General features: G+C 67.3%; 52 protein-coding genes, 2 tRNA genes, 1 other RNA gene and 2 pseudogenes (2 of these 57 running past the window's edge). 31 read left to right on the top strand and 26 right to left on the bottom strand.

All coding sequences use genetic code 11. The features are described from left to right. The 5 genes from ACTWQN_RS25170 to nudC form a co-directional block, all read left to right on the top strand. Nucleotides 1–1,160, top strand: the 3' portion of a protein-coding gene (locus ACTWQN_RS25170) for a PPE domain-containing protein (protein ID WP_443206025.1). 256 nt of this gene lie to the left of the window's left edge; the window shows 1,160 of its 1,416 coding nt (coding positions 257–1,416); the start codon falls outside the window, past its left edge; the stop codon is at nt 1,158–1,160. Between the two features lie 311 nt (nt 1,161–1,471). Beyond that, on the top strand, nt 1,472–2,293 hold the full coding sequence (locus ACTWQN_RS25165; RefSeq protein WP_443206024.1) for an ESX secretion-associated protein EspG: 822 nt from the start codon (nt 1,472–1,474) through the stop codon (nt 2,291–2,293). 238 nt (nt 2,294–2,531) lie between these two features. Further along, nucleotides 2,532–3,860: a M16 family metallopeptidase gene (locus tag ACTWQN_RS25160; protein ID WP_443206023.1), complete on the top strand. Its 1,329-nt coding sequence runs from the start codon at nt 2,532–2,534 to the stop codon at nt 3,858–3,860. After that, nucleotides 3,857–5,224: a M16 family metallopeptidase gene (locus ACTWQN_RS25155; RefSeq protein WP_443206022.1), complete on the top strand. Its 1,368-nt coding sequence runs from the start codon at nt 3,857–3,859 to the stop codon at nt 5,222–5,224. The genes ACTWQN_RS25160 and ACTWQN_RS25155 overlap by 4 nt, the downstream gene beginning before the upstream one ends. 138 nt (nt 5,225–5,362) lie before the next feature. Then, nucleotides 5,363–6,292 carry an NAD(+) diphosphatase gene (nudC, locus tag ACTWQN_RS25150; protein ID WP_443206021.1) on the top strand — a complete coding sequence of 310 codons (930 nt, stop codon included), beginning with the start codon at nt 5,363–5,365 and terminating at the stop codon, nt 6,290–6,292. Between the two features lie 48 nt (nt 6,293–6,340). On the opposite strand, the gene ACTWQN_RS25145 is transcribed toward nudC, so the two are convergent. From ACTWQN_RS25145 to ACTWQN_RS25135, 3 genes are all read right to left on the bottom strand, one after another. Continuing rightward, nucleotides 6,341–7,189, bottom strand: coding sequence for a glycerophosphodiester phosphodiesterase (locus ACTWQN_RS25145; RefSeq protein ID WP_443206020.1), 849 nt, complete (start codon nt 7,187–7,189; stop codon nt 6,341–6,343). Nucleotides 7,190–7,310: 121 nt separating this feature from the next. Continuing rightward, the gene (locus ACTWQN_RS25140) at nt 7,311–7,781 is read right to left on the bottom strand and encodes an XRE family transcriptional regulator (protein ID WP_443206019.1); all 471 of its coding nucleotides are present in this window, start codon (nt 7,779–7,781) and stop codon (nt 7,311–7,313) included. Then, nucleotides 7,778–8,140: a type II toxin-antitoxin system RelE/ParE family toxin gene (locus tag ACTWQN_RS25135; protein ID WP_443206018.1), complete on the bottom strand. Its 363-nt coding sequence runs from the start codon at nt 8,138–8,140 to the stop codon at nt 7,778–7,780. The genes ACTWQN_RS25140 and ACTWQN_RS25135 overlap by 4 nt, the downstream gene beginning before the upstream one ends. 156 nt (nt 8,141–8,296) lie before the next feature. Here ACTWQN_RS25135 and ACTWQN_RS25130 point away from each other — a divergent pair, with 156 nt between their 5' ends. The 5 genes from ACTWQN_RS25130 (at nt 8,297) to ACTWQN_RS25110 (ending at nt 12,507) form a co-directional block, all read left to right on the top strand. Next, the gene (locus ACTWQN_RS25130; RefSeq protein WP_443206017.1) at nt 8,297–10,384 is read left to right on the top strand and encodes an ATP-dependent DNA helicase UvrD2; all 2,088 of its coding nucleotides are present in this window, start codon (nt 8,297–8,299) and stop codon (nt 10,382–10,384) included. A gap of 147 nt (nt 10,385–10,531) precedes the next feature. Continuing rightward, on the top strand, nt 10,532–10,741 hold the full coding sequence (locus ACTWQN_RS25125; RefSeq protein ID WP_443206016.1) for a hypothetical protein: 210 nt from the start codon (nt 10,532–10,534) through the stop codon (nt 10,739–10,741). Between the two features lie 123 nt (nt 10,742–10,864). Beyond that, the gene (locus ACTWQN_RS25120) at nt 10,865–11,248 is read left to right on the top strand and encodes a WhiB family transcriptional regulator (RefSeq protein WP_443206015.1); all 384 of its coding nucleotides are present in this window, start codon (nt 10,865–10,867) and stop codon (nt 11,246–11,248) included. A gap of 56 nt (nt 11,249–11,304) precedes the next feature. Further along, nucleotides 11,305–11,457, top strand: coding sequence for a hypothetical protein (locus ACTWQN_RS25115; RefSeq protein WP_443206014.1), 153 nt, complete (start codon nt 11,305–11,307; stop codon nt 11,455–11,457). A gap of 180 nt (nt 11,458–11,637) precedes the next feature. Then, nucleotides 11,638–12,507 carry a class I SAM-dependent methyltransferase gene (locus ACTWQN_RS25110; protein ID WP_443206013.1) on the top strand — a complete coding sequence of 290 codons (870 nt, stop codon included), beginning with the start codon at nt 11,638–11,640 and terminating at the stop codon, nt 12,505–12,507. Nucleotides 12,508–12,606: 99 nt separating this feature from the next. On the opposite strand, the gene ACTWQN_RS25105 is transcribed toward ACTWQN_RS25110, so the two are convergent. Beyond that, on the bottom strand, nt 12,607–13,917 hold the full coding sequence (locus tag ACTWQN_RS25105; protein WP_443206012.1) for an ABC1 kinase family protein: 1,311 nt from the start codon (nt 13,915–13,917) through the stop codon (nt 12,607–12,609). 500 nt (nt 13,918–14,417) lie between these two features. Further along, nucleotides 14,418–14,567: a DUF5679 domain-containing protein gene (locus ACTWQN_RS25100; RefSeq protein WP_184724020.1), complete on the bottom strand. Its 150-nt coding sequence runs from the start codon at nt 14,565–14,567 to the stop codon at nt 14,418–14,420. Between the two features lie 227 nt (nt 14,568–14,794). Between ACTWQN_RS25100 and ACTWQN_RS25095 the strand changes: the two genes are divergently transcribed. Then, nucleotides 14,795–15,358 (top strand): M48 metallopeptidase family protein, encoded by a 564-nt coding sequence (locus ACTWQN_RS25095; protein ID WP_443206011.1) that lies wholly within the window; start codon nt 14,795–14,797, stop codon nt 15,356–15,358. A 67-nt stretch (nt 15,359–15,425) separates the two neighbouring features. On the opposite strand, the gene ACTWQN_RS25090 is transcribed toward ACTWQN_RS25095, so the two are convergent. Further along, entirely contained in the window at nt 15,426–16,844 is a 1,419-nt protein-coding gene (locus ACTWQN_RS25090) for a zinc-dependent metalloprotease (RefSeq protein WP_443206010.1), read from the bottom strand. 163 nt (nt 16,845–17,007) lie between these two features. Here ACTWQN_RS25090 and ACTWQN_RS25085 point away from each other — a divergent pair, with 163 nt between their 5' ends. Further along, on the top strand, nt 17,008–18,033 hold the full coding sequence (locus ACTWQN_RS25085; protein WP_443206009.1) for a YlbL family protein: 1,026 nt from the start codon (nt 17,008–17,010) through the stop codon (nt 18,031–18,033). Between the two features lie 66 nt (nt 18,034–18,099). Here ACTWQN_RS25085 and ACTWQN_RS25080 read toward each other — a convergent pair whose 3' ends face one another. Further along, the gene (locus tag ACTWQN_RS25080) at nt 18,100–18,636 is read right to left on the bottom strand and encodes a PPA1309 family protein (protein ID WP_443206008.1); all 537 of its coding nucleotides are present in this window, start codon (nt 18,634–18,636) and stop codon (nt 18,100–18,102) included. A gap of 204 nt (nt 18,637–18,840) precedes the next feature. On the opposite strand from ACTWQN_RS25080, the gene ACTWQN_RS25075 reads away from it, so the two are divergent. The 3 genes from ACTWQN_RS25075 (at nt 18,841) to ACTWQN_RS25065 (ending at nt 22,557) form a co-directional block, all read left to right on the top strand. Next, nucleotides 18,841–21,732 carry a UPF0182 family protein gene (locus ACTWQN_RS25075; RefSeq protein ID WP_443206093.1) on the top strand — a complete coding sequence of 964 codons (2,892 nt, stop codon included), beginning with the start codon at nt 18,841–18,843 and terminating at the stop codon, nt 21,730–21,732. 152 nt (nt 21,733–21,884) lie between these two features. Beyond that, a tRNA-Met gene (locus tag ACTWQN_RS25070) sits at nt 21,885–21,958 on the top strand. A 525-nt stretch (nt 21,959–22,483) separates the two neighbouring features. Then, nucleotides 22,484–22,557: transfer RNA gene (locus tag ACTWQN_RS25065), tRNA-Met, on the top strand. 347 nt (nt 22,558–22,904) lie between these two features. Here the strand turns inward: ACTWQN_RS25065 and ACTWQN_RS25060 are convergent. After that, nucleotides 22,905–23,177, bottom strand: a complete 273-nt coding sequence (locus ACTWQN_RS25060; protein ID WP_443206007.1) for a hypothetical protein — start codon at nt 23,175–23,177, stop codon at nt 22,905–22,907. A 294-nt stretch (nt 23,178–23,471) separates the two neighbouring features. Here ACTWQN_RS25060 and ACTWQN_RS25055 point away from each other — a divergent pair, with 294 nt between their 5' ends. The 7 genes from ACTWQN_RS25055 (at nt 23,472) to ssrA (ending at nt 29,110) form a co-directional block, all read left to right on the top strand. Next, nucleotides 23,472–23,969, top strand: coding sequence for a PadR family transcriptional regulator (locus ACTWQN_RS25055; protein WP_443206006.1), 498 nt, complete (start codon nt 23,472–23,474; stop codon nt 23,967–23,969). 336 nt (nt 23,970–24,305) lie between these two features. Next, complete coding sequence (prfB, locus tag ACTWQN_RS25050) at nt 24,306–25,412, top strand: peptide chain release factor 2 (RefSeq protein ID WP_443206005.1); 1,107 nt, start codon at nt 24,306–24,308, stop codon at nt 25,410–25,412. A gap of 125 nt (nt 25,413–25,537) precedes the next feature. After that, the gene (ftsE, locus tag ACTWQN_RS25045; RefSeq protein WP_443206004.1) at nt 25,538–26,227 is read left to right on the top strand and encodes a cell division ATP-binding protein FtsE; all 690 of its coding nucleotides are present in this window, start codon (nt 25,538–25,540) and stop codon (nt 26,225–26,227) included. Between the two features lie 69 nt (nt 26,228–26,296). Further along, complete coding sequence (gene ftsX / locus ACTWQN_RS25040; protein ID WP_443206003.1) at nt 26,297–27,199, top strand: permease-like cell division protein FtsX; 903 nt, start codon at nt 26,297–26,299, stop codon at nt 27,197–27,199. A gap of 78 nt (nt 27,200–27,277) precedes the next feature. Then, the gene (gene smpB, locus ACTWQN_RS25035; RefSeq protein ID WP_443206002.1) at nt 27,278–27,754 is read left to right on the top strand and encodes an SsrA-binding protein SmpB; all 477 of its coding nucleotides are present in this window, start codon (nt 27,278–27,280) and stop codon (nt 27,752–27,754) included. A 2-nt stretch (nt 27,755–27,756) separates the two neighbouring features. Then, on the top strand, nt 27,757–28,656 hold the full coding sequence (locus ACTWQN_RS25030; protein WP_443206001.1) for an amidohydrolase family protein: 900 nt from the start codon (nt 27,757–27,759) through the stop codon (nt 28,654–28,656). Nucleotides 28,657–28,739: 83 nt separating this feature from the next. Beyond that, nucleotides 28,740–29,110: a transfer-messenger RNA gene (gene ssrA / locus ACTWQN_RS25025) on the top strand. 107 nt (nt 29,111–29,217) lie between these two features. Here the strand turns inward: ssrA and ACTWQN_RS25020 are convergent. Both ACTWQN_RS25020 and ACTWQN_RS25015 read right to left on the bottom strand, forming a co-directional pair. After that, nucleotides 29,218–29,613 carry a hypothetical protein gene (locus tag ACTWQN_RS25020; protein ID WP_443206000.1) on the bottom strand — a complete coding sequence of 132 codons (396 nt, stop codon included), beginning with the start codon at nt 29,611–29,613 and terminating at the stop codon, nt 29,218–29,220. Nucleotides 29,614–29,868: 255 nt separating this feature from the next. Next, complete coding sequence (locus tag ACTWQN_RS25015; protein WP_443205999.1) at nt 29,869–30,525, bottom strand: recombinase family protein; 657 nt, start codon at nt 30,523–30,525, stop codon at nt 29,869–29,871. Between the two features lie 238 nt (nt 30,526–30,763). Between ACTWQN_RS25015 and ACTWQN_RS25010 the strand changes: the two genes are divergently transcribed. Then, complete coding sequence (locus tag ACTWQN_RS25010; protein WP_443205998.1) at nt 30,764–32,185, top strand: hypothetical protein; 1,422 nt, start codon at nt 30,764–30,766, stop codon at nt 32,183–32,185. Here ACTWQN_RS25010 and ACTWQN_RS25005 read toward each other — a convergent pair. From ACTWQN_RS25005 to ACTWQN_RS24980, 6 genes are all read right to left on the bottom strand, one after another. Then, nucleotides 32,143–33,093, bottom strand: coding sequence for a hypothetical protein (locus ACTWQN_RS25005; protein ID WP_443205997.1), 951 nt, complete (start codon nt 33,091–33,093; stop codon nt 32,143–32,145). The two genes, ACTWQN_RS25010 and ACTWQN_RS25005, sit on opposite strands and share 43 nt — an antisense overlap. Then, on the bottom strand, nt 33,048–33,386 hold the full coding sequence (locus ACTWQN_RS25000) for a type I restriction enzyme endonuclease domain-containing protein (protein WP_443206092.1): 339 nt from the start codon (nt 33,384–33,386) through the stop codon (nt 33,048–33,050). The genes ACTWQN_RS25005 and ACTWQN_RS25000 overlap by 46 nt, the downstream gene beginning before the upstream one ends. Before the next feature lie 288 nt (nt 33,387–33,674). Continuing rightward, entirely contained in the window at nt 33,675–33,941 is a 267-nt protein-coding gene (locus ACTWQN_RS24995) for a hypothetical protein (protein WP_443205996.1), read from the bottom strand. Between the two features lie 102 nt (nt 33,942–34,043). Next, nucleotides 34,044–34,346 carry a hypothetical protein gene (locus tag ACTWQN_RS24990; protein ID WP_443205995.1) on the bottom strand — a complete coding sequence of 101 codons (303 nt, stop codon included), beginning with the start codon at nt 34,344–34,346 and terminating at the stop codon, nt 34,044–34,046. Nucleotides 34,347–34,793: 447 nt separating this feature from the next. Further along, on the bottom strand, nt 34,794–36,053 hold the full coding sequence (locus ACTWQN_RS24985; RefSeq protein ID WP_443205994.1) for a hypothetical protein: 1,260 nt from the start codon (nt 36,051–36,053) through the stop codon (nt 34,794–34,796). 377 nt (nt 36,054–36,430) lie between these two features. Then, the gene (locus ACTWQN_RS24980; RefSeq protein ID WP_443205993.1) at nt 36,431–37,051 is read right to left on the bottom strand and encodes a putative endonuclease domain-containing protein; all 621 of its coding nucleotides are present in this window, start codon (nt 37,049–37,051) and stop codon (nt 36,431–36,433) included. A 1,272-nt stretch (nt 37,052–38,323) separates the two neighbouring features. On the opposite strand from ACTWQN_RS24980, the gene ACTWQN_RS24975 reads away from it, so the two are divergent. Then, entirely contained in the window at nt 38,324–40,027 is a 1,704-nt protein-coding gene (locus tag ACTWQN_RS24975; RefSeq protein WP_443205992.1) for a hypothetical protein, read from the top strand. 227 nt (nt 40,028–40,254) lie between these two features. Here ACTWQN_RS24975 and ACTWQN_RS24970 read toward each other — a convergent pair whose 3' ends face one another. The 5 genes and pseudogenes from ACTWQN_RS24970 to ACTWQN_RS24950 form a co-directional block, all read right to left on the bottom strand. Continuing rightward, nucleotides 40,255–40,500, bottom strand: coding sequence for a hypothetical protein (locus ACTWQN_RS24970; RefSeq protein WP_443206091.1), 246 nt, complete (start codon nt 40,498–40,500; stop codon nt 40,255–40,257). A gap of 163 nt (nt 40,501–40,663) precedes the next feature. Further along, nucleotides 40,664–40,726: pseudogene (locus ACTWQN_RS24965) on the bottom strand (hypothetical protein); the annotation flags it as partial. A 292-nt stretch (nt 40,727–41,018) separates the two neighbouring features. Beyond that, nucleotides 41,019–41,417 (bottom strand): annotated as a pseudogene (locus ACTWQN_RS24960) (recombinase family protein); the annotation flags it as partial. 299 nt (nt 41,418–41,716) lie between these two features. Further along, nucleotides 41,717–41,950: a hypothetical protein gene (locus ACTWQN_RS24955; RefSeq protein ID WP_443205991.1), complete on the bottom strand. Its 234-nt coding sequence runs from the start codon at nt 41,948–41,950 to the stop codon at nt 41,717–41,719. An 80-nt stretch (nt 41,951–42,030) separates the two neighbouring features. Next, entirely contained in the window at nt 42,031–42,507 is a 477-nt protein-coding gene (locus ACTWQN_RS24950; protein ID WP_443205990.1) for a tautomerase family protein, read from the bottom strand. On the opposite strand from ACTWQN_RS24950, the gene ACTWQN_RS24945 reads away from it, so the two are divergent. The 4 genes from ACTWQN_RS24945 to ACTWQN_RS24930 all read left to right on the top strand — a co-directional run bounded on the left by ACTWQN_RS24945 (nt 42,501) and on the right by ACTWQN_RS24930 (nt 46,310). Next, nucleotides 42,501–42,965 (top strand): MarR family winged helix-turn-helix transcriptional regulator, encoded by a 465-nt coding sequence (locus ACTWQN_RS24945; RefSeq protein ID WP_443205989.1) that lies wholly within the window; start codon nt 42,501–42,503, stop codon nt 42,963–42,965. The genes ACTWQN_RS24950 and ACTWQN_RS24945 overlap by 7 nt on opposite strands. A gap of 92 nt (nt 42,966–43,057) precedes the next feature. Next, complete coding sequence (locus tag ACTWQN_RS24940) at nt 43,058–44,497, top strand: alpha/beta hydrolase (protein WP_443205988.1); 1,440 nt, start codon at nt 43,058–43,060, stop codon at nt 44,495–44,497. Between the two features lie 17 nt (nt 44,498–44,514). Further along, nucleotides 44,515–45,651: a sensor histidine kinase gene (locus ACTWQN_RS24935; protein ID WP_443205987.1), complete on the top strand. Its 1,137-nt coding sequence runs from the start codon at nt 44,515–44,517 to the stop codon at nt 45,649–45,651. Further along, nucleotides 45,648–46,310, top strand: a complete 663-nt coding sequence (locus ACTWQN_RS24930; protein ID WP_443205986.1) for a response regulator — start codon at nt 45,648–45,650, stop codon at nt 46,308–46,310. The genes ACTWQN_RS24935 and ACTWQN_RS24930 overlap by 4 nt, the downstream gene beginning before the upstream one ends. 7 nt (nt 46,311–46,317) lie before the next feature. Here ACTWQN_RS24930 and ACTWQN_RS24925 read toward each other — a convergent pair whose 3' ends face one another. Next, nucleotides 46,318–47,571: a cyclase family protein gene (locus ACTWQN_RS24925; protein WP_443205985.1), complete on the bottom strand. Its 1,254-nt coding sequence runs from the start codon at nt 47,569–47,571 to the stop codon at nt 46,318–46,320. Between the two features lie 333 nt (nt 47,572–47,904). Between ACTWQN_RS24925 and ACTWQN_RS24920 the strand changes: the two genes are divergently transcribed. Beyond that, nucleotides 47,905–49,236 (top strand): MFS transporter, encoded by a 1,332-nt coding sequence (locus tag ACTWQN_RS24920; RefSeq protein ID WP_443205984.1) that lies wholly within the window; start codon nt 47,905–47,907, stop codon nt 49,234–49,236. A 57-nt stretch (nt 49,237–49,293) separates the two neighbouring features. Here the strand turns inward: ACTWQN_RS24920 and ACTWQN_RS24915 are convergent, their stop codons facing one another. The 3 genes from ACTWQN_RS24915 to ACTWQN_RS24905 all read right to left on the bottom strand — a co-directional run bounded on the left by ACTWQN_RS24915 (nt 49,294) and on the right by ACTWQN_RS24905 (nt 52,343). Next, nucleotides 49,294–49,989 carry a hypothetical protein gene (locus ACTWQN_RS24915; RefSeq protein WP_443205983.1) on the bottom strand — a complete coding sequence of 232 codons (696 nt, stop codon included), beginning with the start codon at nt 49,987–49,989 and terminating at the stop codon, nt 49,294–49,296. Between the two features lie 111 nt (nt 49,990–50,100). Further along, nucleotides 50,101–51,321: an MFS transporter gene (locus tag ACTWQN_RS24910; protein ID WP_443205982.1), complete on the bottom strand. Its 1,221-nt coding sequence runs from the start codon at nt 51,319–51,321 to the stop codon at nt 50,101–50,103. Nucleotides 51,322–51,446: 125 nt separating this feature from the next. After that, a complete protein-coding gene (locus tag ACTWQN_RS24905) occupies nt 51,447–52,343 on the bottom strand; it encodes a LysR substrate-binding domain-containing protein (RefSeq protein ID WP_443205981.1) in 897 nt (298 codons plus the stop codon). Between the two features lie 361 nt (nt 52,344–52,704). Between ACTWQN_RS24905 and ACTWQN_RS24900 the strand changes: the two genes are divergently transcribed. Together ACTWQN_RS24900 and ACTWQN_RS24895 are read left to right on the top strand one after the other, a co-directional pair. Next, nucleotides 52,705–54,156, top strand: a complete 1,452-nt coding sequence (locus ACTWQN_RS24900) for an NB-ARC domain-containing protein (RefSeq protein ID WP_443205980.1) — start codon at nt 52,705–52,707, stop codon at nt 54,154–54,156. A gap of 127 nt (nt 54,157–54,283) precedes the next feature. After that, the gene (locus tag ACTWQN_RS24895; protein ID WP_443205979.1) at nt 54,284–55,279 is read left to right on the top strand and encodes an aldo/keto reductase; all 996 of its coding nucleotides are present in this window, start codon (nt 54,284–54,286) and stop codon (nt 55,277–55,279) included. A 182-nt stretch (nt 55,280–55,461) separates the two neighbouring features. Here ACTWQN_RS24895 and ACTWQN_RS24890 read toward each other — a convergent pair whose 3' ends face one another. Next, nucleotides 55,462–56,389 carry the end of a UvrD-helicase domain-containing protein gene (locus ACTWQN_RS24890; protein WP_443205978.1) on the bottom strand. Its footprint extends 1,034 nt past the window's final position, so 928 of the gene's 1,962 nt are visible here — the last part of the coding sequence; its start codon lies beyond the right edge, outside the window — the gene reads right to left on this strand; it ends in the stop codon at nt 55,462–55,464.

Raw genomic sequence — 56,389 nt, 5'->3', positions numbered from 1 at the left:
AGGTCGGCGAATCTGCGCAGGCGTGGCTCGATCTGGCCAAGGGCTTGCGCGAGCGGGGCAGGAACTACTCCGCGGACATCGCCAAGATCGTCGACGGTGGTTGGCAAGGCGAAGCCGCGAGCAACGCCCGAGAGGTCGGAAAGCCCGCGTCCGACTGGATGATCGCCAGTGCGGACGCCTTCGAGATGACCGGCAACAACCTCAACGCCGCAGGCGAGGCCGCTGGCCAATCCAAGAAGATGGTCGAGCAGCCGCAGGGGTTCAGCTGGGGCGAGGCCGCCGCGAGCACCATTCCGCTCGGGCTCGCCGGTGGTGGGATGAATGCGCTTGCTCAGATGGAGCAGCAGGAGCAGGCCGAGAAGGCCGCGCAGGAGACGATGGCGCGCGTCTACAGCCCCACGCTCACCCAGGTCGACGCGAAGATGCCGCAGTACAAGGCCCCGGACGGTGCCACCAAAGAGCCGCCCCCGGTGACTCCGCCGGACCGCACGGACTGGGGCGAGGTCGGTCCCGGTGAGGTCGGGCCCAGCAACGTCGGGCCGAGCAATGTCGGCCCCAGCAATGTCGGTCCGGGCAACGTCGGGCCGGGCAACGTCGGGCCGAGCGGTGCTGGTTCTGGTCGCGACCCCGGTGGCATCGGCTTCGGCAACGGTCCGGGCGGCGGCGTCGGTGGGTTCGGCGGTGGTTCCGGTGGTGGTTCCGGCAACTACGGCGGCTACACCCCGCCAGCCGCAACCGACAGCCAGTGGGCCGGTCAGCCCGGCGGACCGGGAACCGGACTGCCGAGCACCGGCATCGGTGGCGGTGCCGGGATCGGCACCGGCGCGGGAGCCGGTGGCATCGGTGCCGGGATGGTCGGCGGCATGGCCGGTGGTATCGGCGCTGGTGGTGCGAGTGGTGCTAGCGGGATGGCCGCTGGTGGTCGGGCCGGTGCCGGTGGTCTCGGTGCCGGTGGTGGCGTCGGGGCGGGCGCGGCAGGTGCCGCGGGTGCTCGGGGCGCTGCTGCCGGTCGCGGCATGATGGGCGGCATGGGCGGTGCTGGTCAGCGCGGGCAGGGCGGCGAGGACGAGGACCACGAGCGGCCGTCCTGGCTCGAAGAGCAGGACGACGTCTGGATGAACGACATGCCCAGGACGGCCCCGCCGGTGCTGGGGGAGTGACCAGCTGATCGATCGGTGGTGGCGGTGGGCCCCACCACCGGTCTGCGGCGGGCGGTTTCAGCGCCTGTCCTCGAACTCGTCGTGCGTGTCGGAACCTCAGACGCAGCCTTCCGCCCCGACAGCACGCATGCCGATACCGCGATGCCGAGCCGGGGATGCCGAGCCGGGGATGCCGAGCCAGGGATGTCAAGGCGGGCCTCGCGGAGAACGCCGGTGCGAACCCGTGGTGGCGCGGGCTGCGCAGGTGGGCTGAGCGGCTTGGCCGCTTCGAGAACAAGATCAAAGACGGGCTCTCGCGAGGGAGAAGTGCAGTGAGTGTGTTGGGGCGGTGGCAGCTTTCGCCGGTGCACTTGGACATCGTGCTCAAGTACCTGCGGATCGATGGTCTCACCTTGCCGCTGAGCAGCCGTTCGGCCGGGTACACCGCCGAGCAGTTCAGCCGGATCGCGCTGGCCGAACTGGATCGGATGGCGGCGACCGGGGTCGTCGCCGGTGACGAGGTCGTGTCGCCGCTGGTCGCCGCGCTCAAGTCGTTGGCGACGCCTTACCTGTGGGTCGACTCGATGTGGTTCCCGCAGGTAGGTACGGACCACTGCTGGCGGGCGCTCGCCGTGTTCGCCGAAGGGAACCGGATCGTCCTCGGGGTGCAGACGCCGAGCGAGGACCCGCAGCGCGGCGGGATGCTGACCGTCGAGGTGCACGAGAACACGCCGCTGCCGCAGGTCTTGTTGGCGACCTTGCCGCCCACTCGACCGGGAAACCGAGGGCCGGTGCGCGTCCCGCAGAGTTCGCTGGTGCGGCAGCAGCCCGACGACTTCGACCAGCAGCAGAGCGTGATGCAGTCCGCCACCCCGACCCGCGGCAGCAGCGGAGATCAACAGGTGGCGCTCTACGAGGCGATCGGGAAGGCCCCGCACGTGCGCATCGGCCAGCTCGGGGCCAACGTCCGCGACCGGTACGGCCGCCGGAAGCGCTCGCCGGTCGTTTCGTGGTTCGACAACCCGGAGCCGGACGGCCGCTACCTGAACCGGGTAGAGCGCGGCAGTAGCGGTGAGCAGGTGTTCGCCCTGCTCCCGGCGGACGCGCGCACGATCGGCACCGAGATCGACTCCCTAATAACCCAGGTGCGTTGAGGCCGGAGAACTCCATCCGCTCCGGGATCTTCCTCGCCTGCTGTCTTCTGCCACCTGCGCAACTCGCACCGCAATCGGCACCGCGTCGGGCCGCCGTCTTCGATCCGCGGCGCTGCGCAGCACGAGTTCGAGGGCGGGCATTGTGAGGCGTCCCACATTCGAGGGGGGCGTCCCGACACGCCGAAGAGTGGCGAAGGGGGCACACACAGCTTGACAGCGCGCACGTAGGCTGCAAGGCATGGTCGAACCCCAGCTGCATCGCGTTACTCTGCCCAATGGGCTGCGCGTGGTGTTGGCACCGGACTCGGCAGCGGGCCCAGCGTCGTCAGGGCAGGCCCCTGTGGTCGGTGTCAGCGTGCACTACGACGTGGGCTTCCGCTCGGAACCGGAGGGGCGCACCGGCTTTGCGCACCTGTTCGAGCATCTGATGTTCCAGGGCAGCGAGAGTCTGGAGAAACTCGCGCACTTCCGGCACGTGCAGGGCTCGGGCGGCACCTTCAACGGTTCGACGCACCAGGACTACACCGACTACTACCAGGTGCTGCCGTCGGCGGCGCTGGAGCGGGCGCTGTTCCTCGAAGCGGACCGGATGCGGGCGCCGAAGATCACCGAGGAGAACCTGCGAAACCAAGTGGACGTGGTCAAGGAGGAGATCCGGCTCAACGTCCTCAACCGCCCCTACGGCGGGTTCCCGTGGATCCTGCTGCCGCCGGTGCTGTATTCGACCTTCGCGAACGCCCACAATGGCTACGGCGATTTCACCGACCTGGAGCAGGCGACCGTCGACGACTGCGCCGCCTTCTTCGACACCTACTACGCCCCCGGCAACGCGGTGCTGACCATCACCGGTGACATCGACGTCGAGCGCACCGTCGACCTGGTCAACAAGCACTTCGGCGATGTCCCGGCTCGCGATGTCCCGCAGCGGCCGTCGTTCGCCGAGCCGTTCCCGTCCGGTGAGCTGCGCGGCAAGCACACCGACCAGCACGCGCCGCTGCCCGCGGGCGCGCTGGGCTACCGGCTGCCCGACCCGGTCGGCGAACTCGACGCCTACCTGGCGAACGTGGTCCTCGCGGCGGTGTTGTCCGATGGGGACGCCTCCCGCCTGCAGCAGCGCCTGGTCTACCAGGACGCGCTGGTCGTCGACGTGCACGCTGGCTGCGGCCTGATGGGCGCCACGCTGGACGCCCGCGACCCGGACACCTTCACCATCACCGCGATCCACACGCCGGAGGTGGGGCTGGACCGGGTGATCGGTGCGATCGACGAGGAGTTGGAGAAGCTGGCCACCGACGGTCCCAGCGCGGAGGAACTGTCCCGCGTCACGGCCCGCTGGGCGGCCAGCCTGCACCGGGAACACGACCGGGTGGTCTCCCGGACCCTCGACCTGGGTAGCGCCGAACTGCTGCACGGCCGCGCCGAGCTGATCTCCGAGCTGCCGAAGCGGATCAGCGAGGTCGGCGCGGAGGACGTCGCATCGGCCGCGAAGGCGCTGCGCGCCGACGCGCGTGCGGTGCTGGAGCTCGAACCCGCAGGCGACGAGAACGAGACAGGAGGTGCGGCATGACCCAAGCGACGCACCGCAGCGCCGAGGAAATCGGCCGCACCGAGCTCGGCCCCCGGCCGCTGCCACCGCTCGGCGAGCCCCGCGCGGGCCGCCAACCGGCCACTGTGGACACCGTGCTGGACAACGGCCTGCGGGTGATCGCGGCCCGGCACGGCGTGGTCCCGATGGTCGAACTTCGGTTGCGGATCCCGTTCGCCGGTGAGGACCCGAAGCACCCGGCGCGCGCCGAGCTGCTGGCGGAGTCGCTGCTGACCGGCACCGAGCGGCGCAACCGCGTACAGGTGGACACCGACCTGGCCGCGGTCGGCGGCGATCTGAACGTGGTCGTCGATCCGGAGCGCCTCAGCATTTCCGGCGACGCGCTCGCCACCGGGTTGGACACCCTGCTCGACGTGCTCGCCGACGCGCTGACCGGCGCGGTTTACCGCGACGAGGAAGTCGACGTGGAACGCGCTCGGCTCGTCGAGCGGATCACCGTCGCGCGCTCGCAGCCGCGTGTGATCGCGCGGGAGGAACTGCAGCGGCACCGCTACGGCGACCACCCGTTCGTCCGCGAAGTGCCGCAGGCCGACGACGTCGCCGAGGTCAACGCCGAGGAGGTCCGCGCCCTGCACCGCGATGCGGTGCTCCCGCGCGGCTCGGTGCTGGTGCTGGTCGGCGACATCGATCCGGACCAGGCGGTGTCGGCCGTCGCGCGCATCCTGGCCGACTGGCAGTCCGGGGACAGCGCGTGGGAGCTGCCGTCGCTGCCCGCGGTGCACGGCGGCGATGTCCGGCTGGTGCACCGGCCCGGCGCGGTGCAGTCGCAGCTGCGGTTCTCGGCGCAGGCGCTGCCGCGCACCGACCCGCAGTACCCGGCCCTGCAGATCGCGAACCTGGTCTTCGGCGGCTACTTCTCCTCGCGACTGGTGGAGAACATCCGCGAGGACAAGGGCTACACCTACGGTGCGCACTCGTCGTTCGAGTTCACCCCGGGCAACGGCACGCTGCTCGTGGACGCCGACACCGCCAGCGAGGTCACCGCGGCCGCGCTGCTGGAGACCCGGTACGAACTGGCCCGGCTGGCGCTGGTGCCGCCCACCGAATCGGAGGTCGAGTCGGCCCGGCAGTACGCCATCGGCGGCCTGCTCACCTCCACCGCGTCGCAGTCCGGGACGGCCTCCACGCTCGCGGCGCTGGCCGCTGCCGGGCTCGCGCAGGATTGGCTGGTCTTGCACCCGGAGCGGTTGCGGGCGACGACGGTCGAGCAGGTGGCGGAGGCGGCGCGGCTGTTCGCCCCGACCTCGTTCACCGGCGTGGTGGTGGGGGACGCCGACAAGCTCGCCGACCAGCTGCGGCTGCTCGGAGGCGTGGTGCTGCCATGACCGGGTTGGCGGGTGCGCGGGTTGGTTCGCGCGGCGGTGCGGGTAGCGAGGGTGGCGGCAAGCGGCTGACGCCGCTTGCCTGACGACCGCGCTCGTCACGCCCGATCTGCGCGAGTTCTTAGACGATGAGGCAGGCAAATGACTTCCGATGTGTTCGCCGGTCCGGGTTTCCAACTGGACGCCGCGCCGCTGCTGTCCCGGTCCACTGTGGACCGGAGGGAGACGCTGCGGGATTCCCCGGACGGCGGGGCGGAACTGTGGTCGACCGGCCGAGTGGTGCTGGTGGACGCCAAGGGGCGCACCCAGATCGACGCGAATTCGCGCCTGGCGGTGCATCCCGCGAGCGACTTCGGCGAACGCCCGGCCCCGAACGCCGTCCTGCTCGGCGTTGAAGACGACGTCAGCTACTGGGCGCTGCGCAGCGATCACGACGGCGCCCAGGACGGCTGGCGTGATCTGCGCACCGGTGGCGGTCTGCTTAACGACACCGATGCGGGACTGTTCACCACCGCCGTTGGACTGCTCGGTTGGCACGACAACGCCCGGTACTGCGCGGTGTGCGGGGCGGCGACCACGCGGGTGCGCGCCGGGTGGGCGCGGCGCTGCACGGGTTGCGATCGCGAGGAGTACCCGCGCACCGATCCGGCGGTGATCTGCCTGGTGCACGACGGCGCGGACCACGTGCTGTTGGCCCGCCAGCCGGTCTGGCCGCCGCACCGGTACTCGGTGCTGGCCGGGTTCGTCGAGGTCGGCGAATCGCTGGAGGCGTGCGTGGCACGCGAGGTGGCCGAGGAGGTCGGGGTCGAGGTCTCCGAGATCCGGTATCTCGGCAGCCAACCCTGGCCGTTCCCGCGGTCGCTGATGCTGGGCTTCGCCGCGATCGCGGACCCCGCAGTGCCGCTGATCCCGGCCGACGGGGAGATCGAGGAGGCCCGCTGGGTGCACCGCGACACGGTTCGGGCGGCGCTGGCGGCCGAGGGTGACGACGCGGTCGAGGGCCTGCGGTTACCGCCGGGCGTTTCCATCGCCTACCGCATGATCCGCGGCTGGGCGCACTCGCGCGACTGATCCGCGATGAGCCGGTCGGGACGCGATCCCGACCGGCTCATCGGAGCTCTAGCGCTGGGTGAGGGACTGCGGGAAATCGGTGATGATCCCGTCCACGCCGAGGTCGCGCAGCTGCCGCATCCGACCGGGTTCGTTGACGGTCCAGACGTTGCTCGCCATGCCGAGTTCGTGGACGCGGGCCAGCAGGGCCGCATCGGTGACGCTGGACTCGGTGTTGACCTGGTCGGCCCATTCGCTCAGGGCGACGAGCTCGGCATCGGTTGGCCGCTGCGCGTCGAGCAGGCCGATCGGCACCTCGGGCAGCAGTTCGTGGAACCGCTGCGCGTCGTCGAGTTCGAAGGACTGCACCCCGAGTTGCCCGTCGGCCAGCGCCTCATCGAGGTAGCCGGGGGTGCCGCGGAGCTCAGCGGCGAGATCTTCCGGAATCCCGTCGTAGTGCTCACAAGGGCTGATCTCGGCGAGCAGCCCGGTGCGACCCCGGACCTGCGACACCACGTCGGCCACGGTGATGATCGGCTCGCCGGCGTAGCTCTCGTCGAACCAGGAACCCGCGTCGAGCTGCTGGAGCTCGGCCAAGGTGAAGTCGGAGACGCGGTACGACGGGCGACCGGGGAAGCGCTGCTCCACGTCGGTGGTGCGCTCCATGGTGCAGTCGTGGAAGTTCACCAGGTGGCCGTCCTTGCTGCGCTGGACGTCGATCTCGACGAAGTCGGCGCGCTGCTTGATCGCCGCTGCGATGGCGGCCCGGGTGTTCTCCGGGGCGATGCCGGATGAACCGCGGTGCGCGATCACCGTGACGTCCGGATTCGGTTCTGCGGCAACGGGTCCGGCCGCGGTGAGAACACCGGCGCAGGTGATCAGCAGCGCCGCGACGGGACGTGCGATTCGGTTGAGCATGGAACATGGCCTCCGACTCGTGTGGGCGGAGGCCATGTTGACCGGAGATCATTGCGCGCGAGCATCGGGCGGTTTGCCCCGCGATGCCGTTTTCCCGAACATATTCGGGTGGCGGTTGGGCCTAGGCAGCGGTTTCGGGAACCTGCAGAACGACGTCGGTGTCGCCGAGGCGCGCTACAAGTCGCAAAGTCCCGCCAAGCGCTTCTACGTAGCAACGCACGCTGGCCACGGTGAGCGTCTCAATGTCACCACGTTCGATGGCGCTTACTCGCGGCTGGCCGATGCCCATCCGCTTGGCGAGTTCGATCTGCGTGACCTGGGCGTTCTTCCGCAACTCGGCCAACCGATACCCGGTGACGTAAGCCTCGGTGATCTGGCGGCCCAGCTCCTGCTGCTCTGGGGTGATCCCGAGCTGTTCCCGGACTTCATCCCACGGGATTGTCATGGCTGATCCCTCCCGATCTCCTGCTTGATCTTCTTCGGCCAGCGGGTGGACCGCAATGCAAGCACGGGTGATCTCGTCCGCGCGGGCCTGATCCTCCGCGGTCTTGTCCAGCTCGGTCCGCGTCTGCTCGCAGGGAATGGTGGTCATCGCAGTTCCTCGTCGATTCGCTGCAGGTGGTCTTCGTATCGGCGTTCAGCGAGTGGGATGTTCTTCTCGTACCACGCGTTCCAGTGCTCTGCTTTGTCGCCTGCTACCAGCAAGATGGCGTGTCTCCTCGGGTCGAAGGCGAACAGGATCCGTACCTCGGTGTGGCCGGAGGAACCGGGTCGAAGTTCTTTCAGATGGTGCAGATTCGACCTGTTGATCTTGTCTACCAGCGGTCGCCCGAGGCGCGGCCCTTCGGCGGAAAGCACCTGCACGGCGCCGTCGATGCCTGCCCTGGTCCGGTTGTCCAAGGTCCGCATCCACGCCAGGACTTCCGGTAGGGCTTCAACCTGCCATGTCATGATCCAAATCTAGTGCATATTTAGCATAGTACCTGCGTATCGGCTCGATCATGACTCGAATGTGTGTGCGAATCGCTCGGCTGGGGTGGTCGACTCGCGACATGAGGTGTTGGGGTATGCCTCGAATGGGGGAGCGTGTCTGCGAAGATGCCGGGCATGACCGAACAGCCGCGACTCCTGGAAGGTTTGGACCCGGAGCAGCGGCAGGCGGTCATCGCACCACGCGGCCCGGTTTGCGTGCTGGCGGGCGCGGGCACCGGCAAGACCCGCACGATCACCCATCGCATCGCCTACCTCGTGCAGCGCGGCCTCGTCGCGCCGCAGCAGGTCCTCGCGGTGACGTTCACCGCCAGGGCGGCGGGGGAGATGCGCACCCGGCTGCGCGCGCTCGGCGGTTCGGGAGTGCAGGCGCAGACCTTCCACGCCGCGGCTTTCCGGCAGCTGCGCTACTTCTGGCCGCGGGTGCACGAAACCCAGATGTGGCAGCTGATGGACAACAAGTTCCGGCTGGTCATGCAGGCCGCGAACAAGGTGGGGCTGGCCACCGAGCGGGAAGCCGTCCGGGACATCGCCGGGGAGATCGAGTGGGCCAAGTCATCGCTGATCGGCCCCGAGCAGTACCCGGCCGCCGCGGCCGCCGCCGGTCGTGACGTCCCGGTGCTGCCGGAGCAGCTCAGCAAGGCCTTCGCCGCCTACGAGCGGCTAAAGAACCGTGCGCAGGCCCTGGACTTCGACGACCTCCTGCTGCACATCGCGGCGATCCTGGAGGACCAGCACGAGATCGCCGAGGAGTTCCGCAGCCGGTACCGGTCCTTCGTCGTCGACGAGTACCAGGACGTCAACCCGCTGCAGCAGCGGGTGCTGGACGCCTGGCTGGGCAACCGCGACGACCTCACCGTGGTGGGCGATGCGAACCAGACGATCTACTCGTTCGCGGGCGCCTCGCCGCAGTGGCTGATCGGTTTCCCCCGCAAGTTCCCGGACGCGACGCTGGTGCGGCTGGAGCGGGACTACCGGTCCACGCCGCAGGTGGTCGACCTGGCGAACCAGGTGATCGGCGCGGCGCGGGAACGCCCGGCGGGCACCCGGCTGCGGCTGGTCGGGCAGCGCCCGGACGGGCCGCGCCCGGACTTCGCCGAGTACGACGACGAGACCGACGAGGCCGATGCGGTCGCCCGGAAGATCGCGCAGCTGGCCAAGCAGGGGGTCGCGCTGTCGGAGATGGCGGTGTTGTTCCGGGTCAACGCGCAGTCGGAGGTCTACGAGAAGTCGCTCTCCGACGCCGAGATCCCCTACCAGGTGCGCGGCGGTGAGCGGTTCTTCGCACGCGCCGAGGTGCGGCAGGCGATGGTGACGCTGCGTGCCGCAGCCGCTGGGGGGGGCGAGGAAGCGGACCTGCCCGCGACCGTTCGAGCCGTGCTCGCCGAGGTCGGGCTGACCGACGAGCCGCCAGCCGGTGGCGCCGCGCGCGAGCGCTGGGAGTCGCTGATCGCGTTGGTGGAGTTGGCCGAGGAACTCACCGCCGCGGTGCCCGATGCGGACCTGGCCCGTTACGCCGCTGAGCTGGACGCGCGGGCCGAAACGCAGCACCCGCCGACGGTCGAAGGCGTCACCCTCGCCTCGCTGCACGCCGCCAAGGGCCTCGAATGGGACGCGGTGTTCCTGGTGGGGCTGGTCGAGGGGACCCTGCCGATCCAGCACGCCGACACCGACGCGGCCGTCGAGGAGGAACGGCGCCTGCTCTACGTCGGTGTCACCCGCGCCCGCGAGCACCTGTGCCTGTCGTGGGCGCTGGCGCGTGCCGGTGGCCGCCGCTACCGCAGGCGCAGCCGCTTCCTGTACAGCCTGGTACCCGACGAGCACCCGGCCGCGCTGCCGGCCAAGGCCAAGCAGCGCGAACTGCTCGCCCGTCCGTCGCAGACCGCGAAACCGCGTTGCCGCATCTGCAACGCCCCGCTGACGAGCACGATGGACATCAAGCTGGGCCGCTGCGTCGACTGTCCGTCCGATGTGGATGAGAACCTGCTGTCGCAGCTGAAGGCGTGGCGCAGCGAGCGCGCCCGGCAGCTGAAGGTCCCCGCCTATGTGGTGTTCACCGACGCGACGCTGACCGCGATCGCCGAACAACGCCCGTCCGACGAGAGCGCACTGGTGGGCATCTCCGGGATCGGGGCCTCGAAGTTGCAGAAGTTCGGCTCCGACGTTCTCGCCCTGATCCAGGGCGAGCGCCACGACACGCCGTGAAACGCCTGGTAGAGCGGGTTTTTCAGGCGATCGAGCGGATTCTTCGAAAAATACGTTGCGACCGGCACGGGTGTGCCAATAGCCTGCAAGAGCGCGAGACCTGGTTTGGACGAACCACGGTCTGAGTCCGGAAGGGAGGTGGCCTTGGTGTCCACCATCTTGATGTGCAGCACCCCGAGCCGCCTCATGGTCGGGGCAATTGCGCTGTTCCGTGGCACTTCTGCGCCGTCGCCCGCTGCCGAACACGACGCCGGTTATGGCCGAAAGTTCCAGCCGCGCTGGTTCCGCGCGCTCCCGCAGACCGTGGTCGACCCACGCTGGTCCGTTCGTTGGCGAGTCCTTGATCCACTGATCTAGGAACGCCCAAGGCTTCTCGAAGGCCGCGGACCCGCACACCGGGTCCGCGGCCTTCTTGTTGTTCCAAATCTTTCGTCATCCACAACTACAACCTGCCGCTGATCAACTACAGGAGGAAGTTTCATGTTGACCGCGAGTGTGCCGATATCCAGCTCAGGAGCGGGTTTTCTGCAGGACACCGACACCGTGGCAGGCCTGCTCGACAGTTCCCCGGAGTTGGACGGCCAACTGCCGTGCCGCCAGGACCCCGACCTGTGGTTCGCCGAAAACCCGCGGGACCTGGACCAGGCCAAGGAGCTGTGCGCCGAATGCCCGATCAAGGCCGAGTGCCTCGCTGGCGCGCTGTCCCGCGGCGAGCCGTGGGGGGTCTGGGGCGGCGAGATCTTCGAGCGCGGTGCCGTGGTCGCTCGCAAGCGGCCGAGGGGACGGCCCCGCAAGCACCCGCTGCCCGCCCAGACGCCGGTGGCGAGCGCGACCGCGCGAAGAAGTCAGGAGCAGGCGGCATGACCTATCACCGAACGACCCAGCCCGTAATCGACTTCCGAATGAACGATGAGGAGCGAATGTTGTTACCCGAGGACCTGTCCCGGATACGAAGTAACGAGTTGCTCGACGAGGCGCACCGACAACGGTTGGCCCGTGAGTTCTCCGCGGGCCGTTGGTGGCGTTGGTTGGCCGAGTACGCCGACCGGCGGGCCAAGCGCGCAGCCCGGTGATCCGCAGCGGCCCACCGCTGGGATCGGCCCGCTGAGCGCCGGTGCCCGGGTGGACTGGATCGACTGCACCGCCCCGGACTCCCGGTCGCCGCACCTCCTGCGGCGACCGGGAATCCGCGCACCTTGACAACTGGACAAAGTGGCGCACCCGACGGCAGATGCGTCGTAGGGTGGTGTTCCGTGACCGCACATTCGCACGACAACATCGACTGGGACGCCCACCTGCAACGGCTCCGGGATGCCGACGAGCTGAACGCGCCGGAGATCGCGCAACTCGTCGCGACGCTGCTGCGGCCGACCGACCGCACCGTGATCGAGATCGGTGCCGGGGCGGGCGGGACGGCGGCGGCCTTCGCGGCGGCGTTGGCGGAGTCCGGTGGTGCGGTAACGGTCGTGGACGGGGCACCGCAACTGCTGGCCGCGGCGCGTGCGCAGGCCGAGGAGGTCTCCGACCGGGTGGGGGTCCGCGCGGTCCAGGCGGACGCCGCGGCGGACTCGCTGATCGAGGCCGTTGGCCAGCAGGCCGATCTCGTCATCGCCGCGTTCGTCGTGCACCACCTGCCCGACCAGTTGGCCGGGCTGCGTCGGCTGGTCAGGCTGGTGCGCCCCGGCGGTCGGCTGGCGATCGTCGAGTTCGGCCTGCAGACCAAGGTGCTGCCCACCGACGTGGGGGTGGGTGAGCCCGGCTTGGAGGCCCGGCTGATCGCCGCCCGCGAGGACTGGTTCCAGCAGATGCGCTCGGAGATGACCGGCTCGGTCCGGTTGCCGATGGGCTGGACCAAGGCCCTTTCCGCGGCAGGGCTGGTCGAGGCGCGGTCGTGGAGCTACCTGGTGGACCGACCGGCCCCGGTCGACGGCCCCGGCCGCGAAGCGGTCCTGCGGCGGCTGCACCTGCTGCGCAGGAACGCCGAGGACCGCATCTCGCCAGCGGATCTGGCGGCGCTTGAGGAGTTGCTCGACGAATCCAGCGAGCACTACGCCGGGAATCGCGACGACGTCTACTACCTCACCGCCAACACGGTTCACATCGGCACCCGCCCCGAGGCGTGAGAAGTGCCTGCGTGCCCGGCGGGGCCGCTCCCCGTGGCCATTGGTGTCCGCATCTGATGCGCGCCTGACCTGGCCGCGCGCCCGGGAATGCGGTGCCGGTCAGTCGGCGAAGCCCGGCTGCCACCTGGCGATCATGTCGCGGGCCCCGACCTCGGCGTCGAGCTGGCAGAGGATCCCGGTCGCGCCGAGCGTCACCCGGTGGATCAGCAGGTAGTCCGGCGGCAGGTTGAGCGACCGCCCGGTCCGGAAGTCCGGGCTGCGCAGGTCGCCGACCCGCTCCGCTTGGCGCTGCAGCCAACGCCGGGTGAAGTGGAACTTCGGCGTGCGCGCTGGGTCCACGAACGGCGCCAGATAGGCCAGCACGTCCTCGGCCTGGATGTTCCGGTCGAGTTGCACGAACCGCTCCGCGCGCAGCAGCTGCAGCAGCTCCGCGGGCTTGTCCTCCAACGCCAACCGCAGCATGCGGCCGAAGGTCGGCGGCAGGCCGTCGGGCAGCCGGGCGACCGCGCCGAAGTCGATCACGGCAAGCTTGCCCGTCGGAAGCAGCATGAAGTTGCCGGGATGCGGGTCGGCGTGCAGCAGGCCGACCCTGGCGGGCGCCGAGTAGTGGAACTCGGCGAGCAGGCGGCCAGCCGCGTCGCGCTCCTCGCGGTCGCCGTCGGCGATGATCCGCGCGTACGGCTTGCCGCTGACCCACTCCGTGACGACGACCTTGGGTGCGCTGGCCACCACGGCTGGCACCACCACTTGCTCATCGCCGTGGAAAACCTTGGCGAACGCCCGCTGGTTGTCGGCTTCGGTGCGGTAGTCGAGTTCCTCGACCATGCGGTCCTGCAACTCCGCCAGCAGCGGTTTGATCTCGGCACCTGGCGCCAGCGACTGGAAGAGCCGGGAGAAGCGCATCAGCTGCCGCAGATCGGAGCGCAACGCCTCGTCCGCACCCGGGTACTGCACCTTCACCGCGACCTCGCGCCCGTCGTGCCAGACCGCCCGGTGCACCTGACCGATGCTCGCCGCCGCGGCCGGGGTGTCGTCGAACTCGGCGAACCGCTTGCGCCACGCGCTCCCGAGCTGTTCGTCCAACACCCGGTGCACGCTGCGGGCGGGCATCGGCGGCGCCGCGGACTGCAGCTTGGTCAGCGCCTCGCGATATGGACCGGCCATTTCGTCCGGCACGGCGGCCTCGAACACGCTCAACGCCTGGCCGAACTTCATCGCGCCGCCCTTGAGCTGGCCGAGAACCGCGAACAGCTGTTCCGCGGTTTTCGCCGTCATCTCGGCGCTGATCTCCGCGCCGTTCTGCCCGGTGAGCCGCTTTCCCCAGCCAGCGGCCACGCGACCGGCGACGCCAAGCGGCAGGCTGGCGAGCTTGACGGTGCGGTGCGCTGCCCGGCGGGGAATATCGGCCACGAATTCTCCTTGGTGCGTGCAGGAAAACCCTCGATGTCCGAAGCGTCCGAAGGCCATTTCGAAATCGAGAAACCCAGTCACATGCTAGAGGTTTCCTGCGGCACCTTGTGCCGTGATCGACACGTTGGATACCGGCTTTGCGCCACCGGTGGCATTCCGCGTTCCGCCGAATTGCCAGCAGGACGCGCTGAGCGCGCCCGGTGCAACCCTGCGGAATTAGGTGATTGCGCTGCGCACCCGACGAGCCTCGGCTGCCGGATAGGTCCGTTTAACCGGATGGTCGCGCTGCTGGCTGGGCCCCGCTTCTGGTTTGCGGCTGACTTCTTGGCGGGCCCAATGGGATAGCTCGGGCAGGTAAATCCGTGCGGCCACCGATTCGCGATGGGCACACGTATCCCCTCGGCGCCCCGGCGCGTGGCCGGTGCGATGTCGAACTCGTGAGCGAAGCGCAGCGGCGGGCTGGCGGGTGGGCGGCCGTGGGGCGGCCCACCCGTGCCCGGTCAAGCCTTGCCGAGGATGCGGGTCATCTTGGTGCCGCAGACCGGGCAGATGCCCTTGGCCATCCGGCGACCGTTGGTCTCCGAGACCTCACCGGAAAAGTCGCGCTTCTCCCGGCACTTCACGCAGTAGCCGTTGTACGTCTCGGCCACGGCTCCCCTCCTTCATGTCGTGATCCAGCCTCATCGCTGGGTCGTCTGCGGCCCTCCTCCGGGCGGCTGGGGGAACGGTACATGTGGGCCATTCGACATGCATGCATTAAGAGCATCGCATATTCGACTTAATGGAGTAATACCTCGGAGGATTGTCACGGGTAGGAGTTGAGGTGCAGCTCACAGGCGGAACCGTTTGTCAGGTGCACTCGCTAAGGTCCACTTTCGTGGCTGAACCCGAGGTCGAGGTGCGCCGCAGCAAGCGCCGCCGGCAGACGGTGAGTGCTTATCGCGACGGCGACAAGATCGTGGTGCTGCTCCCTGCGCGGATGAGCCGCACGGAGGAAAAGCGCTGGGTGGCGGACATGTTGAGCCGTCTGCAGCGCAGTGAGTCGCGGCGTCGCTCGCCCGCACGCGAGTCCGACGAGGCGCTGATCCAGCGCTGCCGCGAGCTGTCCGCGAAGTACCTCGATGGGCGGGCGCAACCGCGTGGCATCCGGTGGGTGCCGCCGATGCGCACCAGGTGGGCCTCCTGCACGCCCAGCGACAAGACCATTCGGGTGAGTCAGCGCCTCCGAGATGTACCCGGATGGGTGCTCGATTACGTGCTCGTGCACGAGCTGGCACACCTGCTGGTGCCGGGCCACGGCGCCGACTTCTGGAAGTGGGTGCGGCGCTACCCGAAGACCGAGCGGGCCATCGGATACCTGGAGGGGATCTCCGCGGCGGCCCAACTCGGCATCAGCCTGGACGACGACACCGAGACCAGGGTCAAGACGCCAGCGACCTAGTCGCGCGGGCACCCCTGCCACCGAGCACGTCGGGGCGTCCCGTTGTGCTCGACTCCGCGGGCAGCCGTCAGCTGTTGTCCTCGCGCTTCTCCGAGTCGTCGCCGTCGGCCTCGTCGTCGGACTTCGCCGCCTCGTCGGCCTCGGCGCGGCGGATCGCGGCGATCGGATCGTCCAGATCGGCGGCGCCCGTGCCCCAGCGGTCGGCGAAGTCCAGCGGCTCATCCAGATCCGAGCTGTCCGGCAGCAGGTCGGGGTGGTCCCACACCCGGTCGCGGCTGTCGACGCCGTGCCGCTCGGTCATCAGCCGCCAGAGGTTCGCGGCGTCGCGCATCCGACGCGGCCGCAGCTCCAGGCCGATGAGCGTGGCGAAGGTCTGCTCGGCCGGCCCGCCGGTCGCCCGCCGCCGTCGGACGGTCTCACCCAGCGCGTCGGCACCCGGCAGCCGCTCACCGACGGCGTCCGCCACGACCACGTCCACCCAGCCCTCGACCAGCGCGAGCAGCGTCTCCAGGCGGTTCAACGCGGCCTGCTGCTCCGGGGTGTTCTTCGGTTCGAGCATTCCGGAGCCCATCAGCTCCTGCATCGAGCTCGGGTTGGCCGGATCGACCTTGCCAGCCAGATCTTCCAGCGCCGAGGTGTCGATGTGGATGCCGCGGGCGTATTCCTCGACGGTCGCCAACAACCGCTGCCCCAACCACGGCACGTGGCTGAACAGCCGGTGGTGCGCGGCTTCCCGGGCGGCCAGGAACACGGTCGCCTCGCTGATCGGCCGGTCCAAGCCCTCGATGAAGCGCTCGATGTTGGCGGGCAGCAGGGCGGCGGTGCCCGCCGGGCCCAGCGGCAGGCCGATGTCGGTGGAGGTCAGCACCTCGCCACCGAGCTGGGCCAAGCCGTTGCCGAGCTGCGAGCCGAAGGTCATCCCGCCCATCTGACCGAGCATGGACAACAGCGGTCCCGCGGCCTGCTTCGCCTCTTCCGGCAGCGCTTCCAGCCATGCGCTGGACATCCGCTGGGCGACCGGATCGCACAACCGCTGCCAGGTCGGCAGGGTCTTCTCCACCCAGTCGACCGACGACCAGGTCTGCACCGTGCGCACCCCAGCGGGCAGCGATGTGGTGGCGTCCAGCCACAGCTCGGCCAACCGCACCGCTTCCTCGATCGCCTTGACCTGCTGCTGGCTCGGGCGCTCGGTGCGTTGGTTGTTGTGCAGCTGCTGCACCGCCAACTGCTTCGCGAGTTCGTAGTTCACCGGGCCGGAGCCGCTGCCGCCGGAGTGGCTGAGTGCTTGGCCGAGTTGGGTCAACATCTGGCCGAGCTGGCCGATGTCGAAATTCGGCATGCCGCCCGGTCCGGGCATGCCGCTGTAACCGAAACCGGGCAGATCCCCGGAGTTTCCGGCGCCGCCCTCGGAGCGGCCTTGCGACGAGTCGCCCTTGTCAGGGTCGTCGGGGTCCTGCGAGCTGAACCCGAACGGCAAGTTGGTCATAGTTCCACCGTACGCGGCGGCAACCCTCCCACATAGTCGTGCGTTGCTCGCCGCGGGCGAACACCTCAAGTGCCCGTCCCGGAACGGGTTTGCGGTGGCGGGTGCCGAAGTCACATGAGGTCTGCTCACGTCCCCAGGCATCGAACCCGTACGCTGTCGCCTCGTGAACCGCCGTTCCTGGACGCTGTTGACAAGTGTCGTACTGGTCGTCGCCTTCGGTCTCCTCGGTGCGTTCGTCCGGGTGCCGTACGTGGCGCTCGGACCGGGGCCGACCTACGACACCCTCGGGCTGGACGGGGACATCCCGGTCATCAGCATCGATGGTCAGCAGACCTTCCCGACCGGCGGGCACCTGAACATGACGACGGTGTCGGTGACCGACCAGCTGTCCTTGTTCGGCGCGCTGGGGTTGTGGGCCAGCGGGCGGTACGCGCTGGCGCCGCGGGAACTGTACTTCCCGCCGGACAAGAGCGAGCAGCAGATCGAGCAGGAGAACACCGAGGCCTTCAACGACTCGCAGACCACGGCGGAGACCGCGGCCCTGCGCTACCTCGGCTACCCGACGAAGGTGCTGGTCGGTGAGATCGTCAAGGGCAGCCCGGCGGACGGCGTGCTGCAACCCGGCGACCACCTGCTGACGGCCAACGGCCAACCGATGACCGAGGCGGGATCGCTGCGGGCGGCACTGACCGCCACCAAGCCGGGAGACCGGGTGGAGATCCGGTACCGGCACGCCGACCAGCCCGAGCAGGCCGCCAGCGTGCAGCTGGCGGCGAACCCGAGCGACGAGCCGCAGGGCTTCCTGGGCGTGGCCGCGACCGAGCGGCCGGACGTCAACTTCGACATCAAGATCAGCCTGGCCGACGTCGGCGGGCCTTCGGCGGGGTTGATGTTCACCCTGGCGATCATCGACAAGCTGACGCCGGGCGAGCTCAACGGTGGCCGGTTCGTGGCGGGCACCGGGGAGATCGACCCGTCCGGCAAGGTTGGGCCGATCGGCGGCATCCCGTTCAAGATGGTCAAGGCCCGCGAAGCGGGCGCGACGACCTTCCTGGTGCCAGCAGGCAACTGCGCCGAGGCCGAGGCGCAGGCGCCGGAGGGGCTGCAACTGGCCAAGGTCGCCACCCTCGACGACGCCACCAAGGCGCTCGACGCCCTCCGCAACAACCGAGTTCCCACCAGCTGCTGACGCGCCACCCGAAACAGATGTGGAGTGGGGGCAGATGTGGAGTGGGGCAGGTGTTGGGAAAGGCCGTTACTCCGCGAAGGTGGCGTGCAGGGCGGTGAGCAGGTTCGGGGCCAGCGACGGGTCCTGGATGACCTCGCCGCCGGTGCCGTCGCCATCGACGCTGGCGCGCAGCCGCATCACGCACGTCTCACCACCGTCCCGCAGCACCGCCGCCACCAGGCGAGCCTCGCGGCGCTGCGGGTGCGCCGCGGCGGCCTGCCGCGCGGCCGCGGCGTCGCCCGGCAGTTCCGCCTCCGCCTCCGGCGGCAGCACCACGATCTCCTGCACCAGCGCGCAACCGCACACCTGCTCCGGCCACTCGATGCGGCTCAACGCCTCGGCGAGGTCCTCGGCGGGCAGCGCTTCCTGCGCGATCGGCGTCAGCGCCGCGTCCGGGTCGAGTTGGTCGGCCAGCCCAGGCTCGGCGGCCAGCAGCCGACGGGTGGGCACGAGGGCGAACACCTGGGTGGGCTGGTCCCAACCGGCGGCGTCGACGAACTCCTCGATCTCGCGCGCCGTCGACGGCAGGGCCGCGGTCAGGTCCTCGGGGGATTGCGGTGGCATGGCGCCCATGGTCGCACCGCCGGATCGGACTACCGTCGGCGGCCGAGCCGGTGACCTGGCAAAGATGTCCGCTTAATCCAATTCGCGAAGGCCCTTCCAGGAACTTCTGGGTGGGGTCGTAGAGTTGAACATCACGAGGGCGGCCGGTAACACCACGACCGTCCAAGGCCTGCTGATCGTCCACCAGGAGCGTGCGTTGTGGCCATGCGGCCCCCGGTAGGAATGCCGAAACTGTCCCGGCGAAGCCGAATCCTGCTGATTCTGGGCGGCATCGTGCTGGTCGTTCTGATCGCCGGATCGCGAATGCTGGGCACCTACGTGGACTGGCTGTGGTTCGGTGAGGTCGGTTACCGCCAGGTGTTCAACGTCCAGCTGCTCTCCCGCACCGGGCTGGGCGTGGCCGCGGCGATCTTCCTGGGCGGTGTGCTGGCCCTGAACCTGTGGATCGCCTACCGCGGCCGCCCGGTGTTCGTGCCGGTCAGCGGCCCGGACGACCCGCTGGCCCGGTACCGGACGGTGGCCACCGAGCGATCCCGCCTGTTCGGCCTCGGGATCCCGATCGTGGTCGGCGTGATCGGTGGGCTCGCCGCGCAGTCCGACTGGCAGACCCTGCAGCTGTTCCTGCACAGCGTGCCGTTCGGCCAGGTCGACCCCGAGTTCGGCAAGGACATCAGCTTCTACACCTTCGAGCTGCCGTTCTGGCGCTTCCTGCTGTCGTGGGCGTTCATCGCGGTCACCGTCTCCTTCATCGGCGCGCTGATCACGCACTACATCTTCGGCGGCATCCGGCTGGCGGGCCGCTCCGGTCAGCTGTCCGTGCCCGCCCGCGTCCAGCTGGCCATACTCGCCGGTCTGTTCGTGCTGCTCAAGGCCGTCGACTACTTCCTGGACCGCTACGACCTGCTGCTCTCGCAGCGCAACCCGCTGTTCACCGGTGCCAGCTACACCGATCTGAACGCGGTGATGCCGGCGAAGCTGATCCTGATGTGCATCGCGGGGTTCTGCGCGCTCGCGTTCTTCGCGGTGATCTTCCTGAAGAACCTGCAGATCCCGGCGCTGGCGACGGTGTTGCTGGTGCTCTCCAGCGTGGTGGTCGGCGCGGTGTGGCCAGCGTTGCTGGAGCAGTTCTCGGTGCGCCCGAACGCCAACCAGCGGGAGGCGCAGTCGATCGAACGCAACCTCACGGCGACGAAGGCGGCCTTCAGCATCGGCAACCAGAACGTCCAGTTCGTCGACTACCCGGGGCGCACCCAGTTGCAGCCCAGCGAGGTCGCCGCCGACCAGGGCACCATCCCCAACATCCGGCTGCTCGACCCGAACGTGCTGGCCCCGACGTTCACCCAGCTGACCCAGCAGTACAACTTCTACGGCTTCCCCGACAAGCTCGACATCGACCGGTATCGCGACGCCAACGGTCAGCTGCACGACTACCTGGTGGCACTCCGCGAGATCAACACCGACCGCCTGGCGGTCAACCAGCAGAACTGGATCAACCGGCACACCGTCTACACGCACGGCAACGGTTTCGTCGCCGCGCCTGCCGACCGGGTCGACTCCACGCTCCAGGAGGGCGCCACCCAGGGCGGCTACCCGGTGTTCCAGATCAGCGACGTGGCCAACCACGGCCAGGGCGCGATCCCGGTCCAGCAGCCGCGGGTGTACTACGGCGAGCTGGCCGGGCGCAGCGACTACGCGATCGTCGGCGGCAACCCGGGCGCGCCGCCCCGCGAGTACGACACCGACCAGCAGAAGTACACCTACACCGGCAAGGGCGGTGTGCCGGTCGGCAACCTGTTCCAGCGGATGGTCTTCGCGGCCTACTACGGCGAGCGCAACTTCCTGTTCAGCGCCGAGATCGGCAGCGACTCCAAGATCATCTACGAGCGGAATCCGCGAGACCGGGTGCAGAAGGTCGCGCCCTGGCTCAGGCTCGACGGCGACCCGTACCCGGCGGTGGTCGACGGCCGGATCAAGTGGATCGTCGACGGCTACACCACGCTGAACAACTACCCGTACTCGCAGTTGACCGAGCTCGGCGAAGCCACCAACGACACCCTCAGCGGCGTCGAGCGGCAGCCCAACCAGCAGATCAACTACATCCGCAACTCGGTCAAGGCCACCGTCGACGCCTACGACGGCAGCGTCGACCTCTACGCGGTGGACGACAACGATCCGGTGCTCAAGGCCTGGGAAGGTGTGTTCCCCGGCGTGGTCAAGCCGTCCAGCGCGATCAGCCCGCAGCTGCGCGACCACTTCCGCTACCCGGAGGACGTCTTCAAGGTGCAGCGGACCCTGCTCACCCAGTACCACGTCGACAACCCGGGCGACTTCTTCTCGAACCAGACCTTCTGGCAGGTGCCCTCCGACCCGACCGGTCGCGGCACCACGGCCAGCGCCGAGGGGCAGCAGCCCCCGTACTACGTGCTGGCCCAGGTCGAGGGTCAACCCCGACCCGAGTTCCAGCTGACCAGCGCGCTCACCGCACTGCGCCGCGAGAACCTGGCGGCCTGGGTGTCGGCGTCCTCCGAACCGGACAGCTACGGCAAGCTCACCGTGCTGCGACTACCCACCATCAACTCGACTCCGGGGCCCAACCAGGTCCAGAACCAGATGGAGTCGACCCCCGAGGTCACCGAGAACCGCACGCTGTTCAACAACCCGAACGTGACCGCGATCTTCGGCAACCTGCTGACCCTGCCGGTCGCGGGCGGCCTGCTCTACGTCGAACCGATCTACATCCAGCGCAACGAGCAGAACTCCTATCCGCAGCTGGCGCGGGTGCTGGTGTCCTTCGGCGGCAAGGTCGGCTTCTCCGAGACCCTGCCCGGAGCGCTGGAGCAGGTGTTCGGCTCCGGCGCCGGACAGGCCACCAACCCGGGGCAGAACAGCCAGCAACCGCCGCCAGTGCAAGGCCAGCTGCCCCCGCAGACGTCGACCAGCCCCCAGCTGTCCCAGGCGGTGACCGACATCCGGGCAGCGCTGGAGCACATCCGACAGGCCCAGCAGTCCGGCAACTTCGGCGACCTCGGCGCGGCCTACCAGCAGCTCGACGAAGCGGTCAGGCGCTTCGAGCAGGCCCAGGGCAGTGGTGGCTGACCAGCGGAGACGGCACCGGGGCGGGAATCGCGCGAGCGATCCCGCCCCGGTGCTTTTCCGGCCTCCGATCGAGTGCAAAATGCCGTGCGTCACTTCTCTGGCCAGGCGATTTGCACTAAGGTTCCGCGACCCGTAAAGTTAGGGACACCCAACGCGGGGTGGAGCAGCTCGGTAGCTCGCTGGGCTCATAACCCAGAGGTCGCAGGTTCGAATCCTGTCCCCGCTACGATTCCGATGTTCAAGGGCCCCAGGCTTTGCCTGGGGCCCTTTTCCCGTTTTTTATTTTTTTACGGGGGCCGAGCCCCCGTAGGCCCCCACGGTGCGGTGGTTGCGTTTTCGTTGGCTCCCTGCGTTTGGGGCGTTCCCGGCCTGGGTTGTGGACCAGCATTTTCGTTGGGGGCGTTGGGTGTTGGACCGGATAGGTGAGGGGCGCCAGGTGGGTTCGGTTGTCTGTGGTCGTGAGTGGAAATCTGGTTTGTGTCGGAACGGCCACTCTTGAGCTTCAGGTGCTGCGCAGGCCTGGGGTGGGGGCTCTAGGGCTGGGCTTTTGTTTGGTGTTGTGGTTGTGGTGGTCTTCGGTTGCTGGGCGGGGTTTGGTGGTTGGGGCGTTGCTCGGGGGTGTGGTGGCTTTTTTTGGGGGTTGGTTGTGTTTTGGCTGGTGGGGTGGGGGTTTTGGAGTTTGGGGTACCCGGTTGTTCGGTGGTTTTCGGGGGTGTGTAGGGTTCTATCTACAAGTTAAGAACGCAAACGGCGCGGGGTGGAGCAGCTCGGTAGCTCGCTGGGCTCATAACCCAGAGGTCGCAGGTTCGAATCCTGTCCCCGCTACGATTCCGATGTTCAAAGACCCCCAGGCTTTGCCTGGGGGTCTTTTCTCGTTGTTCTTATTTCTTTACGGGGGCCGAGCCCCCGTAGGCCCCCACGGTGCGGTGGTTGCGTTTTCGTTGGCTCCCTGCGTTTGGGGCGTTCCCGGCCTGGGTTTTCGACCAGCATTTTTGTTCGGGCAGCTTTGAGGGGTCGCGTGCTGGTTCGTTGGCGCTGTGTGGGGCAGTGAGTTGGGGCCTTGGTTTTGTGTGCTTGGGTTGGTCTTCCGTGTGGTTTTGGGGTTTTGGGGTTTGCATGTGGAAGGCCCAGGGGGTGCCTGGGCCTTCTTGGGGTTTGGGGTTGGGGTGGGGTTAGGAGATGCCCTCGGCCCATTGGCGGGCGCATGTCGGGGAGCACACCCTTCCTTCTCCTCGCACCACGCCTGCCGGGCGCATGGTTCGTCCGCACACCATGCACGCATCGGTTTCGCCGTCGCGCTGCATGGGTATCAACGACTTGGCCCGTTCGGTGACCTTGTTGGTCACCTTCGTCTTGCTCTCGGAGACTTTCGTCCGCAACCAACTTCGATGCACTCCCAGCACCTCCTGAACCGGCCGCTCCTCGGCCGCCAACTGGTCGGCCATGTGCAGAGTGCTCGTGACTTGACGTAGTTGGGCAGCTCCAAAACGTGATAGCACCTCATTGCGCGGTGAAGAACCCCCATCCAGGCGAACGATCGTCATGCTCGTTGCAATGCGTGCAGGCGCCAGGGGGCAGACGTGTGCACCCCGTGTCCGCTGGCACCACACCGCCAGTCATCCGGCGCTCGCGCCAATGGCGCAATCGTTCGTCCACTTGGACCAGTCCACTGCAACCACAGTGGACAGAACTGGGGACCATTGTGGACAGCAGAGCGGAGGCATGGCACCGTTGCAGATGTGACCGAGCTGAATGCGACATCCGCTGCCCTGTTGGGACTACTGCACGAAGGTCCGAAGACCGGTGGCCAGCTGGTTGCGGCCGCCACCGAGCGCTTCGGAGGTTTCTTCAGCGTGACCCGCAGCCAGGTTTACCGCGAGCTGCCCGCGCTGACCGACGCCGGCCTGTTGCGCCTCGGCAAGCAGGGCCCGCGCTCCAGCCAGCAGTACGCGATCACGGCCGCGGGCAAGCGTGCCTTCAAGTCGTGGCTGAACACCGAACCGGGACCGGACAACGTCCGCAGCCCGCTGATTCTCCGGCTGGTGTACTCCGGCGCCCTGACGCCGAAGCAGCGCACCGGGCTCGTCGAATCGGCCCGCGCGCAGTACGCGGTGAAGATGGACGAGGCGAGAAACGCCGCCAAAACCGCCACCGACCCGTACGAGAAGGCCGCCGCAGACTTCACCGTGTCTTACAACCGGGCGATCATCAAGTTGTTGGACTCGATTCCGGACTGAACCGTCGACGAGTGGCAGTAGGCCGCAGGCAACGATCTAAGAGTTCGGGCGGATTGGGCGTAGCGGGGGTGGTCGTCAGGCAAGCGGCGTCAGCCGCTTCCCACCACCCTCGCAACTCGCACCGCCGCGGGTTCTCAGAGGCCTTCTCGCGAGGACAGCCACGACGCTGCGTATCGGACATACATGAGTCGGGGATCCCGGAGACGAGAAGGCCTCTGAGGTTCCGCCACCCACACCGCCACGCAAACCAACCCGCACACTCTCCAAAAGCCACTCCCGGTCGGTGACGGGCCGTCCTCGTGGGCGGCCCGTGTCCGGTGAAGTACGCTGAGCACTGTGAATCCCGACGTCGCCGCCGCGCTAAAAGAACTGTCCAACACCCTCGAAGGCATCGAGAGCGTGATGGATCTGGATGCTCTGCGCGCGAGCATCGCGGAACTCGAAACCGAGGCCGCCAAGCCGGACCTGTGGGACGACGTCGAGCACGCGCAGCGGGTCAGCAGTCAGCTCGTGCACAAGCAAGCCGAGTTGCGCAGGGTCAGCGAGTTGCGGCAGCGCCTCGAAGACCTGGAAGTGCTCTACGAGCTCAGCGAGGACGAAGGCGACTCGGCCGGACTGGCCGAGGCCAACGACGAGCGGACGCGCCTGAAGAAGGATCTCGAAGCACTCGAAGTGCGCACCCTGCTCTCCGGCGAGTACGACAACCGCGAGGCGATGGTGACGATCCGCGCCGAGGCCGGTGGCGTCGACGCGGCCGACTTCGCCGAGATGCTGATGCGGATGTACCTGCGCTGGGCGGAGCGGCACTCCTACCAGGCCGAGGTCTACGACACCTCCTACGCCGAAGAGGCCGGTCTGAAGTCGGCCACGTTCCGGGTCAACGCCCCCTACGCCTACGGCACGCTCTCGGTCGAGCAGGGCACCCACCGGCTGGTGCGCATCTCGCCGTTCGACAACCAGGGGCGGCGGCAGACGTCCTTCGCCGGTGTCGAGGTGCTGCCGGTCGTGGAGGAGACCGATCACGTCGACATCCCGGAGAAGGACATCCGGGTCGACGTCTTCCGCTCCTCCGGGCCCGGTGGGCAGAGCGTGAACACCACCGACTCCGCCGTGCGCATCACGCACATCCCGACCGGCATCGTGGTGTCCTGTCAGAACGAGAAGTCGCAGCTGCAGAACAAGGCCGCCGCGATGCGCGTGCTGCAGTCCAAGCTGCTGGCCCGCAAGAAAGAGGAGGAGCGCGCCGAGCTGGACGCGCTCAAGGACAGCGGGTCGAGCTGGGGCAACCAGATGCGCTCCTACGTGCTGCACCCGTACCAGATGGTCAAGGACCTGCGCACCGACCACGAGGTGGGCAACCCCGACGCGGTGCTCGACGGCGACATCGACGGATTCCTGGAAGCCGGGATCCGCTGGCGCCGCCAGCAGCAGAGCGTGGCCTGACCAGTGCGGTCCGTGCGGTCCGCAGGCCCGCTGACCTGGCGGCGAAGTCCCAGGTGATCAGTGGTGCGGCCGCCGGTCCGGGTGAGGCGATGTCCCCCTAACGGTCGCAGGTAAACTCACGCCCCGTGATCCGCCTTGAGCACGTGTCCAAGACGTACAAGACGTCGACCAGGCCCGCTCTCAACGATGTCTCGGTAGGCATCGACAAGGGCGAGTTCGTGTTCCTCATCGGGCCATCGGGCTCCGGCAAGTCGACGTTCATGCGGCTGCTGCTGCGGGAGGACGTGCCCAGCCGCGGCCGGGTCTTCGTCGCCGACTGGAACGTCGCCAAACTGCCGCGGCGCCGCGTCCCGCGACTGCGCCAGCGCATCGGCTGCGTGTTCCAGGACTTCCGGCTGCTGAACAACAAGACCGTCGCGGGGAACGTCGCGTTCGCCCTGGAAGTGATCGGCAAGCCGCGCAACGACATCCGCCGCGTGGTGCCGCAGGTGCTGCAGCTCGTCGGTCTCGACGGCAAGGCCGACCGGATGCCGCACGAGCTCTCGGGTGGTGAGCAGCAGCGCGTGGCGATCGCGCGGGCCTTCGTCAACCGGCCGCTGGTGCTGCTCTGCGACGAACCGACCGGGAACCTCGACCCCGACACCAGCCAGGACATCATGCTGCTGCTGGAGCGGATCAACCGCACCGGCACCACGGTTGTCATGGCCACCCACGACCACTCCATCGTCGACTCGATGCGGCGCCGCGTCGTCGAGCTCAGCCTCGGGCGGGTCATCCGCGACGACGCCCGCGGCGTCTACGGCGTCGGCCGCTGACCCCGAACCGCGGCGGCCCCGCACCCGACTGAGGACCACACCCCCGACCAGCAGGAAAGCTGACACAAGATGCGCGCGAGCTTCGTATTCAGCGAGGTCGTCAACGGCCTACGGCGCAACGTGACGATGACCATCGCGATGATCCTGACGACCGCCATCTCGGTCGGTCTGCTCGGCGGCGGTCTCCTCGTGGTCCGGCTGATCGACAAGATGCAGGAGACCTACCAGGATCGGGTCGAGGTCGTGGTGTTCATGACCGACGACGTCAGCGCCAGCGACGACGAGTGCACCGCGCAGCCCTGCGCGAGCATCATGTCCGACCTGAAGCGCATCCCAGGCGTGGAGTCGGTGTCCTTCGAGAACCGGCAGAAGGCGTTCGAGAACTTCAACAAGGTCTTCGAGTCCCAGCCGGAGCTGCGCGACGTCGCCCGCATCGAGGCGATGCCCGCCTCGCTGCGCATCAAGCTGACCGACCAGGAGCGCTTCCCGGCGCTGCAAGCCCAGTTCAGCGGGCGGCCCGGCGTGGACAGCGTCGTCGACCAGGCCGATTACCTGAACCGGATGTTCGACGTGCTCAACGGGTTCCGGAACGCGACGTTCTCGATCGCGCTCGTGCAGGCGCTCGCGGCGCTGCTGCTGATCTCCAACACCATCCAGCTGTCGGCGTTCACCCGCCGTACCGAGACCGGCATCATGCGGTTGGTTGGCGCCACCCGCTGGTACACCCAGCTGCCGTTCCTGCTGGAAGCGGTGGTCTCCGGGCTCATCGGCGCGTTCCTGGCAATCATCGGCCTGCTGATCGCCAAGGCCGCATTCATCGACCGCGTCATGGCACCGGTGTTCGACACCGGCATCATCCCGAGCATCGAGTGGGGCGACATCGCCCTGATCTCGCCGGTGCTGCTGCTGGTCGCGGCGGCCATCTCGGCGATCACCGGATACGTCACGCTCCGGCTCTACGTCCGCCTGTAGCGGGACTACTCCTACCGCTTCTCGCGTTGTCATCGCGGTAGGAGAAAGTCGGGTGACAGGAAAGCTAGAGTTGTTCACATGGTGAGGGAACGGGGCCGCAAGGTCATCGCGCAGAACCGCAAGGCGCGGCACGACTGGGCGGTGCTGGACACCTACGAGACCGGCATCGTGCTGACCGGCACCGAGGTCAAGAGCCTGCGGCAGGGCAAGGCGCAGCTGGTCGACGGCTTCGCCACGGTCGACGACGGCGAGGTCTGGCTGCGCAACGTGCACATTCCCGAGTACACCGAGGGAACGTGGACCAACCACGAGCCGCGCCGGTCCCGCAAGCTGCTGCTGCACAAGCACGAGATCCTCCGGCTGATCGGCAAGATCAAGGAGAGCGGGCTGAGCCTGATCCCGATGGCGCTGTACTTCAGCGACGGCAAGGCCAAGGTCGAACTGGCCCTGGCCCGCGGCAAGAAGGCCCACGACAAGCGGCAGGACATCGCCAAGCGCGATGCGGATCGGGAGATGCAGCGCGCTATCGGCCGGGCGCGCAAGGGCATGCAGTAGTCGTGCCGCCGAGCAGCGACGCGGATGTCCCGGCTTGGACGGCGGAGCTGGGGCTGCCGGGCCTGGTGGACATCCACACGCACTTCCTGCCGGAGCGGGTGCTGCACAAGGTGTGGGCGTTCTTCGACGAAGCGAGCACGCACTACGGCACCGAGTGGACGATCTTCTACCGGCACGCCGAGGAAACCCGGTTGCGGCTGCTCCGCGAGCTCGGGGTGACGACCTTCGCGCCGCTGGTCTACGCCCACAAGCCGGACATGGCGGCCTGGCTGAACGAGTGGGTGCTGGATTTCGCCCGTCGCACGCCCGATGCGGTGCCCACCGCGACGATCTTTCCGGAACCGACCGTCGCGGACTACCTGGCCGAAGCGCTCGACGCCGGAGCCAGGTGCGTGAAGGTGCACGTCCAGGTCGGTGCCTTCGACCCGGGTGACCCGCTGCTGGCGCCAGCGTGGGGGCTGCTCGCGGAGGCTGGGGTGCCGGTGGTGGTGCACTGCGGCAACGGTCCCCGGCGCGGCGAGTACACCGGGCTGGACGTGTTCGAGCACGTCCTGCGGCGCAATCCGCAGCTCGTCGCAGTGCTGGCGCACGCGGGGATGCCGGACTACGCCGCCGCGCTGGACCTGGTGGACCGGTATCCGCGGGTGCACCTCGACACCACCATGGTCGGGGTCGCTTTCACCGAGCGGTTCGCGCCGCTGCCCAGCGACTGGCCCGCCAGGCTGGTCGCGCACGCCGACCGGATCGTGCTCGGGACCGACTTCCCGAACATCCCGTACGCGTACGCCGAGCAGCTCGCGGCGATCGCGAACTGGGCCGAAACCGACGACCGGCTGGGTGTCGACTTCCTGCGCGCGGTGCTGCACGACACGCCATCGCGGCTGCTCGGGCTGGGTTCTTGATCGTTTCAGGGATATGGGAATGATCGCCGGATCCTGACGCGTTATCCTGATGTACACCGGTTCGAAAGCCGAGCCGGGAGCAAGGGGGTGAACGGTTTCGACTCCGTACGTTGATCCAAGAGAAGCGTGCCGGTGCAGGCGAGAGACCACCGTGAGCGTCGCCGCAACTGAATAAGCGCCGACAAGAGTCAGCGCGAGTTCGCCCTCGCCGCCTGAGCGAGGAGCGACTCTGTCGGACCGGGATCGCCTCCGACCCGGGATCCGGCATCATTTAGGAGGCTCTTACCGCCAGGTTTGGTCGCGGGACCTGGCGGGACATCAAACAGCGACTGGGCTTGTCACACCGGCTAGTTCGCGAGACCGGTGAAGCCGAGCAGAGACACAGCGGACTGCGCACGGAGAAGTCTTGGTGAAGCGACGGAGGACCCGGGTTCGATTCCCGGCACCTCCACGAGAAGTTCGATTTTCGCGCTCTGACCAGCGCGTTTGAACGCAGAGCAACCTTCCCCGCCCAGTTTCTGGTCGGGAGGGTTGCTGCTGGTCAGGGCCTATTTCGGTGTTCTAATCCCTCAAGGTGTCGTGGCTGATGGGGCCGGTGTGACTCGCTCGCGTCGGGGCGTCACGGTCCGGTGGTTCGTGATCGGTGATGCGGTTGTCGGCGAGGTAGAGCCGACGGAAGAGGACATGATTGAGGAACCGGCGCTCGTCGTTGGTACAGCTCTCGTAGATCTGGACAGGGGTAAGGGCTGTGTCGATGTCAGTGGCGTCGACGCTGTCGGCCGTGGATAGGGCCTTGGCGAGCTGTGGTCGGCTGACGGTGGTGTAGTAGCGCTCGACGGCGCGTTCGGCGACGGCGACGTTGATGTAAGAGGCCGAGCAAGTCCCTTGTTGTCGGTTGCGGCAGAAGAAGTAGGTGTACGCGTCGCTGCGGCGGGTGACGGTGTGCTGGATGATCATCCGCTCGCTGATGCCTGCCTGGTGGCAGTGTCCGCAGTACAGGGTGCCTTTGAGGTAGTGGTGGTGCACCCGTCGTCGTTCTCCGGAGGTGGTGCGGGCATCGAGGACGGCCTGGACGCGGTCGAATAGGTACTGGTCGATGATCGGTTCGTGTCGGCCAGGGAGTTCTTCGTCTCGGTAGGTGATTTAGCCGAGGTAATAGCGGTCGCGCAGCATCCGGGCAAGCTTGCTGATCGACACCTGTTGGGCTGGGTGTCAGCGGGTGGGGCAGGTGCGTAGCCCTTGGCGGTGAAGCTGTTTGGACAATTGGTCGAGGGTGAGGTTGCCGGTGGCGAACAGTTCAAACCCAGCTGGATGAGAGGTGCGCGTTCGGGGTCGACGATGATGGTGCGGACCTCGCGGCCGCCGGTCCGGTCGATGTGGTTGAGGTAGCCGAGTCGGGCGCGACCGATGGTGCCGCCGTTGCGGGCTTTGCCCCATCTTGTAGGCAATGTCGGCGCCGGATTCTCGGGACTGGTACTCGTTGAACGTGGCGAGGATGCCGTGCATCAGCTGTCCGACCGGGGTGTTGTCGACTGACTCGGTCGCCGACCCCGGCGCGATGCCGCGCTGCCGTAGGTCGGCCATGACGAGTGCGTCGTCAACGCGGTTACGTGCCAGCCGCGACAGCTTGTAGACGATCACATGACTAACGTCGCCTGAGTCACGGATTCGACCGAGCATTCGCTGGCATGAGGAACGTTTCGTGATCTCGGTGGCTGATCGTCCCAGCTCGACGTACTCGTCCGCGATCGTCAAACCGAGCTGTGCGGCCTTGCGGTGACATGCGGCGCGCTGAGCTGGGATCGAGATGCCTTCGGGGTTGTCGTCGCGTCCCACCTGCTGTACCGATGACACACGCAGATAGATCACTGCTCGAGCTACTGGACGCGGCTCTCCGAGAGAATGCTCGTAGATAGCAGGAGAAGCGGGTGTTGTTCCGTCTGGCATGGCGCATGGTGCACAGTGGCGGGCCTGCTTGATGTCGGCACTTGAGTGGTGAACTAGCACATCGAACCGTCGGTTCACATCATCAGGTGAAGGTGTGAGAGGCAGAATCTCAGAGTCCAGCCGTGTGTCGACAAAGCCTGTCCGTGACATAGGGAAGCGTATGCGCAAGTGGGGCAAGCTCAACGACAAGCAGGTTGCCGTGCTACGGAGGATTGCTGACGGTGATGACCTCGGCAGCCCGGAAGCGGTCGCACTCCGTGTCTCGGCGCGAGCGCTTGCAGCCCGTGGCCTGGTACGAGTGAGCCGATCCGATGGCTGGCACGCGATGATCACCGACGCCGGTCGCTATTACGTCGAGCACGGCCATCATCCAGAACAGTCAGTGCAGGACGGTCGCGTTGGTACGCGCGGTAACCGCGGCGACGAAGCCATCAAGAAACGTGCGATCCTCGATAACGAAGAAGCCAGCAGCAAGAGAGCCGAGGGGCGTAGGCCGCCACCTCACGCCACCGCGGCCATCTCCGCCAACCGGCGGAAGGCCGCCGAGGAATTGCTCGCGACATTGCAGCGCGACGGTGAGATGGTCATCCAGGACGCGAACCCGACCGAGCGGGATGACCTGCGCCGGGTGATCGACTTCGCGAAACGCAATCGCCTCGTACCGGCTGGCCAGCGGCTCGAGAAGAGTCAGTGGCGGACACGCGATATTCGCGTGCGGCTGGTGTCCGGTTCTCACGTCAACTCGAATCCGACGTCGGGCGCGGCTCATATCGACGTGCCGATCTCGGTAGAGGAATGGCATCCGCTGTTGGCGGCGCTCAGCCAACCCGGTGACGTTCTGGGCGTCTCGGACGAGAGCCTGCCACGTGCCATGCGGATCATGCACACGCTGCTGGTGGAGGCCGAGAAGCGTGGCTACGAAGTCGGCTGGTCGGACGACACCTCGCAAGGCGTAGAGATCCGCATCGACGGTTTCGCCCAGGCTGTCACGATCGAGGAAGAGCTCGTGAAGCAAGACATCCTGCCGGGCGCTGCGGAATTTGAGAAACCTGAACTCTACGACTGGCAACGGATCAGGCCAGAGGTCAAGAAGGTGCCCTCGGGCAAGCTCGCCATGAGCGTTTCCGGGACCTGGCGGTTCGGGGCCCAGCAACGATGGGCCGATCGCAAGCGATGGTCCCTCCAAGATCGGCTCGGTGACGTTCTGGCCGCGGTCGAAGACGTTGCGCGGGAGAAGGCCGCGCGCAAGCGCGCCGAAGAAGAAAAAGCAGCGGCTCGACAGCGGGCCTGGGAAGACGCGATGGCGTCCGCGCGGGTCGCGTTCCGGCGCGACAACCGGGTCAAAGCATTGCTGGAGCAGCTCGACGGCTGGGAACAGGGGCGACGGATCCGTGCGTTTGCTCAGGCAGCACGTCGCGCGGGCCAGGCCGACCAGGAGTGGTTCGAGTGGGCGGAAGCCTACGCCGATGAGATTGATCCGCTCGCCGGGTCAGTCGAAGCGCCGGAGGACGTCGAGCCGGAGCCCGAAGATTTGCGGCCCTATCTCGGACGGTGGAGTCCATACGGCCCTGATCGACGCTGAGTCTCGCGGTTGGCCTGGCGCAGTACCTCGACCGGTATCCCTAGATCGCGCTCCAGCTCGCGGGCGGATTTGTCGTCGCCTGTGCCACGTACTGCATCGATAGCGCGCTCGACGAGGACGCCGAGTCGTTTCACCTCAGTGCGGAGTGCATCGAGCTCGTCTTGACGCGCAATGGCTTCAGCTCCGCACCATTGGCGGATGAGGTCGCGGACTGGACGGCCGTGCTCTTCGTCGACTTCGGCGCAGATCTCGGCGCTGATGTGGCCCGAGCCGGTCATGTATCCCCAGCGGTTCTTGTGCTCGTGCTCGCGTTCCTCCTTTGTGACCTCGGATATGTAGTGGTCGGAGTACTTTTTCGCCAGCAGCTGGGCAAGCTCATGCATCACTCGCCAGGGCACGATCAGCGAGCCGTTGTTGTCGGTGAAAGCCACCGGGTCGTCGACCACCATCGTTCGGTCGATCCCGAGGTCGGCCGCCAAAGCATCGACATCCTTGACCTCTAGGGCGCCTTCGTTCTGGCCCCAGAGTTGCCGCGTGTAGTCTTGGCCGGGTAGTAGATCGAAGATCCAGCCTGCGGCGGCATTCTCCGTTGTGCTGCGTGCCTCCACTGAGGCGTCCCGCACGGCGTTCCAGCACTCTTCTCGTGCTTGCCACGCAGCGACGTCTTCCCAGAGGACCTTCAACCGGCTCGGCGGTACCCAGTCCTCGCGGCCCTCATGCTCGTCTTCGACGAAGCGCACTCGCACTCGGGCAGGGCGAGCGGAACCAAGCCGTAGGGCTTTGACACAGGTCACGGGGTCCCGCGCGCCTTTGCGGTACGCCCACTGCTGATCGGGTTCGATGGGCTCGCCGTTCGCCGCCTTCATCGTCGGCTGGTCGCCGTTGCTCTTGTCCGTTCGAGTCGCCACGCGGTGTTCCTTCCCAGCCATCCTCGTTCTGGCGATCCTTGTCGATAGCGGGGACCGTCGTCCGTCTGCTCGATGACGAGGCGAATTGTCTCAGGCTGCTTGTCGGGTGGGTACTTGTACTTCACCAGCAGCCGTTTGATCGATGACCGTAGCTTGGCCCGTACATCATCACGGACGGTCCAGTCAGTCGTTGCGTTGCGCCGCATGATCCCGGCCACGTCGCGGACGGTCTGTGCTAACACGTCCTCGCCTTGCAACTCGACTGCCTGACTTTGACGGTGTGAACACAACACCGTCAAAACCAACTGCCATTTCGTTGGTGCTGACGGCGCTCGGCCATGTGTGTGTTCGCCGTTCCCGGTTGGCGATGCTGCCGGACGTGGCGAGTCAAGGCGCGAGCACGACCTGAACCGATGCTGAGCCGCCGGCGGAGCGTGTCGGCGGAGATCAGACGTCGGTACAGGTTCCAGTGCTCGGCGTCGAGCCGGTATGCCTCCTCGTGCAGATGATCATCGTCCTCGCCGTGCGGTGGTTCTGAGACAGCATCCGGGCGGCGACGGTGGAAAGATGATGTTCATGTGTCACTGCACGTCATTTCCTTCTAGTGCTGCACATAATCGGCCACCTAATACAACTTGGAAAGGGAACCCGTGATAGACGATCACGAAGATCGAGCACGTCGTATCGCCGAGAAGGTCCTGGGCGTACCAGTTCAGCTGTTCGACCACAACATCGGGCAAAGTGTTCCCGATCTGCGCATAGACTTTTCGGGTCAACCAGCTGGGTTTATGGAGGTCGTCGCCGACGAATCGCCGCAGTGGCGAGCACTGGCTGCCTTCGTTGATCACGGAGTCAAACATTTTCCAATGGAAGGCTTGAAGTTCAATTGGTGGATATGGCCTAGCGTGAATGCTCGAATGAAAAAACTACTACCGGCCCTTCCGGGCCTACTATGCCGATTGGAAGAGGCAGGAGAAACATTCGAGCACCGGCGCGAATCTCCTTGGATCCTGCGTGCACGGGTCCGTAGGAGCCGGTTCGGGGATGAAATTGTCAAGCTGGGAATAGACGAGATTGTCGCCGGTGAAGAGGCGCATACCGTTGCTGAGGCTCGTATTTGCCTGCCGGGAGCAGGCGGTCCCGCACATTTTGACTTTGACCGAGCAGCCGAGTGGTGCGGAGAGTTTCTGCGCCATTCTCGTCGCAAGGACGTCCGCAACAAGTTGATGCTCACCGGCGCGGAACAACGACATGCCTTTGTTGTTATCACAATGAGTAGCGAGTGGGCAGTCCAGCGTGTCCTGTCTATCGACGCCCGGGGATTGCTGCCCACCCAACGGCCGGGTCTGCCCGAGGAAGTAACTCATTTATGGCTAGCTGGAAGAGATCGCTGCATAGCGTGGCTTCCCGAATGTGGCGGATGGATTGACTCGGATCCTACGGCACTTACTGAATCGCAGTGGAGTCGCCGAGAGGCTGCTGAGACGCTTAATACGCGGCGGGCAACGTGAACAAGAGCCGATCCAGTTGAGGCACGGTGTCTTGGAGAAGGCTGCTGAGGTGTCTATACCGCTCGCGCAGCACATTGACATCGGCAGCCTGCGGCAACGGCAGCGGACGCTGCGACGACGGCAGTGTTTCCTCCAGCGCGGTCAGCCGATAACGTGCGAGAGCACGTGCTGCCTCCAGCTGTGGGGGTGTCAGCTTCCCAAGACCTTCGTCCAAGCGGTTCCAGGCCGTCGCGGCCACCACCGCGTACGCCAACCAGCCTTTGTCGTCTGGCGGGTTCTCGCTGAGGGCCGCGACGATCCGCCATGCGAGAGTGACGTCTGGTTCCAGTGTCTGGGCTCGGGCAGCAGCGGTCGCCGAAAGTAGACGCTGGAACGCTGCCTGCTGCCATCGTTCGATCCGACCACCTCCGCGTGCCACACGTCGACCGCGGCGACAAACCCCGCCAAGGAAACGAGGTCACGCACTCCCGGTCCATCGCATCGGCTGCACAGCCGCTGCGGGTTTTCAAGCATCACCAGCCACCAGGGCACGTGATCTGTCAGCAGTATTGGTCGGGATCGCACCGACGAGCACCCAGGTGAATGCAACAGTCGGCCACTAGTATCGCCCACAGCCAAGCGGAGCCAGCCGAACAGAGGAGCCACGACTCGTTCCTCCTCGTCAACCCAGTCCGGCAGGGTCGGCACCGGGGGCAGCAGAAGCTCACCACCCGAGGCCGCAATGCCGTCGCGGGCTGCGTTGACAAACGCGATGTCAGCCTCACCGAGTAGGCTGCCGGGCTGTGGGGTCTCACCACCTGAGCCCCTCGCCCGATCTTTTGCTGCGCGACGAGCGGTTTCGAGGAGTTCTGCTGCGCGCACGAAGGTGGATGCCACAGTGCCGGGCAACCCAGTCTCCCGGTGCGCATTGGCGGCGAGGATGTCCCGCAGAACCGGGACAGGCAGATCCACCAGAAGTGGTTGTATCTGTTCGAGAGTTGCGTACGGCCCAAGCCGACGTGCCTTGATGTACTCCCTGCTGAGCGCGACGCGCTCCTCGGCGTCCGTCTCGGTGTCGAAGAACTTCTCGTCGTACTCCTCCGGCAATGCACGCTCGGCGTCAACGACTACGCGATCGGCGCGGCGTCGCTCAAAATCGTCGTGCCAAGCTCGCCGCTCCGCGACTTCCGCCTCCCGTTCGGCACCGATCGCCGCAGCCCGATCCGCCCACTCCTCCCACGGACAGACAATGTCGCGGGTGGCGACTTGCCGCTGTTCGCCGCGCTTAACCTGCTGAGCGTCCCACGCATGCTGCGGGGGCTTCGTGCCCGGGGCCACGACCCGAACGGTCACCTTGCCGCCGCCGTCGATGGAGACGATGCGGACGCGTGCCGCCAGGGGAGCGGCATCGTACGGCTTGTACGTCGGAAATGCGTACTCGTTCCCTACACGGAGATCAGCCTGCTTCACAATGGCTAGCGTGCCATGAACCGGTGACACTTCGTGGGCTAATGACGATCAGTTCTCCTCGTCAACCGGCGTCGGCACGGTCTAACGCTGGGGCTCGTGGTTCGGCCCAGGTCCACGGAGTGCTCGATCACCGGCGGCTGAGGTGCACCACCCTGCCGCATCGGCCGACCGGTACAAACCCATTAGGCTCACTGAGAATTCGATTTTACGTTCTGACCTGCGGTTTTGTACGCGGAGTAACCCTCTCGCTCACAACATGAGCGAGAGGGTTACTGCTGGTCAGGGGATGCTTTCGGGTTCTATTCCCCTAAGGCGTCGTGCGTGTTGGGGCTGGTGTTGTTTAGGTTCGGGCGTCGCTGGCCACGGCTCGTGACCGGTTATCTGCGCCGTCTCGCACGACGAGTGAGATCCCGCGGAAGCGGCCAGTATCTGGGAGAAGGGCTGTGCGGAAAACAGTGTTCGACGTATTCCACATAGTCTCGACAGTCGCAGCAGGTGATGTCGTCCGGTCGTGGTTTGTTGACCAGGGTCAGATGGCCGAATTTCTGTTCAAGGCCGACGTCCGCGAGCTCACCGTAGAACGTATGCGCCAGATGTGGAAGCGCAAGGGCGGCGCAGCGTGGACCGTCGGCGCGCTTCGGTACAAGTAGGTCAAGGTCGTGCGGTAGCTCCAGGGGTTCTTCTCTGAGTCGGACGACTTGATGTCCCGCGGCCATGATCATCTGGGATTTTCGCCAGTCCCTGTCTTCGCGGTCGGCGTGCCAGTAGGCGCCGTCGTACTCGATCACGATGGTCAGGCCGGATTCCAGATGAAACCCCATGTCTGCACTTTGTCCGCAGACTTTGTAAGGTTGCTCGCCTCTACTGAACACTTGCCGCAGCAGAGTGAAGAGGTCGCGTTCAACCGCTGATGTTCCGCCCCCGCTTTCTGCGATGCAGAAGGTTGGTGAGCAGTGTGCCTGATACCGACCGATTGACCGCCCGTTGAAGCGCCCCATGATCCAACACTATCGGTGGGGACCGACAGCCTCTGTCGGCCGACGAACCTGCGACCCCCAATCCAGGCGGTCCTGTGGGATTTTCTTGGGTCTTTGCGAGGTGTTCCACGTGGGGGCGCGGGCTCGCCGTGTGCCGATGCGGAGTTCTCGGAGGAGGTCGGACGCTGGTAGAGGTTCCAGTGGTCGGCGTCGAGCCGGTACGTCTCCTTGCGTGGCGGATCTTCGTCTTCTCGGTGGTGCGGCCTCGGTGGGACTGCGTCCGTACAGCTGGCGCTGTGACCAGGTGTGTTGTTCGCAATCGTGCGTGGCGATGGCGCATCGACGGTAGCCTCAGGTGCTGTCGGTCACGGGCGGTTTCAGTTTCGTCTGTTGCGCCTGTCTCTGCGAGCGAGAGGTTTTGCTGTTCAGGTCAGGGGTGTGTCTGGCCTCAGTTCGTGATCGGTGATGCGGCTTTCGGTGAGGTAGAGCTGGCGGAAGAGTGCTTGGTTGAGCGGCCTGCGCTGGACGTCGGTGCAACCCGATAGAACCTGGACCAGGTCAAGGAACCGACAGGGCCAGGGCCGCGCGGCAGACATGTCGGCCGTAGCTCGTCAACCGGCCAGACGGCATTGGGATCGACCGTCAAGGTAGAGAATTCAGACGACACACCTGTGAGAACGGGCGTCCTGCCCTGGAGGGAGAGGTCGGCAGGTATGAAGTTCAGGCGGAGGAACTCCGAGGCGCTCGCCGACCTGGTCTGCGGAAATCTCGGCTCGCACGACCCAGACCCTGGGGTGGAGCCGAAGTACTTCCCGTACCGGTCAAGCGGCTCGGATGCCTAATGTTGGTGAGCGTAGCGAGGAGACCAGATTTCGGCAGGCTCGCAGTGTCCACAGTAGGGGGTTCTGTGAGGTAGTGGTTGTGGACCCGGCGTCGCCGGCAGTGGTGCGTGAGGTGAGGGTGTTCTGGACGCGGCTGAAGAGGGCGTTGTCGATGGGTGGTGGGTGTCGGCCGAGGATTTTCTCGCCTCGGTAGGTGATGTAGACGAGGTCGTAGGGGCGCGCAGCATGGGGCGCAACAAGATCAGTTATGGCCGCAACGCCTCAAGACACGATCATTCCCTTATTTCCGGTGTTTGCCGCGCGGTAGCACGGACTGTGTTTATACGATGGCAGGGTGAGACGAACACGGTTCGCATTCCAGACGCAATCGTTGCGGTCCACTAGCTCTGCTTCCTCGTTGCCCTGGTTGGCGAGGCTGGTCACGTTGCTGCGCGTGAGTGCGGATGGGGTAGTGGCGCAGGCCAAGACTGATGCCGAGAAGCGCGCGATGCTCGGTGGGGCGGACGACGGGGATCTGCTGCTGGTTGCGTGGCCTGGTGAGTGGAGCCAGGACGTATTCGTTGTCGATGACGTAAGCGCTGCCCGTGTCGCTCTGGGACTCCCGCGCCATCGGGTGGTGCCCGAGCCACAAGCCGGCCAGCCACGTCCCGTGCCAGCCGGTCACGAGATGTCGGTGCGACCGGCTGATTTGTGGAGTTGCTTGGCTGGCTTGCCGGAGTTGCCGGTGGAGGGCCAATTTCAGATCGCCGGGAAGTTCGCGGGACACTGGACGCCCGAGGTTGCCAGTGCGTTGCTTCGCAGGCCGGATCTGGACTCGCGGGCACGGCAGCGGCTGATCGCGGATGCATCGCGGTGGGTTGCCCCCGTCTTGATTTCAGACGAGTCTTGCTCCGCGTCGGAGGTGCTGGAACTCCATGACCGGTTCTCCGACTCCGCCGAGGTGCTTCAGGCCGCGTTGTGCCGCGCGGATACCAAGCCGGCAGCCCAGCAGAAATTGATGACGTTGCCGTACGTCGATGCTGCGCGGCTGTGGCTGGACAGTCGCGCCTGGTCGACTCCCAAACGGCCGGAGCTGGCGTCCGCGATACTCGCCGTCGTGCTGGATTCCGAACCAGTGAAGCCTCTGGCTCACGTCGGCTATGGATCGGACCGGTATGAGCGGTCTGCATTGGTACGATCGTTGGCTGACGATCTGTCCGCCGAGCAGCGCCTGGAATTGTTGCGGAACCCGCAGTACGGCGCCCTGGTGCAACAGGCATTTCTCGCGGGAGACGAACTCCCGGACGACGAACTGATCGAATGCCTGCCCGAGATCACGAAACCGCACAGCGCCACTTCGCCGGACTCGGTACCGGCGCTTGTCCAGTACGTGCAACGGTTTCCTCAACTAATCGGGACGGCCGGCGATCAGGTGCGCGCTGCTGCGGCGTGGCTGGTTGCCGATGGCTGGTCCCCTATACAGGCCGCCGCACGAGATGACCAATGGGACGCGCTGGTCACGCTGGCACGCATCGCCGATGCCCCGGAGCCGATCGACGCGCTGGTGCGAGCTGCTGTCTTCGATCGTGATCGCCCAGCTCACACCTCCCCGACGCCGCGATGGCGCGAGCCGCGTCGCTACGAACTCGTCGACCTGCTGCTGAATAACCCCGCGATATCCGAGGAGCAGATCCGTTATCTCCTTGAGCGGCTGTCCAGCCAGCACGTCGAGGAGATCCAGTACACGGCGCGCAAGCGCAGCCGGATAAGCCGACTGTGCTCCGAGGTCTTGCGCGCTCGACACCCCGAGACCGAGGCTTCCGCCTACGCTGCATCGGCACTATCCCCGGCACCGTTGCCCACCGACGAGGAACTGTCTGGTGCGCCCGATCCCACCGCGGTGCTCCGCAACCTGCTGCGTGACCGCGGGCAGCACCGGCGCGCCATCGTGGATCATGCGCTGAACTCGATCTACATGACCGACGAACTCGCCTGGCGGCTGCCGGTTCAGGAACTCGAACGGCATCCGGTGTACGGGCCCCGGCTGGCGGCCGAGATCACCGAAATCTGCGGTAATTCACCCAGCCGCTGGCAGGTCTTCGCCGATTCCTGGGCCCGGCCGACTCAGCTTCTCGCTACCACCCTGTTTAAGCGACTGAAAGCAGCCGACACGTAACCCGGTGCCGTCCGGGGGCCAGGGTTGCCGACCCCAGTATCGGCGTCGGTCGCGGATTTTCTGCTGGTTTCCGGCTCTGCGTGCCCCTGTTGGGGCTCCCTCCCCGTGGGCTATGGGCGAGCGTCGTGCCATTGGTGATAGGCGATACGGCCGTCCATGAGGCAGAGCTTGTGGAAGAGGGTGTGGTTGAGCAGGCGCCGTTGATGCTCGCTGCTGTGCCGGTAGAGCTAGCCGAGGGTTTTGAAACTGGTGAGGCCGACGTCTGTTGAGTCATCGCGGCGGCGCGGCGCGGTGAGGCGGTCTCGTAGGCCGGTCAGGGAGGCGTTGCCGAGTCGCAGGGTTTGGTAGTGGTGTTCGACGGCGTGTTCGGCGGTGTGGGTAGGGATGTAGCGGGAGGGGCAGGTACCGGAGTGCCGGTTGAGACAGAAGAAGTACGTGTAGGTCACACCGCGCCAGTCGGTGGTGTGTTGCAGGATTAGGTGGCTGGTACGGCTGACGCGATGACAGTGTCCACAGTAGAGGGTTCCTTTTGAGGTAGTGGTGGTAGGGCCGGTGGCGTGTGTTGGTGGCGGTGCGAGCGCGCAGGATGTGCTGGACTTCGGCGAACAACTCGGTGTCGGTAATTAGTGGCGGGTGGCGGCCGGCGAGTTCTTCTCCCTTGTAGGTGACGTAGCCGATGTAGTAGCGGTCGCGGAGCATCTGCGAGAGCTTGTTGATTGAGATCTTTGTGGCGGGGGTGCCGTGCGGTGGGGCGGGTGTGTAGGCCGCGGTCGTGGAGCTCGTCGGCGAGGGTGTAGCCGCCGGTGGCGAACAGTTCGAAGCCGAGCCGGACGAAGGGTGCGCGGTCGGGGTCGACGACGATGGTGCGGATGTCGCGGCCGTTGCTGCGGTCAGTGTGATTGAGGTAGCCGAGTTTGGCGCGTCCGATGGTGCCGCCGTTGCGGGCTTTCTGGCCCACCTTGTAGGCGATGTCGGCGCCGGACTCGCGGGATTGGTACTCGTTGACGGTCGCCAGGATGCCGTGGACGAGTTGCCCGACGAGGGAGTCGTCGATTGATTCGGTGGCGGAGACGAGGGTGACGCCGTGCTGGCGGAGGTCGGCCATGACGAGGGCGTCGTCGAGCCGGTTGCGTGCCATGCGTGAGAGTTTGTAGACGATCACGTAGTCGATGTCGCGTGCGCGGCGGATACGGGCGAGCATGTGCTGGAAGGCGAAACACTTGGACATCTCCTTTGCGGAGCGCCCCGGTTCGATGTATTCGTCCACAATGGTCAATCCGAGTTGTTCGGCTTTGCTGCGGCACGCGTTGCGCTGGGCCGGAATCGAGATGCCTTCCGGCTCGTAGTCCCGCTTGACCCGGGTCGTCGAGGAGACCCGCAGGTAGATCACCTCCCTGGAACCGAGTAAGGCCGGGATCGGATGCCCATGCGCAGCAGGAAAAGTGAGTCCGGCGTTTCGTTGGTCATGCGGATCGGGATGCACGTTGGTCAAGGACGCCCTCCTCACGTGTTTCACGCCTGGTGCGGCTGCCGTGTCTGGAGCCGTTGGCGAGCGTAGGTCTACTGCCGGGACGTCCTAGCCAGAGATCCGTGATGTGCCTGGGGTCTTACACCGATTCAGTTGGTGTTTGTTTTGCGCGTCTGTGCTCGCCTCTGGCCGCCATTGGTGGCCGGAGGCGCACAGAAAAATCAACACGCCGCGACCAGCGAGGGACGTCGCCAGCGCTGTGCCAGACGCTCCAGCAGCGGTGATCCGGGCCTGCTCACCGACCAGCGATTCGACTTCCGCCGTTGGGGTCGTTGGCTGGTGACGACGCTCGGGAGACTGCCCGCGATGCCGAACGTCGACGCGATCACGTTGCGGACCGTGGCGTCGGCGTTCAGGTTCGACTCGACGTGGATGTGCGGATCGCTGTCGCCCACCCGTCCTCCCGCATCGATCATCCAGAACCCCGTGGGTGAACTTCCTCGTTCTTACCGGGACAACCGCTCGCCAGGGCGGGTCAGACGACTTCGCCGCCGACCCCGGAGCGGCCTGGTAGGACTCCGACGAGGTGTACCGCAACGTTTTTTCGCAGCTGTTCGCCGAAGACCTCGACCACCGCATCGGTGATGTTGCTGATCAGCACCGCCGGGTCGAACCGGGTCAGCCCCGCTTCGCGCATGTTCAGGGTGACGGCGGCGGCTTCCGCTTCGGCCGGGGCGCCACCGGAACCCCAACGGTGGCGGGGGATGCCGAACAGTTCCACGACCACGAGCGGGCGGAAGTCTTCCCCGTAGACCTTGGTCGCGGCGTCGGTCAGCGCCTGGATGATCTTCGGCTCAGTGGTTCCGTCGAGCGCCTCTTCGAACAGTTTCACGGTGAAGTGCGGCATCGTTCGGCCCTTCGATCGGTCGGTAGCATCAACGGTAAAGATGCTTTGCTTTGCAAGCAAAGTCTCTTTGACTGCAAAGCTATATGTGGATGTGGTGGATGTCAACGAAGCACCCCGATCCAGGTGTCGACGACGCGATCCGAGCACTGCTGCTGCTGATGCCTCGGCTGGTCGGACGCGCGAAACGGCTGCGGATCCCCGACGAACTCCAGTCACTGGCGCTGGCGCCCCGGCACCTCTCGCTGCTGTCCTACCTGCTCTTCGACGGGCCGATGACGGTGAACGAACTCGCCACCCGGCTGGAAGTCGCGCCGACGACCGTGAGCCTGATGGTCAGCGAGCTCAGCCGCAAAGGCGTCCTGGAGCGGCGGGAGGACGACGCCGACCGGCGCCGCCGGATCGTCAGCATCACCGAGGAGAAGCTGCCCGCGATCGACAGCTGGCTGGCCCGCGGCGCCACGGCCTGGCGCACGGCCCTCGAACCGCTGACACCAGACCAGCGGCGCATGTTCATCGACACCCTGCACGCCTACGAACTCGGGGTCGCCGACGACCAGCCGTAATGAGGGCGTCGCGCGGTGGCGCGGAACCCGTGAGAAGAAGATCTGTCCGAAGGTAGACGACTTCACCCCAGCTGGGCAGCCAGGCTTGGCGCATGAGAACGAAGATCGCGAGTTTGCTCGGCGCCATCGGCGTGCTCGGTGCGGTGGTGGCAGGGTCGGCTTCGGCGCAGCCGCTGGAGGTCGTCGATTCCGTTGCCTGGCAGGACTGCTTCGAGGGCCTGAAGTGCGGTGAGATCACCGTGCCCGCGGATTGGACGCATCCCCGAGGGGACCAGATCAAGGTCGGTTTAGGGAAATTGCCCGCCCGTGATCAGGCGAGCAAGGTCGGCACCCTAGTGGTCAATCCCGGTGGGCCGAACCCGGTGCTCTTCGCCCTGCCGACCTTGCAACCTCGGCTGGCCGAGCTGACCCAGTGGTTCGACGTGGTGGTCTTCGACCCGCGCGGGATGGGCAACAGCAGCGGCGTCACGTGCCCGCAACCGCCACCGGCCGGAACCGAACTGCCGCCGCCGGATCGCGCCGCGTTCGCCGAGTACGCGATGGCGAACCGCGGCTTCGCCGAGGCGTGCGCACCGGCGCTGGGTCCGCTGCGGGGCACCCTCAACTCCTGGCAGGTGGCCCACGACATGGACGCGATCCGGGCGGCGTTGGGCGAGCGAAAGCTCAACTACTTCGGCAATTCCTACGGGGGCACCTACGGCCAGGCCTACGCCGAGTTGTTCAGCCGGAACGTCGGGCGGATGTACCTGGACAGCGTCGGCGAGCACGTCAGTCGCGAGTTCTACGACTGGGTCGCCCCCAAAGCGGCGACGCTGGAGCACAACCTGCACCGGTTCGCCGACTGGTGCGCGCGAGAGCCCAGTTGCGCGTTGACCGGTCAGGACGTGCTGGGGACCTGGGACCGGGTGATCGCCAAGGCCGAACGGGACCCTATTCCGGCTCCCGGCGCTGGCCCCGGTGTCACCGTCAGCGCTGAGCAGATCGTAGGTTCGGCGGATGTGCGCCAGGAAACCCGCTGGCCCGCCCTGGCCACCGCGCTGGCCGATGCCGACGCGGGCGACGCCTCCGCGTTCGCGCCGCCATCGGCGCTGCCTCCGCTGCCAGATGTGCCCGGTGCTGCGCTGATGGGGCTGGCGACCTGCGCCGACTTTCCCTACGACACCGGCTACGACGAGATGAAGCGCGTCGAGGCCCGGCTGCGCGCCGAGGTGGCGCCGCGGTTGGGCTGGGGACTGGCCTGGACGACCATGGGCCGGTGCGCGGGACTGCCGAGGGTGGGGACGTTCCAACCGCATCCGATCGAGGCGCCGGGCTTGCCGCCGGTCCTGATCGCCAACGGCAGCTACGACGGCGGTGCGCCGCCGGAGCACGGTCGATTGGTGGCCAGGCAGTTGCCCGGCGCTCGGTACCTGCCCACCGAGGGCAACCACGCGTTGTACCTGAGCGGGAACCGGTGCCTCCACGAGCACGTGCACCGCTACCTGACCACTGGCGAGCTGCCACCGTCAAACGCCAGCTGTCCGGCCGCGTGATCAGCTACAACAGTGGGATGCACCTGCGATTGCCCGCAGCGGGAAGCGGCTCCACCGCGTTGCCCGTTCACCTCTGGCGCCGCGCTGGTACTGCTCGGGATGCGGTGCTCGCTGCCGCGGTGGTGTTCGGCGCCGCCGTGTGGCAGGGAGCACCGGCATCGCCGCTCGTGATCGCCGCGCTGAGCATCGGGGTGGCCGCGCCGCTGGCGTTGCGGCGCAGGCTGCCGCTGATCGCCGCGATCGTCTCGGCCGCGGTCGTCCTGTGTGGAGCTTCCGTATCGGGTTGGTCCGGGAAGCTGGTGGCGATGGCGGCTTTCTGCTCGGCCGCCTACTACTGCTCGCAGCGCGTCGCGCTGGTGTTCGCGGCATCCGTGGGCTGGCTGCTGATGTACGCGCTGGTGTCGCCCGCCGGGCCGCTGGACACCGCGTTGTTCGGTGAGGCGGTCATCACCGGGATCGCGCCCGGGGCGGTCGGCTACGCGATGCGGTTGCACCGAGATCGCGCCGAGCAGGCCGCCCGGCTGCACCAGGCGCAGGCGAGCCGGGTGGTGGCCGAGGGGCGCAGTCGGATCGCCCGCGAGGTCCACGACGCGGTAGGCCACCACCTGACCGCGATCCGGCTGCAGGTCGGTGCCGCGACATATGCGCTGAACGACATCCCGCCTGCCGTTGGTGCGGCTTTCGACACGATCGACGAACTGGCGGCGACCGCGCTGGGTGAGGTCCGCGAGCTGCTTGAGGCGCTGCGCGAAGAGGACACCTCCAGCGGCTCCACCCTGGCCGATGTCGCCGCGCTGGCCGATCGACTGAGCACATCGGACTGTCCGATCACCGTGACCCGGCACGGGACGATCATCGCCTTGCCGCCGCTGGTCGAGCACGGCGGCTACCGGTTGGTCCAGGAAGCGTTGACCAACGCCGTTCGGCACGCCGACGCGGGCGAGATCAGGGTGGCCATCCGGTACGAGCCCGGTGCGGTCACCGTCGCGGTCTGCGACGACGGCCCGTCGCGCGATCCAGTCGCCGAGGGACACGGCATTCGGGGCATGCGAGAACGCGTCCACCTGCTCGGCGGCACCCTGCTGATCGCACCTCGCCAGCCGCATGGCTGGCTGGTGCGGGCCACCCTCCCGACCGAGAGGACGACGCGGTGACGATTCGCGTGCTGATCGCCGATGACCAGGCCGCGGTGCGGTCCGCGCTGCGACTTGTCCTCGACACCACGCCGGGCATGCGGGTGGTTGGCGAGGCCGCCGACGGCGCCGACGCCATCCGGCAGGCTCGGTCCCGGCGCCCGGACGTCGCGGTGATCGACATCCGGATGCCGAAGCTGGACGGGATCGCCGTCATCCGGACGCTCACCGGTCCGGATGCCCCGCACGTCCCGGCGATCATTGCGTTGACCACCTTCGACCTGGACGAGTACCTGTTCGAGGCGTTGCGGGTCGGCGCCACCGGATTCCTGCTCAAGGACAACAGACCGCAACTGCTCGTCGATGCCGTGCACGCCGCCGCCCGCGGTCACGGGCTGATCGATCCGCAGGTCACCGGCCGGTTGGTCCGCCGCTTCGCGACGCTGTCCCCGCGGCCCGCCAGCCCGGAACTCGCGCGGCTCACCACCCGCGAACGGGAAGTGCTGCTGCAGGTAGCGCGGGGGTTGAGCAACGGCGAGATCGCCCGGGCGCTTTGGATCGAAGAAGGCACCGTCAAAACGCACGTCGCGCGAATCCTCACCAAGCTCCGCCTGCGCACCCGCGTGCACGCGGTCATCTACGCCCACGAACACGGGCTCACGCTGTCGTCGGGCCGGTGATCCGCGCTCAGCGGGGTTGGGCCAGGGCTGCTGGAGGAGTGTTCCCGGCGGTGGCGCCTTCGGCGAACTGCGGGGTCACGGTGAAGACGAACTCGTACGCACCGTCGGCGGCGAGGCCGTCCAGGACGTAGGACTCGCCGATCCGAATCCCGTTGCGCATCAACAGTTCCTGGTGCACCGGGAACGACGTGCCGTCCTCGTTGACCGGGTTGCCGAGCACCTCCAGCGCCCAGGTGTCGCTGCCGACGAGCGCGGGCCGGAACTGCGCCAGCCAGCGGGCCTCCCGCAGGTAGATGCCGGGCATGCCAGCGGTGGCCTCCCAGCGTTCGATGTCGGCCGGATCCCGGCGGGCCAGCAACTGGTTCCACCCGGTGCGCACCAGGACCACGTCGCCGGGCTCGATGCCGTCGACGTCGGCGAACTCCAGCGCTTCCCGCAGGTCTTCGACGGTGATCCGGTAGTCCTCCCGCAGCAGCGGTCGGCCGTTGCTCGCCGGTTCGGCCAGGTCGTCGGTCGCGCCACCCGCCAGCTTCACGCCCAGGACGTCCAGCAGCACGCCCCTGGTCACCACCGGGCCCACGTTCTCGTTGCCCAGCCTGGTGGTTCCGTGCCCGCGGGCGATGTCGGGGCCGCGCAAGCCGTTGTAGAAGTACTCGGCGGCACCGATGTGGTTGAGACCGTCGGTTTGCGTGCCGATCTGGTAGGTCGTGGCCAGCGGCTCCGGGTGCTTCGGGTACTGGTGCCCGACGAACCGCTCCTCGTGCCAGCTGAGCTTGCCCGGCCCCAACGGCTCGGTGGACATCACCACGCCGCCTTCGGCCTGGAACTCAGGTGGCGGCACATAGCCGTACACGGTGAGCCGCTGGTCGTAGGTGCGCGGCGGATCGGCTTGGAAGGCTGGGAAGCCGTTCCACATCAGCTCGCCCAGGTTGTAGGTGTGCACCCCGCGCCGGGCGTCGAGCAGCGCCAGGGCGGCGGCGGTCTTCTCGGGCGTGACCTCGTTCAACGCGCCCCGCTGGTCATCGGCCCCGTAGCGGCTGGGCGCCCAGTCCGACAGGTTCGCGGGATCGGCGTAGTCGAACGGCGTGTCGTCGAAGCGATCACCGGGAACGGCAGGGCCGGTGGGTGTTGCGGCGTGCGCGCCGCCGACACCGGCCCAGGCGGCAGCCCCGATCGCGCTGGCTGCACCGGTGATGCGGATGGCGCCGCGCCGGTCGACGCGTCGTTTGGCGAGGTAGTTGCGCAGCAGGTCCGGGTTCATCGCGGGGTCCCTTCGGTGCATTCGTGCAGCGGTGGACGATCGCAGCGCTCATCACCGGTGAGCGCGGCCGGAATTCGATGAACAGTACTGTTTCCTGGTATCGGTGTACCGGAATCGGACGGGGATCCGGCAGCATAATGGCTCGAACGAGCGCCCGGCGAGGGCCGAACGAGCCGCGGCGGCACTTTATCGATCTGCTCGCAAGCTTTCGCCCGGTTCCCTTGCTTTCCGCGCCACCTCGGCCGATCCTCTCTTGCACCGTGACGTCGAAACCCAGCAGGAGGCCCGGGCCGAGCGCTTCCGGGGCTCCGCCAAGCAGCAACGGAGCTGCCCGTGACGACCGAAACCGGCACCCAACCCAGCCCTCCCGCCAACATCCGCACGGTCGCGTGGGCGACCATGGTCGGTACCGCGATCGAGTGGTACGACTTCTTCATCTACGGCACCGCCGCCGCGCTGGTGTTCAACACGCTGTTCTTCCCGACCAGCGCCTCACCGCTGATCGGCACCCTGCTGGCGTTCAGCACCTATGCGGTCGGTTTCGCGTTCCGGCCGATCGGCGGCATCGTCTTCGCGCACTACGGCGACAAGATCGGTCGCAAGTCGATGCTGGTGCTGTCGCTTTCGCTGATGGGCGCCGCGACGTTCCTGATCGGTCTGCTGCCGTCCTTCCAGAGCATCGGGATCGCCGCGCCGATCCTGCTGGTGCTGCTGCGCATGATCCAGGGGATCGGCGTCGGTGGCGAATGGGGTGCCGCCGCGCTGATGGCCGTGGAACACGCACCGCCGCACCGGCGCGGTTTCTACGGCAGCTGGCCGCAGATGGGCGTGCCAGCCGGGATGTTGATCGCGAACGTGGCGTTCATCGTGCTGTCGTCCAACATGGACGAATCGGCTTTCGTCTCGTGGGGATGGCGGGTGCCGTTCCTGGCCTCGATCGTGCTCATCGTGGTGGGCCTGGTGATCCGGTTGCGCGTCACCGAATCCCCGGTCTTCCAGGATTTGCAGCGGACCGGCACGATCGAGCGGCAACCGATCATCGCGGTGCTGCGCAGACAACCCAAGAACGTGCTGCGCGCCGCCGGGATCCGGTTCGCCGAGAACAGCACGTTCTACATCCACACGACTTTCATCCTGACCTACGGCACGACGGTGGTCGGGCTCGGCCGCGACGATCTGCTGCTCGGGGTCATCATCACCTCGGTGCTGGGGTTGTTCAGCCTGCCCGCCTGGGGCGCGGTGTCCGACCGGTTCGGCCGTCGACGGGTGGTGCTGTTCGGCTCGTCGCTGATGGCGTTGTTGAGCTGGCCGTTCTTCTGGTCGCTGAACTCCGGCTACCTGCCGCTGATCTACCTGACCCTGGTGGTGTGCATCAACGTCGCCAACAGCGCGATCTACGGTCCGCAGCCCGCCTACTACTGCGAGCTGTTCGAGCCCGAGGTGCGATACAGCGGTGCTTCCCTCGGCCAGCAGCTGGCGGCGGTGTTCGCTGGCGGGCTGTCGCCGCTGATCGCCACCGCGCTGCTGGCGGCGACCGGCGGCTACGGCGCCATCGCGATCTACATGACCGCGATGGCGCTGATCACCGTGGTCGCCGCGTTGCTGAGCCCGGACCCGTACCTCCGGCAGCGGTTGGACCGGATCTCGGAGCAGACGGGTCCCTGACCGCTCCGGCAGTCGTGGGCGTTGCGGTTCGGAGCATCGCGCGGATCGTGACCTGTGCTATGCCAACCGGGTCTCGGCTCGGTGTTGTGCTGGCAGAGTTTTCGTCTGCTGCCGGTGGATTTGGCGGCGGCGGCCGATCAGGCGGGTGATCAGGACGATCAGCTGGCACAGCGGGGACGGGAAGCCGAGGACGATGCCGGTTGCGATGTCGATCAGCGGCGCGGCGACCGCCGCGGCGAAGACCCAGTTCGGGGCGGTCGGCAGTTTCGGCTTTGCCGCCCAAGGAGTTCGGCGCCAGGGCTTGGCGATCGACAGCCACGCCTGGAAGGCGATCGCGGACGCCATCAACGCGGTGCCGAGCAGCTGCGACAGCGGCGGAGTCGGCAATCCCGCCTCAGCCGCCTCGACCGAGCTCTGCAACGCGTCGGACAGGATGAAGATCCCGGCGTAGAGCTGGACGATGGTGATCGCGAACTTCGCCAGTACCCACCAGTTCCGGAAGAAGCCCCAGGCCGTGGATGCCGCGAGCATGAAACCGGTGAACGCGGCGGCGTTGGCGAACGGGGCGAGCAGGCGCATGTCGACGACGTGCGCCATCGACGTCGCGCTGATCCGCACCGCCGGGTCGTCGCTGGCGGCGCTCACGGCCAGCAGGGTGAACAGCACCAGTGCCTGGGCCATCCAGCCCACCGAGGTGATCACGTGCAGCCACACCACGGCCTGCCGCCAGCGCTGCGAGGTTCCCTTCGCCATGGATGCCAGGCTGCTTGGCGCACCGATGGCGCAGCATCCGGTGAGTTCCCGGAGGCAACCCTGATCCGCGGCCCGGAGACCGGGTCCGGGACGCCGCGCCGACCGGGATTTTCACTCCCGAGGCAGCAGGCGCACCGCGGCGATCAGGCCGATGGTCGCCACCGCCGCCACGGTGATCGCGTAGGCGTTGGCCGTCCAGCTCAGGCCGACCTGGGTGACCGCCACACCGGCCGCCACCGCGGGGAGGCTGAAGGCCGAGTAGTTGACCGTGTAGACCGTCGCGAACAGCGCCGCGCGTCGGTTCGGCTCGGCGAGCTGCGAGACGCTGCCGAACGCGCCCAGGAACGCGCCGCCGAAACCGAATCCGGTGATCACCGTGCTGACGAAGAACAGCGGCGCGGACGCCGTGGCCAGTGCGGCGAGCGTGCCGAGCAGTCCGACCAGCAGCGTCGGCGAGCCGGCGATGATCGCGGCGCGCGGGCGGAGGCGGCGGAACACGATCGAGCCGATCGCACTCGTGCCCATCAGGCAGCAGACCACGAGCCCGCCAACCAGGTGGTTGTTGATGCCCAGCAGTTCGATGGCCAGCGACGGGCCCAGCGACATGTAGAAGCCGGTCATGGACCAGGTGGTGATCAGGATCGGCACGACGGCCAGGAATCGGCCGCGCGCGTTGCCCGGCACGCGGACCTCGGGCCGCAGCGACGCCAGGGCGCCGGGGCGTTGCGGAGACGTCTCGGGCATCAGCGCGACACCGACGGCCGCTGCCGCGCACGCCGCGAGGAGCAGCACGTACACCAGAGTGGTCGGGGCGGGGGCGTACTCGACGAGCAGCCCCGAGCCGATCGCGCCCGCCCCGAGCCCGATGCCCGGGGTAGCGGTGTTGATCAGCGGAGCCAGTTTCGGGCGGAGGTCCACCAGGCAGGCGCTGGTCGCCCCGGTCGCCAGACCCGTTGCGAGTCCTTGCAGGATGCGCGCGGCCAGCAACCAGCCGCTGCCGTCGGCGGCGATGAACGCGAGCATCGCGACGGCCTGGACGGCGAGCGCGGCGAGCAGGGCCGGGCGGCGACCGATGTGGTCGGACAGGGCGCCGACGGTGACCAGGGCGGCGAGCAGGGCGATCGCGTAGACCGCGAAAACCACCGTCAGCGTGATCGCGGAGAACTGCCATTCGTCCTGGTAGACGGAGTACAGCGGGGAGGGGGCCGCGGCAGCGCACATGAAGGCGAGCAGCGTGGCGGTGAGCGTCCAGAACGCGGCGGTGCGCGACAAGCGCCGGGGTGGGGCTTCGATGCTCGCATTGGCCGCAGGCGTCGGCGGGGCAGACGTCACTAGTTCTCCTAAGCAATGATGATGCCTTGGGGACGCCATTCGACGACGAACAATTCCCGCGCCGGGGGAAGATCCCACATCGTGGTCGGCCGAAGCGGTGGTGTGCCGTCTGCCGTCACGGGCCGTCAGCTGGGGGAGACGCCGCGTGGCGGGGGTTCGTCGAAGGCGGCGAGGAAGGCCTGGACCGCCGGGCGGGTGTCGTTGGTGCGCCAGGCGATCGCGAGTTCCGCGGGGGTCAGTCCGGTGACCGGCCGGGTGGTGATGCCCGGGCGGCTGTAGAGCGCCGCGTTGCCCTCCGCGAGCAGCACCACGCCCAGCCCCGCCGCGATGGCCTCGAAGACCTCGTCGGCTGATCCGGCGACCGCGCCGATCACCGGGGCGCGGCCCGCTCGCGCATCGCTGGCCAACCAGAAGTCGCGCAGCTCGGCGGCCTCCGGGGGCAGTGCGATGAACGGTTCGTCGAGCAGCTCGTGAAAGGGGATTTCCGCCCGGTCGGCCAGCGGATGGTCCGCCGGCACGGCCACCACCCGCCGCTCGCGCCGCAACGTGCGGGTGCTGATGTCGCGCGGTCGCACCGGTCGCCAGACGAATGCGACATCGGAGCTGCCGTCGGCGAGTCCGGCGGTCGGATCCGTCCAGTCCACCAGCCGAAGCACCATCCGCCACTGCGGCAGCTGCTCGCCGAACCGGCGCATCGCCCGGCGTTGCAGGCCGCGGCCGACGGCGGTCTGCATGCCGACGACGAGTTCGCGCTGCTGCGCCGCTTCCCGCGCGGCCTGCTGGGCGCGTTCCCACGCGGCGAGCGTGGCCGCGGCTTCGGGCAGCAGCGCGGCACCCTGCGCGGTGAGCACCACGTCGCGGGACCGGCGCTCGAACAGGGCGAAACCCAGTTCGCGTTCGAGCACCCGGATCTGCTTCGACAGCGCGGGCTGGGAGACGAACAACCGCTGCGCGGCGCGGGTGAAGTGCAGTTCCTCGGCCACCGCGACGAAATAGCGCAGATGCCTCAGATGGATGTCCATGACCGATGGTTATCACGCCGAAGCACGCTGCGATGCCTTCGGGCCAGGTATCCGGCGCATCGGACCGCGCCCGTGGGACTCCTGGGAAGCCAGCGCCCGCCGCCGACGTCCTGGCAGCTGCCGGACGTCGGAACGAAGTGGGTGGCAGGGCGTTTGACGACCTCGACCTGGATGCCCTGCCAAGCCCCGTGGTGGATGACGACGATCCCGCGATCAAGCCAAGCCGAGATCATTCTGTTACGAGCCGTAAGGCCGTGTCGCGCTGTCGTAGCGGCTCAAAGGACCCGCGGAGTTCGCTACCGTGGAGTTCCGATCTTGTGGGGGTGCATTGGCTCGGGATCGCGACTCGGAACCGGACGGCGTGCTGAACAAGATGAGCGGCGACGTTCGGGGAAATTTCGTGCAGGCCGGTTCGATCCATGGTCCAGTGACTTTCCAAACGGCCGACCGCGTCACCGGGCCGGGATTGGGGTCAGTGGCTGCTCCCACGCAGCGCTTGGTGCACAGCGTGCATGGACGCGACGAGCTGGTCGCTGCGGTGACGGACTTGGTGCGGTCCGGCCGGAAGATCGCAGTGGTCCATGGCGCGGGAGGTTTGGGCAAGACCACGCTCGCACTGCGCGTTGTCGAGAACGTCGCCCACGACACCGAGGCGTGGTGGGTGGATGCGTCCTCGGAGGCCAGCCTGGGCGATGGTCTGCGTGAAGTCGCGTTGCGAGCCGGAGCGAGCCCGCAGGACGTGCGGGAAGCGTGGGAAGGTCGCGCCTCAGCTCCGGATTTGTTGTGGCGACAGGTGAATCAGCTCTCCAACCGGTGGTTGTTGGTCTTCGACAACGCCGACGACGCGTATCTGCTGGCCGCAAGCCAGTCAGTTGCGGATGGGACAGGCTGGCTGCGTGCGCCGACGGACAACGGCGGCGTACTGATCACAACCCGTGACGGAAACCCCAGCATGTGGGGAAAATCCGCGAGTACCTTCGCGGTCCGATCGCTGTCCAAACAGGACGGAGCGCGGATGCTGTTGGACCGTGCGCCCACGGCTGGCTCGGTCGAGCAGGCCGAAGGACTGGCCGACCGGCTGGGCGGACAGCCGCTAGCTTTGCACCTGGCGGGGCGGTATCTCGCGACTGCGACCGAGATTCCCCTGGTTCCTGGTCTGGACCTGCCGCCAACGGAGTTCGACGGCTACCGGAGAGCGCTTGATCATCGCTGGGCAGAGCTGACCGACGTGCCGGAAACCGTGGACCAGCGGCGCGATCGAGAGATACTGAGCCGGACATGGGAGTTGTCGCTAGACCTTTTGGCTGAACGTGGACAACCGGTGGCACGGCCGCTACTGCGGCTGCTGTCGTGTCTGGCACCAGCGCCAATCCCGCTCGAACTGCTCCGCGCCGAGACCCTGAGTCAGAACGCGCTCTTTGCGGACCTGAGTGCGCAGAAGCTCGCATTGGTGATCAAGGCCCTGGAATTGATAGGGCTCGTGGAGTTCACTGCGCTTTCTGATTCCGACAGCCAAGGGGTTCCAGTGCTCGTGCTGCACCCCGTGGTCCGCGAGACGAACCGCCACGGGCTACTTGTTGGGGAGCAAAGCCAAGACCATCTCGACCTCGCGGTAGCGTTGCTTGACGCGACTACCGCCTGCGTTGGCTGCAGTGATCCCACGACATGGCCCCGATGGCGGGCGCTGCTGCCTCATTGTGGCTTTGCTGCGGTGGCGTTGCGACATCGTGGTGGGTTGGGCAAGGTCGAGACCCAGTATCGCGCCATTCTCGAACGCCAGCGTCAAATCCTTGAAATCATGCGGGGACGTTGACGACGCGACAGAGCCCGGCGGAGCCATTTCGGCCTTGAGGTGCAGCGGAAATTCGACAGCAATGATAACCATTGGTTATCGCGCCATGTATTCGACATCGAGCCCGGACGCGCCGAGGATTGCTGGCATGACTGAAGCACTGCCAACCCGTTCCCTCGGCGAGCTGGACGTTCCGGCGATCGGTTTCGGCGCCATGGTCCTGTCGCCCGGCATGTACGGCGAGATCGACGACGACCGGGCGGTGCACGCGCTGCGGCACGCCGTCGACGCCGGGGCGACGTTCGTCGACACCAGCGACGGCTACGGCGCGGACGGCCACAACGAGCGCATCGTCGGCGAGGCCGTCCGCAACCGCCGCGACGAGGTCGTGATCGCCACCAAGTTCGGCTTCCGGGTCCCAGCGGGCGCCCAGCCGCACGAGTTCCCGGTGAACTACGCCTTCGGGGAGCTGGCGGTGAACGCCGAGCCGAAGTACGTCCGGGGCTACGCCGAACAAAGCCTGGCGAACCTCGGCACCGACCGCATCGACCTGTACTACCCGCACTTCCCGGACCCGGTCGTACCGATCGAGGACACCGTGGGTGCGGTCGCCGAATTGGTGCGGGACGGCCTGGTCCGCTACCTCGGTCTGTCCAATGTGGATTCCGATCAGCTGCGTCGGGCGCACGCCGTGCACCCGGTCGCCGCGGTGCAGACCCAGTGGTCGATGTGGCAGCCGATCGACGTCGAACTGCTCGCCACCGCGCGTGAACTCGGCGTGGGAATCGTCGCGTGGAGCCCGCTGGGCGGCGGTTTCCTCACCGGAACGGTGCGCGAGGTCGCCGAGGACGACTTCCGCCGCAACGTCCCGAGGTTCGACGCGGCGCACCTGGCCGCGAACAACGACCGGTACGCGCCGATCCGGTCGCTGGCCGCGGAACTGGGCATCACACCGGGCCAGCTCGCGCTGTCCTGGCTGCTGCACCAGGACCCGGCCGTGGTGCCGATTCCGGGCTCGCGGACGCCCGCGCACATCGTCGAGAACCTCGAAGCGGCCCGGATCGGCCTGCACGCCGACACGCTCGCCCGGGTCGACCAGGCGCTGCGCGAATTCGCACCACTGGGCACCGGCAGCCTCCGCTGAGCGGCGCTCGTGAGTGAAATCCGGGTTCTCACCCGCAACAACCACTCGCGAGCCCCCACAAGCTATCGCGGCTTCGCTCGGCGTGGGTGCCCACTGATTGAGTGGTGGGTGAAGGGCACCTTTTGCCAAGTAAGTTGGTAAGAGGTGCCCTTCACTCCGTTGCGCCCACTCGCGCACGTGGATCACGGCCGAGCGACTGTGGCTATCCAGAGGAAGTCGCGGGCTCGGGTTACCGCGACCAGGCGTTGCCGGTGCAGGGCTTCGCGTTCCTCGCGGTACCAGCCGGACAGCAGCGGTTCGGCGGGTAGGAACACGGTGCGGAACTCGGTCCCCTTGGCGCGGTGCACGGTGCCGACGTGGATCGGACCGGAGGTCCGCCCGTCCCAGCGCTCCAGCGGCCGCACCGCGAAACCCGCGCTGCGCAGCACGTTCTCCCAGTGCTCGGCCGCACTGTTGGTGCGGGTGAGCACCGCCGCGTCGGAGTCGTCGTCGAGCCGCCGGAGCGCGGATACCAGCGCCTCGTCCTGGTCCTCACCCCGCCACTCGACGACCCGCCCGCCGCGCAGCACCGGCAGCGCCGAGCGCAGCGCGACGGTCGGACCGCCGTCGAGGTCGTCGAACCGGTTGATGGCATCCAGCTCACCGGCCTGCTCGATGATCGCGGTCCGGTTCCGGTAGTTGCGCCGCAGGATCTCGCCGCGGCCGTGCAACGAGATCCCGGCCTCGGAAAGCCGCCAGCCACCGGCGTAGACCTGCTGCTGGCCGTCGCCGACGAGCAGCAACTGGTTCGGCCCGTCGCCGCTGATCGCGTGCACCAGCCGCAGCCCGATCAGGGTCAGGTCCTGGACCTCGTCGACGACCACCGCGGTGTACTGCCGGGGCAGCGGGCGGCGCTCCAGTTCCGCCAGCGCCCGCATGAGCACGTCGTTGTGGTCGAACGCGCCGCGTTCGGAGAGCTCGCGCTCGTACTCGCAATAGAACTGCCAGACGTGGGCCCGGAAATCCGACGGCAGGTTCGCGCCGCGGCCCTTGCGCGGCACCGCCCGATACCCCTCCAGCGACCGGATGCCACGGCCCTTGATCACCCGGTCGATCTCGTCCTTCCAGTAG

It is taken from the genome of Saccharopolyspora antiqui (genome assembly GCF_052246905.1).
Taxonomy (GTDB): domain Bacteria; phylum Actinomycetota; class Actinomycetes; order Mycobacteriales; family Pseudonocardiaceae; genus Saccharopolyspora.
This window is presented reverse-complemented; position numbering and strand designations above follow the sequence as displayed.

Bases quoted from the DNA above. Each gene is read 5' to 3' on its own strand.
- ACTWQN_RS25140 (WP_443206019.1), bottom strand. From the start codon at position 7,781: ATGACCACCATTCCCTGCGAGCAGACGCGGACCGAGCTGGACAAGACC.
- smpB (WP_443206002.1), top strand. From the start codon at position 27,278: ATGGTGAGGGAACGGGGCCGCAAGGTCATCGCGCAGAACCGCAAGGCG.
- ACTWQN_RS24905 (WP_443205981.1), bottom strand. From the start codon at position 52,343: ATGGACATCCATCTGAGGCATCTGCGCTATTTCGTCGCGGTGGCCGAG.
- ACTWQN_RS24935 (WP_443205987.1), top strand. From the start codon at position 44,515: ATGCACCTGCGATTGCCCGCAGCGGGAAGCGGCTCCACCGCGTTGCCC.
- ACTWQN_RS25080 (WP_443206008.1), bottom strand. From the start codon at position 18,636: ATGCCACCGCAATCCCCCGAGGACCTGACCGCGGCCCTGCCGTCGACG.
- ACTWQN_RS25160 (WP_443206023.1), top strand. From the start codon at position 2,532: ATGGTCGAACCCCAGCTGCATCGCGTTACTCTGCCCAATGGGCTGCGC.
- ACTWQN_RS24915 (WP_443205983.1), bottom strand. From the start codon at position 49,989: ATGGCGAAGGGAACCTCGCAGCGCTGGCGGCAGGCCGTGGTGTGGCTG.
- nudC (WP_443206021.1), top strand. From the start codon at position 5,363: ATGACTTCCGATGTGTTCGCCGGTCCGGGTTTCCAACTGGACGCCGCG.
- ACTWQN_RS25115 (WP_443206014.1), top strand. From the start codon at position 11,305: ATGTTGTTACCCGAGGACCTGTCCCGGATACGAAGTAACGAGTTGCTC.
- ACTWQN_RS25135 (WP_443206018.1), bottom strand. From the start codon at position 8,140: ATGACATGGCAGGTTGAAGCCCTACCGGAAGTCCTGGCGTGGATGCGG.
- ACTWQN_RS24980 (WP_443205993.1), bottom strand. From the start codon at position 37,051: ATGGGGCGCTTCAACGGGCGGTCAATCGGTCGGTATCAGGCACACTGC.
- ACTWQN_RS24895 (WP_443205979.1), top strand. From the start codon at position 54,284: ATGACTGAAGCACTGCCAACCCGTTCCCTCGGCGAGCTGGACGTTCCG.
- ftsX (WP_443206003.1), top strand. From the start codon at position 26,297: ATGCGCGCGAGCTTCGTATTCAGCGAGGTCGTCAACGGCCTACGGCGC.
- ACTWQN_RS25090 (WP_443206010.1), bottom strand. From the start codon at position 16,844: ATGACCAACTTGCCGTTCGGGTTCAGCTCGCAGGACCCCGACGACCCT.
- ACTWQN_RS25155 (WP_443206022.1), top strand. From the start codon at position 3,857: ATGACCCAAGCGACGCACCGCAGCGCCGAGGAAATCGGCCGCACCGAG.
- ACTWQN_RS25020 (WP_443206000.1), bottom strand. From the start codon at position 29,613: ATGATCATCCAGCACACCGTCACCCGCCGCAGCGACGCGTACACCTAC.
- ACTWQN_RS24940 (WP_443205988.1), top strand. From the start codon at position 43,058: ATGAGAACGAAGATCGCGAGTTTGCTCGGCGCCATCGGCGTGCTCGGT.
- ACTWQN_RS25060 (WP_443206007.1), bottom strand. From the start codon at position 23,177: ATGGCCGACCAGTTGGCGGCCGAGGAGCGGCCGGTTCAGGAGGTGCTG.
- ACTWQN_RS24990 (WP_443205995.1), bottom strand. From the start codon at position 34,346: ATGTCGTTGTTCCGCGCCGGTGAGCATCAACTTGTTGCGGACGTCCTT.
- ACTWQN_RS25010 (WP_443205998.1), top strand. From the start codon at position 30,764: ATGCGCAAGTGGGGCAAGCTCAACGACAAGCAGGTTGCCGTGCTACGG.
- ACTWQN_RS25075 (WP_443206093.1), top strand. From the start codon at position 18,841: ATGCGGCCCCCGGTAGGAATGCCGAAACTGTCCCGGCGAAGCCGAATC.
- ACTWQN_RS24925 (WP_443205985.1), bottom strand. From the start codon at position 47,571: ATGAACCCGGACCTGCTGCGCAACTACCTCGCCAAACGACGCGTCGAC.
- ACTWQN_RS24945 (WP_443205989.1), top strand. From the start codon at position 42,501: ATGTCAACGAAGCACCCCGATCCAGGTGTCGACGACGCGATCCGAGCA.
- ACTWQN_RS25120 (WP_443206015.1), top strand. From the start codon at position 10,865: ATGTTGACCGCGAGTGTGCCGATATCCAGCTCAGGAGCGGGTTTTCTG.
- ACTWQN_RS25130 (WP_443206017.1), top strand. From the start codon at position 8,297: ATGACCGAACAGCCGCGACTCCTGGAAGGTTTGGACCCGGAGCAGCGG.
- ACTWQN_RS25145 (WP_443206020.1), bottom strand. From the start codon at position 7,189: ATGCTCAACCGAATCGCACGTCCCGTCGCGGCGCTGCTGATCACCTGC.